General features: G+C 44.3%; 48 protein-coding genes and 9 tRNA genes (2 of these 57 cut by a window edge). 26 read left to right on the top strand and 31 right to left on the bottom strand.

Annotated features, from left to right (window positions below):
- On the bottom strand, nucleotides 1-2495 hold the 5' portion of the coding sequence (locus tag NO989_RS06280) for a PAS-domain containing protein (RefSeq protein ID WP_371342252.1). The gene continues 1021 nt to the left of window position 1, outside the view; the window shows 2495 of its 3516 coding nt (coding positions 1-2495); its start codon is at nucleotides 2493-2495; its stop codon lies beyond the left edge, outside the window.
- A 247-nt stretch (nucleotides 2496-2742) separates the two neighbouring features.
- Between NO989_RS06280 and NO989_RS06275 the strand changes: the two genes are divergently transcribed.
- The 8 genes from NO989_RS06275 (at nucleotide 2743) to NO989_RS06240 (ending at nucleotide 15271) form a co-directional block, all read left to right on the top strand.
- Nucleotides 2743-3648 (top strand): tetratricopeptide repeat protein, encoded by a 906-nt coding sequence (locus NO989_RS06275; RefSeq protein ID WP_101564003.1) that lies wholly within the window; start codon nucleotides 2743-2745, stop codon nucleotides 3646-3648.
- A 212-nt stretch (nucleotides 3649-3860) separates the two neighbouring features.
- Nucleotides 3861-4484 (top strand): nucleotide exchange factor GrpE, encoded by a 624-nt coding sequence (gene grpE, locus NO989_RS06270; protein ID WP_061485368.1) that lies wholly within the window; start codon nucleotides 3861-3863, stop codon nucleotides 4482-4484.
- Nucleotides 4485-4603: 119 nt separating this feature from the next.
- Nucleotides 4604-6532: a molecular chaperone DnaK gene (gene dnaK / locus NO989_RS06265; protein ID WP_014948972.1), complete on the top strand. Its 1929-nt coding sequence runs from the start codon at nucleotides 4604-4606 to the stop codon at nucleotides 6530-6532.
- A gap of 200 nt (nucleotides 6533-6732) precedes the next feature.
- A complete protein-coding gene (dnaJ, locus tag NO989_RS06260) occupies nucleotides 6733-7863 on the top strand; it encodes a molecular chaperone DnaJ (RefSeq protein WP_014948973.1) in 1131 nt (376 codons plus the stop codon).
- Nucleotides 7864-8174: 311 nt separating this feature from the next.
- Nucleotides 8175-8660: a cytochrome c gene (locus NO989_RS06255; RefSeq protein ID WP_371342251.1), complete on the top strand. Its 486-nt coding sequence runs from the start codon at nucleotides 8175-8177 to the stop codon at nucleotides 8658-8660.
- A 359-nt stretch (nucleotides 8661-9019) separates the two neighbouring features.
- Nucleotides 9020-10282 (top strand): hypothetical protein, encoded by a 1263-nt coding sequence (locus tag NO989_RS06250; protein ID WP_371342250.1) that lies wholly within the window; start codon nucleotides 9020-9022, stop codon nucleotides 10280-10282.
- A 306-nt stretch (nucleotides 10283-10588) separates the two neighbouring features.
- Nucleotides 10589-13177, top strand: coding sequence for an EAL domain-containing protein (locus tag NO989_RS06245; RefSeq protein WP_371342249.1), 2589 nt, complete (start codon nucleotides 10589-10591; stop codon nucleotides 13175-13177).
- Between the two features lie 189 nt (nucleotides 13178-13366).
- Complete coding sequence (locus NO989_RS06240) at nucleotides 13367-15271, top strand: propionyl-CoA synthetase (protein ID WP_156086179.1); 1905 nt, start codon at nucleotides 13367-13369, stop codon at nucleotides 15269-15271.
- On the opposite strand, the gene NO989_RS06235 is transcribed toward NO989_RS06240, so the two are convergent.
- Entirely contained in the window at nucleotides 15272-15955 is a 684-nt protein-coding gene (locus NO989_RS06235) for a cytochrome b/b6 domain-containing protein (protein WP_049586859.1), read from the bottom strand.
- A 403-nt stretch (nucleotides 15956-16358) separates the two neighbouring features.
- Here NO989_RS06235 and dapB point away from each other — a divergent pair, with 403 nt between their 5' ends.
- The 7 genes from dapB to NO989_RS06200 all read left to right on the top strand — a co-directional run bounded on the left by dapB (nucleotide 16359) and on the right by NO989_RS06200 (nucleotide 26084).
- On the top strand, nucleotides 16359-17162 hold the full coding sequence (dapB, locus tag NO989_RS06230) for a 4-hydroxy-tetrahydrodipicolinate reductase (protein WP_014976121.1): 804 nt from the start codon (nucleotides 16359-16361) through the stop codon (nucleotides 17160-17162).
- A 371-nt stretch (nucleotides 17163-17533) separates the two neighbouring features.
- Nucleotides 17534-18664, top strand: a complete 1131-nt coding sequence (gene carA, locus NO989_RS06225) for a glutamine-hydrolyzing carbamoyl-phosphate synthase small subunit (protein ID WP_014948979.1) — start codon at nucleotides 17534-17536, stop codon at nucleotides 18662-18664.
- A 13-nt stretch (nucleotides 18665-18677) separates the two neighbouring features.
- On the top strand, nucleotides 18678-21899 hold the full coding sequence (carB, locus tag NO989_RS06220) for a carbamoyl-phosphate synthase large subunit (RefSeq protein WP_014948980.1): 3222 nt from the start codon (nucleotides 18678-18680) through the stop codon (nucleotides 21897-21899).
- A gap of 117 nt (nucleotides 21900-22016) precedes the next feature.
- The gene (gene greA / locus NO989_RS06215) at nucleotides 22017-22493 is read left to right on the top strand and encodes a transcription elongation factor GreA (RefSeq protein ID WP_014948981.1); all 477 of its coding nucleotides are present in this window, start codon (nucleotides 22017-22019) and stop codon (nucleotides 22491-22493) included.
- A gap of 440 nt (nucleotides 22494-22933) precedes the next feature.
- Nucleotides 22934-24784, top strand: a complete 1851-nt coding sequence (locus NO989_RS06210) for a hypothetical protein (RefSeq protein WP_371342248.1) — start codon at nucleotides 22934-22936, stop codon at nucleotides 24782-24784.
- A gap of 10 nt (nucleotides 24785-24794) precedes the next feature.
- Nucleotides 24795-25334: an NUDIX hydrolase gene (locus NO989_RS06205; protein WP_014976126.1), complete on the top strand. Its 540-nt coding sequence runs from the start codon at nucleotides 24795-24797 to the stop codon at nucleotides 25332-25334.
- A gap of 357 nt (nucleotides 25335-25691) precedes the next feature.
- The gene (locus NO989_RS06200; protein WP_014948986.1) at nucleotides 25692-26084 is read left to right on the top strand and encodes a DUF3224 domain-containing protein; all 393 of its coding nucleotides are present in this window, start codon (nucleotides 25692-25694) and stop codon (nucleotides 26082-26084) included.
- 101 nt (nucleotides 26085-26185) lie between these two features.
- Here NO989_RS06200 and NO989_RS06195 read toward each other — a convergent pair whose 3' ends face one another.
- Nucleotides 26186-26635, bottom strand: a complete 450-nt coding sequence (locus NO989_RS06195) for an Hsp20 family protein (RefSeq protein ID WP_014976128.1) — start codon at nucleotides 26633-26635, stop codon at nucleotides 26186-26188.
- 389 nt (nucleotides 26636-27024) lie between these two features.
- On the opposite strand from NO989_RS06195, the gene NO989_RS06190 reads away from it, so the two are divergent.
- Entirely contained in the window at nucleotides 27025-28206 is a 1182-nt protein-coding gene (locus tag NO989_RS06190; protein ID WP_014948987.1) for an acetate kinase, read from the top strand.
- 44 nt (nucleotides 28207-28250) lie between these two features.
- Entirely contained in the window at nucleotides 28251-30392 is a 2142-nt protein-coding gene (gene pta, locus NO989_RS06185) for a phosphate acetyltransferase (protein ID WP_371342247.1), read from the top strand.
- 43 nt (nucleotides 30393-30435) lie between these two features.
- Here the strand turns inward: pta and NO989_RS06180 are convergent, their stop codons facing one another.
- The 6 genes from NO989_RS06180 to miaB all read right to left on the bottom strand — a co-directional run bounded on the left by NO989_RS06180 (nucleotide 30436) and on the right by miaB (nucleotide 36899).
- Nucleotides 30436-31179, bottom strand: a complete 744-nt coding sequence (locus NO989_RS06180; RefSeq protein ID WP_014978876.1) for an NYN domain-containing protein — start codon at nucleotides 31177-31179, stop codon at nucleotides 30436-30438.
- 121 nt (nucleotides 31180-31300) lie between these two features.
- Entirely contained in the window at nucleotides 31301-32800 is a 1500-nt protein-coding gene (gene lnt, locus NO989_RS06175; RefSeq protein WP_371342246.1) for an apolipoprotein N-acyltransferase, read from the bottom strand.
- 106 nt (nucleotides 32801-32906) lie between these two features.
- Nucleotides 32907-33764, bottom strand: coding sequence for a CNNM family magnesium/cobalt transport protein CorC (gene corC / locus NO989_RS06170; RefSeq protein ID WP_014978878.1), 858 nt, complete (start codon nucleotides 33762-33764; stop codon nucleotides 32907-32909).
- A gap of 116 nt (nucleotides 33765-33880) precedes the next feature.
- Nucleotides 33881-34357, bottom strand: coding sequence for an rRNA maturation RNase YbeY (gene ybeY, locus NO989_RS06165; protein ID WP_014976133.1), 477 nt, complete (start codon nucleotides 34355-34357; stop codon nucleotides 33881-33883).
- Nucleotides 34354-35436: a PhoH family protein gene (locus NO989_RS06160; RefSeq protein WP_014978879.1), complete on the bottom strand. Its 1083-nt coding sequence runs from the start codon at nucleotides 35434-35436 to the stop codon at nucleotides 34354-34356. The genes ybeY and NO989_RS06160 overlap by 4 nt, the downstream gene beginning before the upstream one ends.
- 29 nt (nucleotides 35437-35465) lie before the next feature.
- On the bottom strand, nucleotides 35466-36899 hold the full coding sequence (gene miaB / locus NO989_RS06155; RefSeq protein WP_014948994.1) for a tRNA (N6-isopentenyl adenosine(37)-C2)-methylthiotransferase MiaB: 1434 nt from the start codon (nucleotides 36897-36899) through the stop codon (nucleotides 35466-35468).
- 305 nt (nucleotides 36900-37204) lie between these two features.
- On the opposite strand from miaB, the gene NO989_RS06150 reads away from it, so the two are divergent.
- The 3 genes from NO989_RS06150 to NO989_RS06140 all read left to right on the top strand — a co-directional run bounded on the left by NO989_RS06150 (nucleotide 37205) and on the right by NO989_RS06140 (nucleotide 39144).
- Nucleotides 37205-38404 carry an FAD-dependent monooxygenase gene (locus tag NO989_RS06150; protein WP_371342245.1) on the top strand — a complete coding sequence of 400 codons (1200 nt, stop codon included), beginning with the start codon at nucleotides 37205-37207 and terminating at the stop codon, nucleotides 38402-38404.
- Complete coding sequence (locus tag NO989_RS06145; RefSeq protein WP_014948996.1) at nucleotides 38404-38580, top strand: hypothetical protein; 177 nt, start codon at nucleotides 38404-38406, stop codon at nucleotides 38578-38580. The genes NO989_RS06150 and NO989_RS06145 overlap by 1 nt, the downstream gene beginning before the upstream one ends.
- Nucleotides 38581-38661: 81 nt before the next feature.
- Nucleotides 38662-39144: a hypothetical protein gene (locus tag NO989_RS06140; RefSeq protein ID WP_283615542.1), complete on the top strand. Its 483-nt coding sequence runs from the start codon at nucleotides 38662-38664 to the stop codon at nucleotides 39142-39144.
- A 77-nt stretch (nucleotides 39145-39221) separates the two neighbouring features.
- On the opposite strand, the gene NO989_RS06135 is transcribed toward NO989_RS06140, so the two are convergent.
- The gene (locus NO989_RS06135) at nucleotides 39222-39812 is read right to left on the bottom strand and encodes a TetR/AcrR family transcriptional regulator (RefSeq protein WP_014976138.1); all 591 of its coding nucleotides are present in this window, start codon (nucleotides 39810-39812) and stop codon (nucleotides 39222-39224) included.
- Nucleotides 39813-39961: 149 nt separating this feature from the next.
- On the opposite strand from NO989_RS06135, the gene NO989_RS06130 reads away from it, so the two are divergent.
- On the top strand, nucleotides 39962-40513 hold the full coding sequence (locus tag NO989_RS06130; RefSeq protein ID WP_069944045.1) for a carboxymuconolactone decarboxylase family protein: 552 nt from the start codon (nucleotides 39962-39964) through the stop codon (nucleotides 40511-40513).
- 161 nt (nucleotides 40514-40674) lie between these two features.
- Here NO989_RS06130 and NO989_RS06125 read toward each other — a convergent pair whose 3' ends face one another.
- Nucleotides 40675-40857: a hypothetical protein gene (locus tag NO989_RS06125; protein ID WP_014976139.1), complete on the bottom strand. Its 183-nt coding sequence runs from the start codon at nucleotides 40855-40857 to the stop codon at nucleotides 40675-40677.
- A 247-nt stretch (nucleotides 40858-41104) separates the two neighbouring features.
- Between NO989_RS06125 and NO989_RS06120 the strand changes: the two genes are divergently transcribed.
- Nucleotides 41105-41275, top strand: a complete 171-nt coding sequence (locus tag NO989_RS06120; RefSeq protein WP_014949001.1) for a hypothetical protein — start codon at nucleotides 41105-41107, stop codon at nucleotides 41273-41275.
- A gap of 592 nt (nucleotides 41276-41867) precedes the next feature.
- Nucleotides 41868-44432: a TonB-dependent siderophore receptor gene (locus NO989_RS06115; protein WP_039225628.1), complete on the top strand. Its 2565-nt coding sequence runs from the start codon at nucleotides 41868-41870 to the stop codon at nucleotides 44430-44432.
- Between the two features lie 69 nt (nucleotides 44433-44501).
- On the opposite strand, the gene NO989_RS06110 is transcribed toward NO989_RS06115, so the two are convergent.
- The gene (locus NO989_RS06110) at nucleotides 44502-45059 is read right to left on the bottom strand and encodes an acyl-CoA thioesterase (RefSeq protein ID WP_014976142.1); all 558 of its coding nucleotides are present in this window, start codon (nucleotides 45057-45059) and stop codon (nucleotides 44502-44504) included.
- A gap of 92 nt (nucleotides 45060-45151) precedes the next feature.
- Here NO989_RS06110 and NO989_RS06105 point away from each other — a divergent pair, with 92 nt between their 5' ends.
- The gene (locus tag NO989_RS06105) at nucleotides 45152-45775 is read left to right on the top strand and encodes a flavin reductase family protein (RefSeq protein WP_371342244.1); all 624 of its coding nucleotides are present in this window, start codon (nucleotides 45152-45154) and stop codon (nucleotides 45773-45775) included.
- Between the two features lie 11 nt (nucleotides 45776-45786).
- On the opposite strand, the gene NO989_RS06100 is transcribed toward NO989_RS06105, so the two are convergent.
- A complete protein-coding gene (locus tag NO989_RS06100) occupies nucleotides 45787-46131 on the bottom strand; it encodes a helix-turn-helix domain-containing protein (protein ID WP_014976144.1) in 345 nt (114 codons plus the stop codon).
- Between the two features lie 105 nt (nucleotides 46132-46236).
- On the opposite strand from NO989_RS06100, the gene NO989_RS06095 reads away from it, so the two are divergent.
- On the top strand, nucleotides 46237-47031 hold the full coding sequence (locus NO989_RS06095) for an SDR family NAD(P)-dependent oxidoreductase (RefSeq protein WP_014976145.1): 795 nt from the start codon (nucleotides 46237-46239) through the stop codon (nucleotides 47029-47031).
- 115 nt (nucleotides 47032-47146) lie between these two features.
- Entirely contained in the window at nucleotides 47147-47803 is a 657-nt protein-coding gene (locus NO989_RS06090) for a cupin domain-containing protein (protein WP_239246308.1), read from the top strand.
- A gap of 172 nt (nucleotides 47804-47975) precedes the next feature.
- Here NO989_RS06090 and NO989_RS06085 read toward each other — a convergent pair whose 3' ends face one another.
- The 18 genes from NO989_RS06085 to ispE form a co-directional block, all read right to left on the bottom strand.
- Nucleotides 47976-49382, bottom strand: coding sequence for a sodium:alanine symporter family protein (locus tag NO989_RS06085; protein ID WP_061485388.1), 1407 nt, complete (start codon nucleotides 49380-49382; stop codon nucleotides 47976-47978).
- Between the two features lie 320 nt (nucleotides 49383-49702).
- Nucleotides 49703-49778 (bottom strand) — tRNA-Gln (locus tag NO989_RS06080).
- 4 nt (nucleotides 49779-49782) lie between these two features.
- Nucleotides 49783-49867 (bottom strand) — tRNA-Leu (locus NO989_RS06075).
- A 34-nt stretch (nucleotides 49868-49901) separates the two neighbouring features.
- Nucleotides 49902-49978 (bottom strand) — tRNA-Met (locus tag NO989_RS06070).
- Nucleotides 49979-50030: 52 nt separating this feature from the next.
- Nucleotides 50031-50106: transfer RNA gene (locus NO989_RS06065), tRNA-Gln, on the bottom strand.
- Between the two features lie 2 nt (nucleotides 50107-50108).
- Nucleotides 50109-50193 (bottom strand) — tRNA-Leu (locus NO989_RS06060).
- A 34-nt stretch (nucleotides 50194-50227) separates the two neighbouring features.
- A tRNA-Gln gene (locus NO989_RS06055) sits at nucleotides 50228-50303 on the bottom strand.
- A 4-nt stretch (nucleotides 50304-50307) separates the two neighbouring features.
- A tRNA-Leu gene (locus tag NO989_RS06050) sits at nucleotides 50308-50392 on the bottom strand.
- Between the two features lie 35 nt (nucleotides 50393-50427).
- Nucleotides 50428-50504 (bottom strand) — tRNA-Met (locus NO989_RS06045).
- 171 nt (nucleotides 50505-50675) lie between these two features.
- Complete coding sequence (locus tag NO989_RS06040) at nucleotides 50676-51671, bottom strand: peptidylprolyl isomerase (RefSeq protein WP_275444899.1); 996 nt, start codon at nucleotides 51669-51671, stop codon at nucleotides 50676-50678.
- 124 nt (nucleotides 51672-51795) lie between these two features.
- Entirely contained in the window at nucleotides 51796-52887 is a 1092-nt protein-coding gene (ychF, locus tag NO989_RS06035; protein ID WP_014949009.1) for a redox-regulated ATPase YchF, read from the bottom strand.
- 41 nt (nucleotides 52888-52928) lie between these two features.
- Entirely contained in the window at nucleotides 52929-53510 is a 582-nt protein-coding gene (gene pth / locus NO989_RS06030; protein ID WP_014949010.1) for an aminoacyl-tRNA hydrolase, read from the bottom strand.
- Between the two features lie 5 nt (nucleotides 53511-53515).
- Entirely contained in the window at nucleotides 53516-54148 is a 633-nt protein-coding gene (locus tag NO989_RS06025) for a 50S ribosomal protein L25/general stress protein Ctc (protein WP_014976150.1), read from the bottom strand.
- Nucleotides 54149-54513: 365 nt separating this feature from the next.
- The gene (locus NO989_RS06020; RefSeq protein ID WP_014978887.1) at nucleotides 54514-55515 is read right to left on the bottom strand and encodes an NAD(P)-dependent alcohol dehydrogenase; all 1002 of its coding nucleotides are present in this window, start codon (nucleotides 55513-55515) and stop codon (nucleotides 54514-54516) included.
- A gap of 124 nt (nucleotides 55516-55639) precedes the next feature.
- Complete coding sequence (locus tag NO989_RS06015; RefSeq protein ID WP_061485392.1) at nucleotides 55640-56122, bottom strand: hypothetical protein; 483 nt, start codon at nucleotides 56120-56122, stop codon at nucleotides 55640-55642.
- A 255-nt stretch (nucleotides 56123-56377) separates the two neighbouring features.
- Nucleotides 56378-57325, bottom strand: a complete 948-nt coding sequence (locus tag NO989_RS06010) for a ribose-phosphate pyrophosphokinase (RefSeq protein WP_014949014.1) — start codon at nucleotides 57323-57325, stop codon at nucleotides 56378-56380.
- A gap of 33 nt (nucleotides 57326-57358) precedes the next feature.
- Nucleotides 57359-57434, bottom strand: a tRNA-Gln gene (locus NO989_RS06005).
- 33 nt (nucleotides 57435-57467) lie between these two features.
- A protein-coding gene (ispE, locus tag NO989_RS06000) for a 4-(cytidine 5'-diphospho)-2-C-methyl-D-erythritol kinase (RefSeq protein ID WP_321825277.1) crosses the window boundary here: on the bottom strand, nucleotides 57468-57671 show its final stretch. 663 nt of this gene lie beyond the right edge of the window; only the last 204 of its 867 coding nucleotides appear in the window; its start codon lies off the right edge, out of view — the gene reads right to left on this strand; it ends in the stop codon at nucleotides 57468-57470.

Raw genomic sequence — 57671 nt, 5'->3', positions numbered from 1 at the left:
ACTGGAAATTCAGTCTTTTGAGGGGTAAGCACGCCAGCGTCTAATTTCGTCATATCAAGTAGCATTGAAAGTAAGCTCTGAGCATTGTCCAAAGAATTCACCACGCCTTCAGATAGTGTGGCCAGTTCACTGCCTTGCGTCTTTTTGCTGAGCATGCTGGCAAATAATGTTGCGGCGTTGAAAGGTTGCATGAGATCGTGCCCAGCCGCGGCCAGAAATTTGGTTTTGCTCTCGTTAGCTTTGTCAGCGTGTTGTTTGGCTTCTTCTAATTCTGCTGTACGCTGCGCAACCCTTGCCTCCAAGTCTTCTTTTGCACTTTCTAATTCTTTTTGAATTGCTATGTATTCAGTGATATCGCTATAGGTAGTCACGTAGCCGCCACCAGGCAGCGGCGCGCCGTTAAGTTCTATCACTTTTCCGTCAGGCTGTTTGCGAATATGTTTATGACGGGTGCCTTCCAGCATGTAGCTAACGCGCTTTTCGATAGATGAGGGGCTAAACAACCCTCGGTTTGCGTTGTAGCTAAGTATATCGGTAATGGGCATGCCCGCTTTTAGAAATCCTTTAGGGTAGGCAAATAATTCCACGTAACGTTCGTTCCACGCCAGTAGCTGCAGTTTGTCATCAAGCACACTTATGCCTTGCTCAATGTTTTGCACTGACGATTGAAGTACCTCGTGGTTAAACTGAAATGACTGAGAAGCTTCTTCTACCCAGTCAACCAGTTCTGGAAAGCTATCGCTGCCTGTATCTGCGATGGCACCCAGTAATATACGAGCACTAGGTGCTCCTACTTGTGCGGCAAGCAACTTATTTACCCTGTCGATAAGCGCCTGACTGGCATAACCACTGCTAGCGGCGCGATTGACGTCAACTGATAGCTGCTTAACCAGTTGAGAGTGCGTGGCACTTTCGAGCACACGTTCGGTGAGTGCAATTAAGTCCCTCACTTTTACCAGTAAACGAGGTGTGTCGTGATCTGTGAGGAGCGTATTATTTGGCTTAGTGCCACGTCTTGATGTAATTAATGCAACCGTAACGAATGTAAGGCAATTAGCCAATAAGGAAAAGGCAAAGCCCAAACCAAGCGCTTGGTCAGTGGGTGCTGGGTTGAAATAATAACTCGACAGTAAGCTTGGGTAGAGGAGGAATGCTGCCCAACATGTAAACCCTACCAATAAGGCGCAAATAGCGGCAGCTTTGTTGCTTTTCGGCCAGTAAAGACCAAACATAAGTGCAGGCATGCACTGTGCTAATAATGCTATAGCAATCACCCCGCTTTTAACCAGAGGTGCAGCCTGACTTATATTCAAGTGATACCAGAGCGCAATACTAAGTACGACCACAACGGTAATACGACGTATAGACAGTATTTTGTTTGGCTGCATTGAACGATTGGGCGAAGTCTTTAGTCTCGCTTTTAGCCAAAGTGGCGTGACAACATTGTTCGAGATCATTATTCCCAGCGCCAAGGTTGCAACAATCACCATGCTGGTGGTTGCAGAAAGACCTCCTATGAAAGCAAATGACGACAGCGCGATATTTTCAGCATATAAAGGTAGGGCAAGCACATACGCATCAGAGCTCGTATCCACTGGCAGCAGCATTTTTCCTGCAAGTGCAATAGGAATAATAAAAAGGGTCATGCCAAATAAATAGAGGGGAAATAGCCACCTTGCTGTTCTAAGCTCCCCCTCACCGTTCTGCTCAACGAAGTTCATATGAAACTGTCGTGGCAAAACGAACATAGAGCAAACGCCCAAAACAACATGTGATACATAAACCCAGGGTGCGCTATCAGCATAAATGACTTCTCGAGCACTGGCATTTGAAGCGGCGTTAGACACCAAATCCAACACACCATCAAACAGATAGAAGCAAACGAAAACACCTACAGCGCACAGGGCAACAAGCTTTATAACCGATTCAAACGCTATAGTAAGTAGCAGACCGGGGTGTTTGTCGGTCAAGTTGAGTGTACGGGTACCGAAGATAATGGCAAATAATGCGAGCAAGATAGCTACGTAGATACTTAACCATGGCGTGCTTGTATGCGCGTCGTCAGTCAACAAATTTATTGATTTCGTAATGGCGTCTAACTGCAGGGCAATGTAGGGCACTACACCGAAAAAACACAGTAAAGTGATAAGCGCGGCAATCAAGTGGGAGTGCTGGTATTTAAGTGAGATGAGGTCTGCTAAAGAGCTGATGTTGTGTTGTTGACACAGTCTGCTTATATGAAGCACCACAGGAAACGCAAATGCCATAGTCAGCATAATCCCTAAATAAGTAGGGATAACTGCCCAGCCATATTGTGCTGCTTGAGAGGTAGTGCCGAAAAATGCCCAAGATGTACAATGCACGCCCAATCCAAGGCTGTACAATATTGGGTGTTGCCGGTTGTCACGTAAACGCTTATCGCCCCAAAATGCTAAAGCGAAAAGCGCGAGGAGATAACAACCAACAATAGTGCCAACCGTCCAGATACTTAGCATAGATATTCCGTGTAGTTGAACGCATTTATTAGCGCAATTGAAAGCGCGTTTTATTGTTGATTTACATTAACATAGTTTTCACATGCGAGGTATCTTCTGTTGGCACACAAGCAATATTTCGGAGTTAATTATTTGCAATTTGAACGATAAGTGATAGGTTTTTATACAAGGCGACGTCTTTTTGAGCAGTAGGATTTACACATAAGTCGGTCTTAGCCAATCACCGGAATAATAAAAAGGGAATTTAATGAAACAAAATTCAGCAAGCACACGTATTCTGCGAATCTCACTACTAATTTCAACTATAATATCTGCATCTGTTTGGGCTATTCCGAATCAACCTGAATGTGCAGACGAAGATTGTTCACTTGCTAAGCTGAATACACTTCGAGCTTTGGCGTCCAGAGGTCATGAACAAACCAGCTTCTCCCTTGGCCACATCTTTATGAATCCTGAATCTGGGGTAAAGACAGATTTAGAAAATGCCTATTATTACTTTGATAAGTCTGCCAAACAGGGCTTCCTACCAGCTTACCGACAAGCAGCGGGGATGGCTGCACAGGGAATTGGTACACAAAAGAATATGGCTGAAGCCAAGCGATTGATGAAATTTGCTGCAGATGAAGGCGTTAATAGAACGGCAGAGGAATATGCTGTTCTCGTCTTTTCTGATAATGAATCTACCGACGAAGAAAAAGCGACTGCGGTTGAATTTTTGGAAGCCGAAGTTGAAGAAGGAATGAGCTACCTCGCTAACTATGTATTAGCCGTTCTTTATATCAATGGAGAGTTTGTGGAAAAGGATATAGTGAAAGCGAAGTCTCTATTAGCATTTCCAGCGTCAGGTAAATACGCCAATTCGGTAGAGCTACTTCAACAATTAAGTGGAGAGAAAGTTATAGCGCAGGACAATGAGAACCCTAAGTCTACTGCTGGTCTCGATAGCAGCATTGAAACTATTACGGTGACTGGAATTAGTATCAATATGGGCGATGTTCACGGGTTGATGCTAAGTGAACTCAGAAAGCACCATGGGCAAACGGGAAGCAGGATAAAAGGGAATGGTTGCAAAAGAGGTGACCCTCAGTGTGTTATCCTAGATAGTGGTTCAATACGAACGCCAACATTTTGGCAAGTTGGTACCACTAGGTAACTAAATTAAAAAAACTCATTAAAGCGTTAGGAAGCCAAACTTAGTATTGAAGTTTGGCTTTTTTTATATTTTTTTAAAATCACCCACAAAAATAATGTGGATACCCTTGATCACCTTAAATCTAGCCCCATAACTAAGCGCAACAGACTTATTCCCAATAATTTTAACGTTATTGGGCAATGCCTAATTAAGAAAAACGTTTGGAGGTAGGCATGAGCGATAATCGCGACGTGCAGGCAGAACAAGAAAATACAGTTGATCAAACTGTACAAAATGCTGAAGAAGCGCAAGTAGAAGCGTCACAAGCAGAAGGCGTAGAGCTTGATGAAAATGCACAACGCATTTACGAGCTAGAAACGGCACTTTCTGAGGCGCAAGCCACAATCAAAGAGCAGCAAGATGGCGTGCTTCGCGCGCGTGCAGATGCTGACAACGCACGTCGTCGTGCTGAAGGTGAAGTAGAAAAGGCGCGTAAATTTGCCCTTGAACGCTTTGCTGGCGAGTTGCTTCCGGTTATCGATAACCTAGAGCGTGCTATCGAAATGACCGATGGCGACAATGAAGCGGTTAAGCCGCTTTTAGAAGGTGTGGAAATGACCCACAAAACTTTCTTAAGCACTATTGAGAAATTTGGATTAAGCCTTATTGATCCGCAGGGCGAAGCCTTCAACCCTGACTTGCATCAGGCAATGTCTATGCAAGAAAGTGCAGACCACGAGCCAAATACGGTGATGGCGGTTATGCAGAAAGGTTATCAAATTAACGGCCGCTTGTTACGCCCTGCCATGGTTATGGTATCGCGTGCGCCAAGTGGTGGTGTGGACACGCAAGCGTAAGTCACGCTTTTTGCGATAAACACACAAAAATGTCAGTTTTTTTACTGACATCTATTGAAAAGGCTGGGGAATAACCCCACTAAAAGTACAGAATTAAGAAACTTTTTCGGAGACACGAAATGGGTAGAATCATTGGTATCGATTTAGGTACAACGAATTCATGTGTCGCAGTTCTAGACGGCGACAAACCTCGCGTAATTGAAAACGCGGAAGGCGATCGTACAACCCCTTCAATCATCGCTTACACAAACGATGGGGAAACATTAGTTGGTCAGTCTGCAAAGCGTCAGGCGGTAACTAACCCGACTAACACATTATTCGCAATTAAGCGTCTAATTGGTCGTCGCTTTCAAGATAAAGAAGTACAGCGTGACATCGACATCATGCCTTTCAAAATTGTAGGTGCTGATAATGGTGATGCGTGGGTAGAAGCGAAAGGCGAGAAAATGGCGCCTCCGCAGATTTCTGCTGAAGTACTTAAGAAAATGAAAAAGACAGCTGAAGATTATCTTGGTGAAGAAGTTACTGGCGCAGTTATCACTGTTCCTGCTTACTTCAACGATTCTCAGCGTCAAGCAACTAAAGACGCGGGTCGCATCGCTGGTCTTGAAGTTAAGCGTATTATCAACGAGCCAACTGCTGCTGCTCTTGCCTACGGCATGGACAAAAAGCAAGGCGACAACGTTGTTGCAGTATACGACTTAGGTGGCGGTACGTTCGATATCTCTATCATCGAAATCGATGAAGTAGACGGCGAACACACGTTTGAAGTACTAGCAACTAATGGTGATACTCACCTTGGTGGTGAAGACTTCGATAACCGTGTTATCAACTACCTAGTTGAAGAGTTTAAGAAAGACCAAGGCATCGACCTTCGTAAAGATCCGCTTGCTATGCAGCGTCTTAAAGAAGCGGGTGAAAAAGCAAAAATTGAGCTTTCTTCTTCTCAACAGACTGAAGTTAACCTGCCATACATCACTGCTGATGCAACAGGTCCTAAGCACTTAGCTATTAAGCTTACTCGTGCAAAACTTGAGTCTTTGGTTGAAGACCTAGTTAAGAATTCACTTGAGCCGCTTAAGAAGGCACTAGCTGATTCAGATCTTTCTGTAGGCGACATTAACGACATCATCCTAGTTGGTGGTCAAACTCGTATGCCGCTAGTACAGAAGTACGTGACTGAATTCTTTGGCAAAGAGCCACGTAAAGACGTAAACCCTGACGAAGCAGTTGCAGTAGGCGCAGCAATTCAAGGTGGCGTACTTTCAGGTGACGTTAAAGACGTACTACTTCTAGACGTTACACCTCTGTCTCTAGGTATCGAGACTATGGGTGGCGTGATGACTGTGCTTATCGAGAAGAACACTACAATTCCAACGAAGAAGTCGCAAACGTTCTCGACTGCTGAAGACAACCAGTCTGCAGTAACAGTACACGTACTACAGGGTGAGCGTAAGCAATCAAGTGGCAACAAGTCTCTTGGTCAGTTCAACCTAGAAGGTATTCGTCCAGCAGCACGCGGTGTACCGCAAATCGAAGTAACATTCGATCTTGATGCTGACGGTATCCTACACGTGTCTGCGAAAGACAAAGACACAGGTAAAGAGCAGAAGATCACTATCAAAGCCTCTTCAGGCCTAAGCGATGAAGAAGTAGAAAAAATGGTAGCTGACGCGGAAGCGAATAAAGAGTCTGATAAGAAGTTTGAAGAGCTGATTCAAGCGCGTAACCAAGCTGACGGTATGGTTCACGCCACACGTAAACAGCTTGAAGAAGTTGGCGATGCACTAAGTGCAGAAGACAAAGCGCCAATCGAAGAAGCACTTTCAGCACTTGAAACTGCAGTTAAAGGCGAAGACAAAGCGGACATCGAAGCGAAAACGCAAGAGCTTATCCAAGCATCTAGCAAGCTAATGGAAGCGGCGCAAGCTCAGCAAGCTGCAGCCGGTGGCGCAGAAGGTGCAGAGCAGCAAGCTTCTTCTGGTAAAGCAGACGATGACGTTGTTGACGCTGAATTCGAAGAAGTGAAAGACGACGACAAGAAGTAAACTGTTGTGTCAGGCCCGTTACTTAGCATGTTAGCGGGCCGTGTAAGCAGTTCAGGCGCAGCAGGAATTTCTTGTTGCGCCTTTGTTGTGTAAATGACTTGGCGTTATTGAATTTATATTCAGGTTATTTTCACAACAGTCAGATGTAGATTCGATGAGCATAAAATGCTTATCGACAAAAAGTAGGATATGTAAACGATATGTCGAAACGAGACTACTACGAAGTACTCGGGGTAGATAAAAGCGCAGGCGAACGCGAAATTAAAAAGGCGTATAAGAAGCTGGCGATGAAATATCACCCTGACCGTACGCAAGGCGATAAAGGCCTGGAAGATAAATTTAAAGAAATCCAGGAAGCCTACGAAATTCTGTCAGATTCGCAGAAACGTGCAGCATACGACCAATATGGCCACGCGGGAGTAGATCCTAACCGTGGTGGCGGTGGCTTCGGTGGTGGTGCCGATTTCGGCGATATTTTTGGTGATGTATTTGGTGATATCTTCGGCGGTGGCCGAGGAGGTCGTCAATCTCGCGCACGTCAAGGTTCAGACCTCCGCTACAACTTAGAGCTAACGCTTGAAGAAGCGGTTCGTGGCAAGAGCGTAGATATTCGCGTACCAACTTTGGTCGAGTGTGAAGTCTGTGATGGTTCTGGTGCGAAGAAAGGCTCTTCACCTAAGACCTGTCCAACCTGTCACGGCAATGGCCAAGTTCAAATGCGCCAAGGTTTCTTTGCTGTTCAGCAGACTTGCCCTACGTGTTCGGGCAAAGGCAAGATCATTGAAGATCCTTGTAACAGCTGTCATGGCCACGGTCGTAAAGAAAAGACTAAGACCCTTAACGTTAAAATTCCAGCTGGCGTAGATACCGGTGATCGTATTCGTCTATCAGGCGAAGGTGAAGCTGGAGAGAACGGTGCACCTCCAGGTGATTTATACGTTCAGGTCCACGTACGTGAGCACGATATCTTTAAGCGCGATGGCAACAACTTGTACTGTGAAGTACCGTTAAGCTTCACTACGGCAGCCCTTGGCGGCGAGCTAGAAGTGCCAACGCTAGATGGCAAAGTAAAACTGAAAATCAGCCCTGAAACGCAGACTGGCCGAATGTTCCGTCTACGTGGTAAAGGTGTTAAATCAGTGCGAAGTGGTGCCATGGGCGATTTAATGTGTAAGGTTGTGGTCGAAACACCAGTAAACTTATCATCTCGCCAAAAAGAACTACTTCAAGAGCTTGAAGAGTCGATGGGTAAAGCGTCAAGTAAGCACAGCCCGAAAGCGCAAGGCTTCTTTGACGGCGTTAAAAAGTTCTTTGACGATTTAACGAACTAATTGCTTAGTAGTACATACTTCATTTGAAAGCCCTCAGTTGAGGGCTTTTTTATTTTTGAAAGGCATTTAAACGCGCTCTTATGAGTGGCCAATTATCCATGCAGATTGGTATTTGTAATAGAAAGTGCTCACTTTAAGAAGGAAAGGGGGAGTTAGTCTTTTCTTTACTTACTTTTACCGCTAAAAATCTTGCGCATCATCCGACTATTCGTCACGATAACCCAAGTATCGGGACTTTTAGCTTGTTGATTACAAGGCTTAAAAGCCCGTTTGAGACCAATGAATAATATTTACCTAACAAGGGAACAGGCATGAAATTTTCAAGTAAATTGCTACTGAGCGCTGCCACGGCAGGCGCAATCTTATCAGGCTCGGTATTAGCTGCTGACGTGACAGAAGCAACGTCAGAAAAACACGCGGGAGCTGCAACACAATATCGCCAGGCCGTTTTTCAGTTAGTACGCAGTAACATGGGACCTTTAGGTGGCATGGCAAAAGGTGCTTTACCTTTTGACGAAAGTGTTATGGAAACAAATGCCGTACGTCTAGAGCAACTTGCTGACATGATGGACGATTATTTATCAGTTGATACTCGTAAGTATGACGTTGAAACTGGCGCAAAAGATGAAATTTGGGAAAATTTCTCAGATGTAGAAAAGAAAGTGATGGCACTTAAAACGGCAGCACAAGGGCTTCAAGCAGCTGTTAAAGCGGGTGATGAAAGCGCGTATAGAGGTGCAATCGGTAAAATTGGTGCAAGCTGTAAATCATGCCATGACGACTATAAGAAGGACTAGCCCCAGCTTGTTGTTCAACACGTGAAAGCGCTCTAGTATCAGGTCAGTAAGAATGTGTCTATTGCATTTTACTGACCCAAAACCTCGGTCAATACTTCGATGTGTTAATTAGTATTTTATAATTAAATCATATAGATAAATTGAGAGTGGGGCTGAAGCGCAGACTCGCAACCTTCCTCAAATAGCAGTGTACTTTTTCGTCTAGGGCTTTGTAAGTAATAGGCATCAGACATTGCCACTCACTTAGCCACCTCAGAAATTGACTTCATTATAGCCTTGTAGAACGTGTCTACGAGAGTACATCGTTAAGACCCATACGCTGTGGTATATTAACAACAGGTTTTTAATATGGAGATAAGATGCGACCCTCGCTAACGTATGTAGGTACACTGGACGATGTTGTAGAGCGTTTTCCTTGGCAATTCGACGCAGATATAAACTACTTTAATCAATTGCTAGTGAGGAAGGCTATATTAGGAGAGAAGATACTTATCAATGATGGGTATTTGCTTAATAATAGTGCGGCAAGGCAAGCTATTCTAAACCCCAGTTGTTCTCCGCTTACGTCATTAATCGAGCAAGGTTTTGTCAGGATCTTATCGCGGAACGCCGATTTAGTCTCCTTACCAGAGAAAATGGCGGATCAAGGTGTTGCCAGTTTCAACGTTTTGAAAAATTCTGCCGAATGGCCAAGTTTGAAGCGAGAATTACGTAAGTGGCAGCCACTGTTAGAAGAAACGGATAATTTTATACCTTGGCCAGAAAAACACATCAGTCATGGCTTTGATCAAATGATCATGCGGTTGGCTGAACGCACACCAGAAGACTTATCAATTGACAGTGTCAGTCATGACCAGTGGCGACGAGTGTTTGATTTGTATGAAAAATCAAATCGATACGACAAAGAGGCTACCCGAACCCGTTGGGAGTCTGCGGTCACTGAGTGCTTAGCTGATAACCATCAAGGACGTCTAGCTATGATGCACCTGGCCTGTGAGGCGTATCACTATAATTTCGGTGTTTGCTTGGGTAGCCAGCCATCTTTGTCGAAACAGCAAATTTTGGTCGAAACACGGTTTAGCTCAGCGTTTGCTGATTTATCCAAAGTAGATCAAGAGTTACAAATGCAGCACGTTTCAATACCCGGATTGCGTGTACCACAAAATATATCAATGAATAGCGGGCCAAAATGGGCGGAATTAGTATCTCCGTTTAGCGATGTCGGCAAACAGTTGAGAGCGTACCGTCAAGCTCAAGATGACTATTTTTCCGGGCAAGGCACAGAAGAGTGTTTAACTGCTGAGGCTCGTGCCTATTCGAAGCAGTTGTCATCGTTGTTTGGTGAAAAGCAATCGGAATCTGCAGTCGCGAGGGTCGCTATTGGCGTAGGCTTTTTCGCTGCGGGTCTTATGGCGGCGGGTCCAGAAGTAGCGGCAGTCCTTTGGCTGACAGAAAATTACTTGTATCCGACAATAACGCGTAAATTCAAGCTGCGTGACCGTGAATTTTTTAGCAAAAATACAGCCCTTCCCACGCAAACTGTTTCTAGTGCGCTAAGCTCAGTAGTGTTAGATCCTGTTCAGATAAAAGAGCTCGCAAGTACTATCCCGGATTTCAAATAGTTAATTCGTAATAATAAGAACTTTCCACGGGTTCGAAACGTTTCAACGGGTTTTTGCTGGAAATTTGTACAATTCTTGGCTATGTTAAACACTCAGGCTTGGCGATAATTTTCTTCGACTGAAGGTACGCGTTTAGGTACCCAATCTTCGCAGGTCCTGCTTTTAAAAAATATAAAACAGCTCGTAGACAACTGAAACAGCAAAACTTGTAAAGCGCTTAAAACCACGACACAACTTTTCATCCTTTTATTGTCGTGCTGCTATCGTTTGTGCTGAATTCGAAGAGATATCAAAAGGTTTGCTTAGATGGATTTACGCAGTGAACGCATGTTGTCAACCATGCGCACAACACAGCAAAACATTTCTGTGTTGCTCAATGAAAGTCGAACGAAAACAGAGGCTCTGTGTATATTACTTGCCTCGGTAAACCCTAGCAATGGAAGAGCAACGGTATTATCTTGCGACGTAAACCACCTATCATTAGAAGCCGAGAGCGTTGTTTTTCCTTCACATGTATTGCTCATGCTCCCGCTTACACCTTTGAGCGCTCCAATACCTTGCAAAGATTTTATCTTTCCCCCTTCACTCGAACATTATGCTGATAGCTATGTAGTAGTTGCTACCGTGCGAGATATGCAAAATGAAGTAATGGGTGTTGTTCTCACTTTTGTACGCCACAGTGTATTGAGCCCTCTACAACATACATTGATAGATATTACGCGCCAAAAAGTAGAGCTTAGTTACCAATATGAGCTGGCGCGTCATCCCTATTCAGACAAGTTATCCGAACAGCTTGCCTTGTTAGAAGAGGTGAGTTCAATTTCTAAAGTGGGCGCGTGGGAGATTGACAGATTCACAGGCGTACTTTCTCTGACTGAGGTGATGAAAGCCTTATTAGGCTTACCTCGTGTAAAAAGCGTCGGCCTTAATGAAGTGCTCGATATGCTTACCTCGAGTGATAGAAGAGACTTAAAGCAGCGCGTTTTTAAAGCGCTTAAAGAAGATAGAGAGTTCGTAAAGCACTTTGAATTTCACGACAAGCAAGGTCGCAGAAAAAGTATAAAACTAACCGTGTTCTTACAGGTTCAGCGAGGAAATGCTAGCGGAATTAAATTAACCCGGCTTTATGGCGCAGTGCAGGATGAAACGGAAATACAGCGTCTATCGGATTCACAACATAACTACACAGATTATCTGACCAGTTTATTGAATAATGTGGATAGCGTGGTGTTAAGCATAGATGAACATGGCACTATTCTAACTGCAAATGAACGCGTTTATTCTGTATTAGGCTTTGAGCCCGAAGAGCTGATTGGGCAAGATATAAAATTAATATCAACCAAGGTGCAAAATACCGATGCGCCTTCTTGTTTCATAAACATACCAGCGGGTTTAGCATGGTGTAGCGAAAATGGCTCGGTAAACGAATGTCTTCGCCATAAAAATGGTAAACGTATTGCCTGTGAAGTTAATTTGTCGAAATGCTCTGTACATAATCAACAATTAATTATCGCCTCAGTGCGCGATATCACTAATCAAAACCACGAAATTGAGCATTACAAACAACTCGCTTTAACCGATACGGTGACAGGTCTTCCGAACTTACACCAATTTGAGCGATACCTTGGTGATAAAGCTCATGACGACAAGTCATCTAAACCATTTGCCACGTTTATGCGCGTTGCCATCTGTAACATAAAAGAATACGAAAATGCGTTTGGGGAGCCAACGATAGACTATATTCTGAGAATTTTGGCCAGTCGCTTCATTCGCATATTCGAAATTAACAAGCGCAATTCAGCCAGTATATTCAAATGTGAGAGAGGTGCTTTTTATATTCATCTTCATCAATATTTTAGTGAAGAAGCACAGTCTCTAAATGCTGCACACGATTGCGCTATTCTTATTCACGATCACGTGCTAGCGCCAATAACCCTGCACAACAGCCTCTTAAATATTGAAACGCAAACCATAAGTTGCACGGTTCCAACGAAGCATTTTTCGTTTAAAAAGATAAAAGAACTATTGTCGAGAAAACCTTTAAGAGAGGTAAAAAATACTTCTACTTTTAAGTCGGAGCACGAGTATTTTCATGTTAATGCAAGTGATATCGAGCGGTACAATTACATTAAACACTCTCTGAGCAGGGCTATTTCTAACAACGAGTTATATATTGAGCTTCAACCTCAATACGATGCAACGCAGAACGTTATAAGCTCAGAGGTGTTGTTAAGGTGGAAGCATCCTCATATGGGTACAGTAAGCCCTTCTGAATTCATTCCTATTGCCGAAGAGAATGATTTTATTGCTGAACTCGGGCTGTGGGTGTGTAGCGAAGCCTGCGGGTTACTTAGTGAATGCCAGTCAAAGAAAATTAACACTAAGTTGTCTGTCAATATCAGTGCAAAGCACTTAGCGCGAGCTGATTTTGTGAGTAAGTTTGTCGCAATAGTAAATAAGTGGCGCGTGTCACACAAAAATTTAACTCTAGAGCTCACTGAAGGTGCATTGATAAGAGGAGTGAGCGTTATTCAACGTCGCGTTAGAGAATTAGCGGAACAAGGGTTTAGTTTGTCTATCGACGATTTTGGTCTTGGTGACTCAAATTTAAATTATCTTCAAGATTTGCCAATTACCGAACTGAAAGTAGACAGGGTATTTGTCGAAGCGATGGAAGGCTCGCAGCAAAAAACATTATTAGTTACAAGTATTTGCAACATGGCCAAAGCGTTACACATAAATACCGTAGCTGAGGGAATAGAGACAACGGGTCAATTAGATCAAGCTAAGGCATGTGGTTGCGGAGCATTTCAGGGATATTACTTAGATAAACCCATGAGTGTAGATGATTGGAAAAGTAAAATTAGTGAGAAGCAATATAAAGAAGGTAGTTAACCTTACGCAGTCGAGGGCTTATTCAAGTATGCGTTGAAACAACCGCTTCGATACCTCTTGTTATTAAATGGAGAGATAAAGTTTAAATTCATGTAAATCAATTTGTTAGTCGATCTACGCCTGAAGTCTTATTAGTAGATGTCATGTAACTATCGTAGGGTGAAGATAAACCCTACTCAGGACATGGTTATGACTTATAAAGATGAATATATTGCCTCGACCCAGCACCCCGATGAGTTTTGGTTAGAACAAGCACAAAAGCTAGCGTGGTTTCAATCTCCTCAAAAAGGATGCCAATCTACAGATAATGGTTACTTCGACTGGTTTAGGGGAGGGCAGCTTAACACCAGCTATTTAGCGCTTGATCATCACGTAAAAAATGGTCGTGGCGATAAAACCGCGCTTATTTATGACTCACCTGTTACACAAACTACTCAGCACTTTACTTACAAAGAGCTTTTAAACCGTGTTGCCGAGTTCGCAGGCGGCTTATCCCGCTTGGGTGTGACGAAAGGCGAGCGCGTGATTATCTACATGCCCATGATCCCGCAAGCAGTGATCGCGATGCTTGCTTGCGCTCGTTTGGGAGCTGTGCACTCTGTGGTGTTTGGTGGCTTTGCCGCAAATGAGCTTGCAGTACGAATAGATGACGCAAAACCGATAGTTATCGTTACTGCGTCATGTGGCATTGAAGGCAATAAAGTTCTACCGTACAAACCTCTTGTTGATGAAGCAATATCATTAGCAGAGCACAAACCACAGGCATGCGTGTTGTTTCAACGCGCTCAGCTAATTGCTGAGTTAAATGAAGCAACTGACCACGATTGGCTCTCTCTGGTTGAAGCTAGCGTGCCAGCTTCTCCTGTTCCCGTCGATGCAACTGACCCGCTTTATGTTCTTTATACTTCAGGTACAACCGGTAAACCTAAGGGTGTTGTTCGAGATAATGGAGGGCACGCGGCTGCTCTTCATTATTCAATGGGCGCGATTTACGGTATTAGTGAGGACGATATTTTTTGGGCTGCATCGGATGTTGGTTGGGTGGTCGGTCATTCATATATTGTCTATGGCCCGCTCATAAAAGGCGCAACGACGGTACTGTACGAAGGAAAGCCCATTGGCACTCCTGATGCCGGTGCATTTTGGCGTATGATAGAGTCTCACAAAGTGAATGTACTTTTTGCAGCTCCAACAGCATTTAGAGCGATACGAAAAGCGGACCCTGATGCTGAGTTTTTATCTAAATACAATACGTCGAGCTTGCGTACCTTATTTATGGCGGGTGAACGTCTAGATCCGCCAACATATTTCTGGGCGAGCGAGAAGGTTGGTGTTCCCGTTATCGACCATTGGTGGCAAACCGAAACTGGCTGGCCGATTTGTTCAAACCCGATGGGGCTTGAACCATTGGCCACGAAACCCGGTTCATCAAGCGTGCCTACACCTGGATTTAACGTAACGGTATTGAAAGGTGCTGATGAACAGCAAATAACCGGTGAAAAAGGCGCTATTGCTATCAAGTTACCGCTTCCCCCAGGTTGTTTGACAACCATTTGGCAAGACCATCAACGGTTTGTTGATGGCTATTTACGAGAATTTGAAGGGTATTACAGCACCGGAGATAACGGGTACGTAGATGAAGATGGCTACGTATTTATTATGGGTCGCACCGACGATGTCATAAACGTTGCCGGGCACCGGTTATCTACTGGTGAAATGGAAGAAGTGCTTGCAGGACATCCTGCCATTGCTGAATGTAGTGTAATAGGTATCCATGATGCGTTAAAAGGGCAATTGCCAGTTGGATTGGTACTGCTAAAAGACGGCGTTACCGTTGATGAACAGGAACTTGAACAAGATTTGGTTCAACGGGTTCGCGATAAAATCGGGCCAGTGGCGTGCTTTAAGCGAGCCATCGTCGTCAATCGTTTACCCAAAACCCGGTCAGGTAAAATACTCCGAAAACTGCTGCGTCAAATTGCAGCCAATGAATCTGTTGCCGTACCCTCAACCATCGATGATCCGTCAAGCGTAAGTGAGATTGAGACGCTCATGCGAGAGAAGGGCTTGGTCAACAAGCCCACCGCTGTTTAGCTAGTAGTAATATTCATCTGCCTGTGGAGCTGGCGGATATACTTCAATAGCCACATATACAGCTGCTGCGGCGATGAGCGCCACAACAAAAGCACGTAGAATTCGCGAGTCAGTTATACCTGCTGTCGCTGACTCCTTATTGCCATGCACCATGGCAGGAACCAATTTTTGCTTCTTATACACGCTGTAAAATATTACCGCGCCTATATGAAGTGCGATAACGTAAAGTAACACATCAAAGGCAAGGTGATGCAGAGTGTTCATTAGCGCTAGTGTTTCTTCTCCGGCTAACTGGCGATAGGGACCGTCTAAGAAAATATCATCGGTCATGAACAATCCCGATACCGCTTGTATGGCAAGCAACACTAGCATAACGACGACAAACCATCCGCCTAAAGGGTTGTGGCCAATAGCGGGTTCGGACTGCCTATTAAATAAGGTTTTTATATAATTGAAAACCTTTCTGGGACCAGTAATAAAGCTACTGAACTTCGCGTGTTGCGTACCAACAAATCCCCAGATTATGCGGAAAACGATAAGGAATAAGGTGAAGTACCCAATGTAAAAGTGCCATTGCACTTTGTTTTCAAGCCATTCAACTGTTGCATATTGCGCTAAAAGGCTCGCTACAATAAGCCAGTGAAAAAGCCGGGTGGGAATATCCCATATAAGAGTTTTTTGCATAGTAAATTTAGTTGGGTTGTATTCTGACTTATCCACACTTGCCGTTCAGCGGTGACGAATAAGTACTCGGTCATCTGTTAATTGCCATAGCGTCGCTTAACTTACTCTATAAAACAAGTAGGCCCAACGGCAGAAAACCTCTGTTTGTCTTAGTGTTGCAATTAGGACATGTTGATCTTTGCATCAAAAATGCGCAGTAAAGCTCAACATGTCCTAAGCATCGTGTACTGAATTTTTTTACATCCGAGCTTGAAGTTTTGGCAAAGAACTATGCAGATTGGTAGTAGTTAAATCTTACCGATTCCTTGTTATGCCTATTTAATATGAATCTCACATTGCAATAGTGACGGCATTTGGCAAAATGCCTCACAGTTGAAGGTTTATAAAAGTGTAAAACGAAAAAATGAAAGTAGGATTATTTGGCGCCAACGGGCGTATGGGACGGGTTTTAGTTGAAGCGCTAGATTTAAGTGACGATGCACAACTTAGCGTGGCAACGGTACGCGATGATTCACCTTGGGTTGGACTAAATGTGGGCGAACTTGCGGGCATTGGCAAAAAAGACGTTGATTGTACTGCGCTATCAGATTTAAGTGGTAATGATGCAGATGTAATGATCGATTTCACCCTGCCTTCGGTTATTGAAAGTAATCTTACGTGGTGCGTTAAAAATAAAATGCCTGTTGTTATTGGAACTACTGGATTAAACGATTCACAGTTAGCGGCACTCGACGAAGCAGCAAAGCATATACCTATCGTATTTGCGGCTAATTACAGTGTGGGCGTAAATTTAATGCTTTCCCTAGTTCGACAAGCTGCAAGTGTGCTGGGTGAAACGGCTGACATCGAAATAACAGAAGCACATCACAGATTTAAACAAGACGCGCCTTCTGGTACAGCCATGGCCATTGGTGAAGCCATTGCTGACGAATTGGGCCGTGATTTAAAAACCTGCGCTGTATACGGCAGAGAAGGAAAAGAGCCTGAACGCGACCAAGGTACTATTGGCTTCGCAACAATTCGAGCCGGAGACATCGTCGGTGAACACACAGCCTTATTTGCAGATATTGGTGAGCGCCTAGAGATTACGCACAAGGCATCAAGTCGACTTACTTTTGCAAAAGGCGCAGTGCATGCAGCGAAGTGGTTGTATGGAAAAGAACCTGGTCTATACTCCATGGTTGATGTACTTGATTTAAAGCTATAGGCGTTTTTATGCCAGCATGCTGTAGCTAAATTAGCAGGCGAGCTTGAGGGCGTTATCAAAGTGTTAAACTAAAGTTGCACTTTAAATGAGCAATAAGCCGTACTTTCGGTGGTTCTGCGCAAAAATGGTGGTATAAGCGGTATTTTAGTAAATTATTACAAATAAATTTGCCATTTTCGGTCAGTGATGTATACTCGCCGGAATTTGCCAGAATTTCGTATTCTGAGGCCGCCAAAATGGCTGAAGAGTGCGGTTTTATTAGCTGCAAAGATCGTAAAACGGGATGTATTGTTATCAATAACTCCCGTTTTTTGTGGGGTTTGTGCAGAAAACTGCACAAACACATAGTTTTCCTTAATCTGGAGGTTGACTTGGCTAATTCTGCCCTTTTGGTGTTAGAGGATGGTTCTGTTTTTAAAGGTACGGCGATAGGCGCTACAGGCTCCGCCGTTGGGGAAGTCGTTTTTAATACTTCCATGACCGGCTATCAAGAAATTCTCACCGACCCATCCTACGCTGAACAACTCATCACCCTTACTTATCCACACATTGGCAACACCGGCACTAACGAAGAAGACGTCGAAGCAGATAAAATCTGGTCGAAAGGTCTAATCATCCGTGACCTACCTCTTGTTGCTAGTAACTTTCGTCAACAGCAAACTTTGTCTGAATACCTTAAAGCGAAAGGCGTTGTGGGTATTGCCGACATTGATACACGTCGCTTAACGCGTATCTTGCGAGACAAAGGTGCACAAAACGGCTGCATTATTTGCTCTGATGAATTAGACGAGTCTAGCGCACTAGCGCAAGCAAAAGCTTTCCCTGGCCTTAAAGGCATGGATTTGGCAAAGGTAGTAAGTATTACTGAGCCAAAAACATGGACAGAAGGCAGTTGGGAACTTGGTAAAGGTTATGTAACACCAAGCGAGTTCAAATATCACGTTGTTGCTTTTGACTACGGTGTTAAAAATAATATTCTTCGCATGCTAGCTGACCGCGGTTGTAAAGTTACGTTAGTACCAGCGCAAACGCCTGCTGAAGACGTACTAGCCATGAATCCTGATGGTGTATTTTTGTCAAATGGCCCAGGCGACCCAGAGCCATGTGACTACGCAGTAACCGCAATCAAAACTATCGTCGAAACCGGTACGCCTGTATTTGGTATTTGTCTTGGTCACCAGCTACTTGCTATCGCAAGTGGTGCGAAGACAGTGAAGATGAAGTTTGGTCACCACGGTGCAAACCACCCGGTTAAAGACCTTAAGCGCAATGTAGTTATGATCACTAGCCAAAACCACGGTTTTGCAGTTGATGAGTCTAGCTTGCCAGATAACCTAGAAGTAACTCACATTTCGTTGTTCGACAAGTCGCTGCAGGGTATTCACCGCACCGACAAACCTGCGTTCAGCTTCCAGGGTCACCCTGAAGCCAGCCCAGGTCCTCATGAAGCGGCACCGTTATTCGACCACTTCATCGAACTTATTGAACAACACAAGCAGTAGGAATTAGCCCGCTATGCCAAAACGTACCGACATACAAAGTATTCTTATCATTGGTGCTGGCCCTATTGTTATCGGCCAGGCTTGTGAATTCGATTATTCAGGCGCGCAAGCGTGTAAAGCCCTTCGAGAAGAAGGCTACCGTGTTATTTTGGTTAACTCTAACCCAGCAACCATTATGACCGACCCAGAAATGGCAGATGCGACTTATATCGAGCCTATTCACTGGGAAGTAGTTCGCAAGATCATTGAAAAAGAACGTCCAGATGCCATCTTACCTACAATGGGTGGACAAACTGCGCTTAACTGTGCGCTAGAGCTAGACAAGCACGGCGTACTTGAAGAGTTCGGTTGTGAGCTCATCGGTGCAACGGCAGATGCAATCGATAAAGCAGAAAACCGCGAGCGCTTTGACAAAGCAATGAAAAACATCGGCCTTGAATGTCCACGTGCGGAAATCGCGCACAGCATGGATGAAGCGCACGATGTACTAAGCCGCATCGGCTTCCCTTGTATCATTCGTCCGTCTTTCACCATGGGTGGAACCGGCGGCGGTATCGCGTACAACATTGATGAATTTAATGAAATTTGTCACCGTGGCTTAGACCTTTCTCCTACCAACGAGCTGCTTATCGATGAATCGTTGCTAGGTTGGAAAGAGTACGAAATGGAAGTAGTACGCGATAAAGCAGATAATTGCATTATTGTATGTACTATCGAAAACTTCGACCCTATGGGCGTGCATACCGGCGACTCAATCACAGTTGCTCCAGCACAAACCCTGACTGACAAAGAATTCCAGCTAATGCGTAATGCAGCGATGGCTGTACTGCGCGAGATTGGTGTTGAAACCGGTGGTTCAAACGTACAGTTCGGTGTAGATCCGAAAACTGGTCGTGTAGTAATCATCGAAATGAATCCTCGCGTATCGCGTTCATCAGCACTTGCTTCGAAAGCAACAGGTTTCCCAATTGCGAAAGTAGCAGCGAAACTTGCGGTAGGTTATACGCTAGATGAATTAGCAAACGACATTACAGGTGGCCTAACGCCAGCATCTTTCGAGCCGTCTATCGACTACGTAGTGACTAAGATCCCACGCTTTAACTTTGAGAAGTTTGCCGGTGCTAACGACCGACTGACTACTCAAATGAAGTCGGTAGGTGAAGTGATGGCCATTGGCCGTAACCAGCAAGAATCACTGCAAAAAGCCCTTCGCGGTCTTGAAGTAGGTGCGACAGGCCTTAACCCAATGGTTGACCTTGAAGACCCTGAATCACGCAATAAAGTGGTTTATGAACTTCGTCAGCCTGGTGCAGAGCGCATTTGGTACATCGGTGATGCATTCCGTATGGGCATGACGGTTGAAGAGGTATTTAACCTTACCAATATCGACCGCTGGTACCTTGTACAGCTTGAAGATCTTATTCTTCTTGAAGCTAAAGTAGCAGAGCTTGGTTTACCAGGTATTGATGCTGACTTTATGCGCGCACTTAAGCGTAAAGGCTTCTCTGATGCGCGTCTTGCTGAGCTAACCAAAGTGGCAGAAAGCGATATTCGTGAAACCCGCCGTGACTTTGGTATTTCTCCTGTCTACAAGCGTGTAGATACTTGTGCAGCAGAATTCTCTACCAGTACAGCTTACATGTACTCAACGTATGACGAAGAGTGTGAAGCAGCGCCAACTGACAAAGACAAGATCATGGTTTTGGGCGGCGGTCCAAACCGAATTGGTCAAGGTATTGAGTTCGACTACTGCTGTGTTCACGCGGCGCTTTCAATGCGTGAAGACGGTTACGAGACCATTATGGTTAACTGTAACCCTGAGACAGTATCTACCGATTACGACACATCAGACCGTCTGTACTTCGAGCCAGTAACGTTGGAAGATGTACTTGAAATCGTTGCTAAAGAGCAGCCTAAAGGCGTTATCGTGCAGTATGGTGGTCAAACGCCACTTAAACTTGCGCGTGCACTAGAGGCGGCGGGTGTACCGGTTATCGGTACCTCACCAGAAGCGATTGACCGTGCCGAAGACCGTGAGCGCTTCCAGCAAATGGTGAACAAGCTTAACCTCAAGCAGCCTGCGAATGCCACGGTAACTAACGTTGAGCAAGCGCTAACTATGGCTGAAGAGATTGGCTTCCCGCTAGTGGTTCGTCCAAGCTACGTGCTAGGTGGTCGTGCGATGGAAATCGTGTATGACCTCAAAGATCTTAAGCGTTACCTTAATGAAGCGGTTAAAGTGTCCAACGACGCGCCAGTATTGCTAGACCGTTTCTTGGATGATGCTATTGAAGTTGATATCGATGCTATTTGCGACGGCAAAGACGTAGTGATTGGCGGCATCATGGAACACATTGAACAAGCGGGTGTTCACTCCGGTGACTCTGCGTGTTCATTACCTCCACACTCGCTTTCAAAAGAGATTCAAGATGTCATGCGCGAACAAGTTAAAGCCATGGCGCTTGAACTTGGCGTAGTCGGTCTGATGAACACACAGTTTGCGATTAAAGATGGTGAAGTATACCTAATCGAGGTTAACCCTCGTGCAGCACGTACCGTTCCATTCGTTTCTAAGGCAACGGGTGTACCTCTTGCTAAAGTTGCAGCACGTGTAATGGCTGGCGTGAGCCTAGCCGAGCAGGGCGTAACAGAGGAAGTGATTCCACCTTTCTACTCTGTGAAAGAAGTGGTGCTTCCATTTGCTAAGTTCCAAGGTGTTGACCCACTGCTAGGCCCAGAGATGCGCTCAACGGGTGAAGTAATGGGCGTTGGCGATACCTTCGAAGAAGCCTATGCTAAAGCTAACTTAGGTGCGGGTGCGCCACTACCTAAGCAAGGTAAAGCGTTAATTTCAGTACGTGATAACGACAAGCCTCGTATGATCGCACTGGCAAAAGCGTTAGTCGAAGCGGGCTTCAGCATTGAAGCTACCCGCGGTACGGCTACCGAGCTTTATGATGCAGGCATAATGAGTACTGTGGTTAATAAGATGTCTGAAGGCCGCCCTAATATTGTTGATGCAATCAAAAATGGCGAATACGCGTATTTGATTAATACAACAGAAGGTCGTCAAGCCATCACCGACTCAGTGTACATTCGTCGTGAAGCCTTGCTAAACAAGGTAACCTACACCACGACAATGAACGCAGCGTTCGCAACTATCCGTGCTAAGTCTGCTGATGACCGCAATAAAGTGGCGTCAGTTCAAGAACTACACGCTAGACTCAAACACTAATGACATACGCTAGGATACGAGGTATCCTAGCAATATTACATTTGTGTGAACGAATAAAAAGTGCGCCTTCGCGGCGCACTTTTCTGTTTAAATTACTAGCTAAGTGAGACGGTATTCATGAGTCAGTATCCAATGACAGCGCGCGGCGCTCAAATGCTGCGTGACGAATTAAATGAGCTAAAAACCAAAACACGCCCACGTATTATCGAGTCTATTGCCGAAGCACGTGAACATGGTGACTTAAAAGAAAATGCTGAATATCACGCGGCCCGTGAGCAGCAAAGCTTCTGTGAAGGCCGCATTCAAGATATTGAAGGCAAGCTATCAAATGCACAGATTATCGACGTTACCAAAATGGAAAATACGGGAAAGGTTATTTTCGGCACTACCGTAACCATTCTAAACGTCGATACCGATGAAGAAACCACCTACCGTATTGTTGGTGATGACGAAGCTGATATTAAGAACAACTTGATTTCGGTTAATTCACCTATCGCTCGTGGTCTAATAGGCAAAGAGCTTGATGACATGGTAACGATTCAAACGCCAGCCGGCGCAGTTGAAGTTGAAATCATCGAAGTAGAATATATCTAACTACGCAAGCCAGCAGAGTCCTTCTGCTGGCTATATTTTCCGTCACAAAACTTCTGAATCCGATCATGGATTTGTAATCTGTTAAGCCAAAGCGTTTTTTAATTTTCTTGCCTGTGTATTGTTGTTTAGTAAGCATTAATTGAACTCAACGGTTAGCACTGTTCCTGCTTCGCTCGTACTTTAAGTATAAAATTAAGTGATGACGCTGTCCCGTTAGCTCACTTTTGCGTTTTCCTATCCCAAAATACATGCGATTTAATGCAGAGCAACAATCAGTTACTGCAACGCACTATTGCGGGGTTTAACGTAGATTAAGAACGGTAAATAGCCCGAGCTTAAAAAATTGTAGTCTCTGACTGGCGGGGCGCTCTACTTAAAATCATTGCTCAATCTACTTACACTAAGTATGATTTTTCCTTTTGTTTTCGAAAGGATGCATCATGGCTTATGATTTTGGTTCTCAGACTCTAGGGATAAAGAACCCATTTAAGACAGAAGGAGCGCTTAGAACACTGGGTGGTGTCTTAACGCTATTGTTAGCGGTTTACGTTGTTTTCACAGTACCGGCAATATTTGAAGCCAACAAGGTGAAAGGCTATACCTTGCTAGCGGTTGGTTTTGTTTTAGTAGTATCGGGAATACGCCATACGGCGGTTGGTATCCTTCAACTTATGCGCTTTTTTGTAGGTAGAACGGTTCCCACTTCACTGGCCTACAACTTCTCAAAATCTGAACAAGATGCTGCTCAGGCAGAGCAAAAATCCCTGCTTTACTCAAAAGAGTCACTGCACTCTATGCTTATGGGAAGACGAAATACTACCTTTGAGGAGCCAAAAGGCTGGCTCGCTCGGCTAGTTCACAGCGTTTTTCCTAAGCTTGTTTTCTTACCATACCCGCTACGCCATCTTGCCCAAGAAATTTTAGCCATGGGGGCGACACTTATCGTGGGCTTAGTTACCTACGCCATCGTCTATTTTTTAGTAAGTAATGGCTTTGCAGGTGAAGTCGCAAAAATTGTCGTTATGCCTGTTCTTTCTTTGGTATTGCTTATCTATTTTGTTGCCAACTGGACCTCTACGGCAAAGGGCATCCATAACGAAGGAAACTCGCAACTTGCTAAAGCGGGAGGGTTGTCAATTGGTGTAATCATTGGATTAGCACTAGTCGTTCCTCTTGGTGCGGGTGTGTTTCTCGATGGTGTGGTGGGAAGTAATATCAATGAACTTAAAACTTGGTCTGAAGAACATGCTTTTTTTAGCGCTTGGCTGAACTTTGTATACCTTTTCATCAGTATCGGCGTGGTGATAGGTCTTGTATTTCCCTTGCTTAAAAAGCGCATGGATTTAGTGACACCACAAACTGAAGTCAGCGAATTTCGAGCAAACATGCAAGAGTCTGTTCATCCCAATGAGATTTTTATCAATATAGAAAACATCGTGCTTGCCAACCGTCGTTACAAGGAAGTCCCAAACAGAATATACGCCGATTTTGTTCCTAAGCTTAAAGAGCAGGCTGAAGGGAAGGGTAGTTTCGAAGGGGAATTACTGATAGAAACTCAGCCAACCCTCAGTGAGGGGGGGGCATTACCCAGAGGGGCTAAAGTAGCGCTGAGCGCCATTGCGCAAGTTGTCGTCGTTGTTGCCGCGGTATTGTTTTACTCATCTGGCGTACAGCTTGCTGAGCTACTACATCTGGTTATCAATATCGGTGTAGATAACAGCGCACTGTTGAACAATGCTTTTTCTATGGTCAATAATTTACTCATGCTGATATTCGCTTGGCTTACTTTCAGAGCGGCAGGAAGTATTTTAAATAACGCGTCTCACATGTTTTGGGGCGAGCTGAACTTTAACTCTTTGCTTATGTACATGAAAACCGAAGGCACGTATACCGAGTCTAGAGTTTCAACAGGTATGGCAATTCACGATTCTACACGGTCTGAAAATGTCGTAGTTAGAAGCAGTATCACACCGTGGATCATTACTAGCCGAATTAACACTTCTATATTCGCCACTAGCGGTATGAACAATCTGGAAGCCCCGCGCTTTGTAATGGGAATGAACAAAAACGACGGAGAATTGAAGGAAATCGTCGACGAAATTAAAGCATTCTTACGCGGTAGAGAGACCATCGCTTCAATCACTAATGAATCAGACTTAGCCAATGCAAGTACCATTCATCAAGTTAATCAACAAACCCGAGCGTTTAATAAAAACCCTGACGATCGCCTAACACTTAAAGAGACGGAAGAAAGTGCAGGTTTTCTTCGAAACGAAAAAGACAGTGAGTGAGGAGTGAGGCATGGCTGATATTAAAACACTAGATACAAAAGTTGTGTACGAAAACAAATGGCTTCGCGTAAGAGAAGACAAAATACAACGCAGCAGTGGAAACGAAGGCATTTACGGCGTGGTGGAAAAGCCTGACTTCGCTATTATTTTACCGATAGAAGGCGATACGGTTTACATGGTTGAGCAATATCGCTATACCATAAAAGAGCGCCAGCTTGAGTTGCCTCAAGGTGCATGGGAAAGTAACCCTGATGTCGACCCTGTTGAATTGGCGAAAGGTGAACTTAAAGAAGAGACTGGCTTAACTGCAGATTCAATGGAATATGTGGGATTTCAATATTTAGCATACGGTTTTTGTAATCAGGGTTATCACATTTATGTAGCTAAAGGCCTCACCCAAGGCGCACAAAAACTCGATGTTGAGGAAGAAGACTTGCGCGTTGTTTCACTCTCCTTAAATGAATTAAAGGAGAAAATAAAACGTGGAGAAATCAAGGACGCAAGCACCTGTAACGCAGTGGGGTTAGCCATGCTTAAGGGGATTATCTAGGGCCTGTTGTCCTTTGGTTTACGAATTTTGGTCTAAATGGAAGCCTTTTAATCGCGAAACAGTCCTGCAAGCCTAGCGGGCTAAGTTAAAGGACTGTGACAAAGAGTAAAAGGCTTCCATAACGACCCCTTCGGGCAGCGCCTTTGTGCCATCTATACTGCGTTGAATGTTCTCGATTTAGAACCACTAAACCGTCAAACATTCGCCTTGTCTAGATGGCACACAGACCGCTGCAAAAATGTACAACAAAGGTCAACAGGCCCTAAACACCCTGTTACAATTTGCGGACTGTTTTTTCCTTTCTGAGAAGCTAGGGTTTACAGTTTATAACTAAAAACCATTTATAAAGAGATATTTATGGCGTTCAAAGGAAGCTTTTCCATTACTCAATGGGACGAAGACACACTTAGTGAAAGATCTGAGGGAATTAAGGTATCTCACGCTAGTATTAAGCAGGTGTATTCTGGTGAAATGAGTGGCGAATCTAATGTCGAGTTTTTGATGTCTTATCAATCTCAGATGTCTGCCAAATTTACCGGGTTTGAAACCTTCGTTGGCGTAGTAAACGGTATGCGCGGCACAGTTACTTTTCAGCATGCCGGTAAGTTTGAGAATGGAGTTGCAAGCAGCGAATTTATATCAATTGAAGGGTCTGCTACAGGTGAACTGACGGGGAAAAACCTACGAGGTAACTTTAAGTCTGGTGAATCGGGTAAAGCTGATTACGCCATTGAAATCGACAACGCTTGAGTAATGGGTAAGCGCCAACTAAAAGCGATTTTTTTAAGCCCAAAAAAAACGGCGCCGAAAGGCGCCGCTAAAAGTTGGGAAACAAACCAAGAAACTAACTATTAATTTTCAATTAAACGAGAACCAATCTCTATTTGACGAGGCTTCTTGGCTTCAGGAATGACTCGCTCCATATCGATGTGTAACAGACCGTTTTCCATATCTGCAGCTAGCACTTTTACATGGTCGCCAAGTTGGAATTTACGCTCAAAGTTACGCTCTGAAATACCCTTGTGCAAGAACTTACGCTCTTTGCTTTCTTTATCGTCCGCTTCCGTTTTCTTCGTGCCCGTAATCGTCAACGTGTTTTCTTCAACCTGAATAGAAACGTCGTCTTTACTAAAGCCGGCAATGGCCATGGTTACACGATACTTGTCATCGCCAAGTAACTCTATGTTATACGGCGGGTAGGTACTTTGCTTCTCAGCACGAGATGCTGCATCAATTAATGACGCTAGGTGATCAGAACCAATGAATGAACGGTAAAGTGGAGATAGATCGATAGTACGCATAGTCATATCCTCAAAATTAAGCAATATGTTAAAAGTTTAAATGCCCCGACTCTGCGGCGGCGGTTTTGTCGACCTGACCTTTCAGCGCCGACAAAACATATATAGGAATGGCCCAAATACTTTTCAAGAAAGAAAATGCATATTTTTTCCAAAAAACTTGGGTTTAATTTTAAGTGTATGTATTTATTGGTTTTATTTGTTTCTTTTTTTACGGCATGAAATGAATCGCGTGCTTTTCAATAAATATTGAGAAAAAACCTCACATACAATAAGTGTATGCGATGTTTTTTATAAAACATTTAGCAATTGTTTAACCAATCCAGTTGTTTATAAATGCTACAATTTGGTTAAGCAAAATGTCTTACCACTTTTATTTGTAAATTAAAAAAATGAAGAAAGAAGTTATAGTTTTAAATTGCGGCAGTTCGTCCGTAAAGTTCGCGATAATTGACGCTGACACTGGAGAGGCTGGACTGTCTGGTATTGCTGAAGCACTAGGTAATAGTGATGCTAGTTTGTCTTACAAGTTAAACGGCAAAAAAGAAAAACGCGCACTACCTGAAAAAGCTGGCCATACCGAAGCGTTAAGCGCAATTTCAGAAGTTATCGCTAGTACGGGCGTTAAGCCTATCGCAATAGGGCATCGTGTTGTTCATGGTGGTGAAAAGTTTAAGCAGGCTGCACTTGTCGATGATAGCGTACTAAAAGCAATTGAAGATTATGCAAGCATGGCTCCGCTTCATAATATGGCGAACCTAAAGGGGATCGTCACGGCGCAAGAGGCTTACCCTGACCTGCCTCACGTAGTCGTATTTGATACTTCTTTCTTTCAAACCTTACCCCAAAAAGCCTTTATTTATGCTTTACCCATGTCGCTTTATCGCGAGCACGGCATAAGACGCTACGGATTCCATGGAACCAGTCACAAGTTCATACTTGATAGCATGGCAAAAATTCTTGAGAAGCCGGTTTCAGATACCAGCATTATCAGTGCCCACCTAGGCAATGGCTGCAGTGTGTCGGCTATAGAAAAAGGTGTGGCGGTAGACACAAGCCTTGGCTTTATTCCTCTTGAAGGCTTAGTTATGGGCACTCGCTGTGGCGACTTAGATCCGAGTCTACCGGGAACGTTGCAGAAGAAGCTTGGCAAAACCGCAGATGAGATAAGTGATTTACTGAATAAACAGTCTGGATTACTTGGTATCTCAGAGCTAAGTAACGATTGTCGAACCCTTGAAGATGCGGCGCTTGAAGGTCACGAAGGTGCACTATTGGCCATTGAAATCTTTTGCTATCGCTTAGCTAAATACATCGCGGGTTATATGGTAGCCGTGCCCACGTTAGACGCTATTGTATTTACAGGCGGAATAGGGGAGAACTCATCGCTTATTCGTGAGACAACTATGGGGTATTTCGCCCACTTTGGAATTAGCTTAGATGAGCAAAGAAATACCGACGCGCGATTTGGTCAAGGTGGAAAGATTACCGCTGATACCGCATCAACGGCAGTTTATGTTGTGCCTACAAATGAAGAATGGGTGATAGCCGCAGAAGCTGCAACCTTCGCGTAAATTATATAAGCAACGCCAACGCGTTAGCAAAAGCAGGAGTAACTATGTCTCGCAGAATTATGTTGATCCCCGTGGGTACCAGTGTGGGCCTAACTACGGTCAGCATGGGCCTTGTTCGTGCTATCGAGGAACAAGGCATAAAGCTCAATTTCTTTAAGCCCGTTGCACAGCCACGCAAAGGCGATAACGGCGAAGAGCGCTCTACAGCAATTATTGCGCACCATGCCAGTGTGTCTCCCATCACGCCTTTCGAGCTTGAATACGTAGAGCGAATGATCAGTAACGACAGCACCGATGAACTCTTAGAGGAGATCATCGAGCGGTTTGAAGAAAGCAGTGTTCAAGAGGCTGTTACTGTTATTGAAGGATTGGTGACAACTCGCCATCATCCTTATGCAGAGCGCCTGAATTTAGAAATTAGTCGGGCACTTGATGCCGACATCGTTTTCGTGGCTGTGCCGGGAAATGAGTCGACCACGGATATCAATCATCGCCTCGAAATCGTTGTAGACACCTATGGCGGTCACAAAAGTCAAAAAGTAGTGGGCTGTATCTTCAACAAGGTTAACGCGCCTTTTGATGAACATGGTCGCTTACGCGCTGATATTGGCGCAATAGAAGCTCCTGAGCACGACGAAGAGCGAACCCAAGCGTTACGTGATTTGCCTATTTTCAAAAAGGGCTTGAGTCTACTTGGCACAATTGACTGGAGCGCTGATTTAGTATCTCCTCGCGCCACCGACGTAGCGAAGCATCTTAACGCTAGCTTGTTAAACGAAGGCGAGCTGGCTGAGCGGCGTTTAAGTAGCGTCACGTTTTGCGCGCGAGAAATTCACAACATGACGCACACCTTAAAGCCGGGGGCGCTACTTGTAATGTCGGGTGATCGCGGCGATGTTTTTGTGTCGTGCTGTTTAGCTGCATTAAACGGCACAAAGCTAGGCGCGCTCTTGCTTACCGGCGGCTATCAGCCAGATGAAAACATTATGGCGTTGTGTAGCCAGGCCATGGAAACGGGTTTACCGGTTATGCTGGTAAATTCCAATACGTGGCAAACAGCACAAGCACTTCACGCTTTTAATCAGGAAGTACCTGTAGATGACAGTAAACGCATTGAAAAGGTGATGGTTCACACAGCGGAAAGTTTAGACGCAAGATGGGTAAATTCACTTACCCAAAAAGTGTCGCGCCAGAAAAAACTCTCTCCATCAGCGTTTCGTTTTTACCTAACAAACCGTGCAAGGCAGGTAAATAAACGCATTGTGCTTCCTGAAGGAAACGAGCCAAGAACCGTGGTGGCGGCCTCTATTTGTGCCAAACGGGGTCTTGCTCGTCCTGTATTGCTAGGCGATGAAACTGAGATTAGGCGGGTAGCAGAACAGCAAGGTGTTGTACTGAGCGAAGGCGTTGAAATTCTCTCGCCGTCGGCCATTAAAAAAGACTATGTTGAGAGCTTAGTGGCGCTACGCGGCCATAAAGGTGTGACGGAAGTGGTTGCCCAAGAGTTGTTAGAAGATAACGTAACTCTGGGCACGATGATGCTTCAGCAAGATGACGTGGATGGATTAGTGTCAGGTGCAGTAAATACAACTGCGAACACTATTCGCCCAGCGCTCCAGTTAATAAAGACCGCTGAAAACGCGTCTTTGGTGTCGTCAGTATTTTTTATGCTGTTGCCTGACCAAGTTTTGGTTTACGGCGACTGTGCAATTAACCCAGATCCCAACGCTCAACAGCTCGCTGATATCGCTATTCAATCTGCGGAATCTGCACAAATGTTTGGCATTGAACCGCGGGTTGCGATGATTAGCTACAGCACTGGTTCGTCAGGTGCAGGAAGCGATGTAGAAAAGGTGAGAGAAGCGACCAAAATTGCGCAAAGCCTTCGCCCTGATTTACTTATTGATGGTCCACTTCAATACGATGCAGCGGCTATCGAAAGTGTGGGCAAGAGCAAGGCACCAAATAGCCCTGTTGCTGGTAAGGCAAACGTGTTTGTTTTTCCTGACCTCAATACCGGAAATACCACTTACAAAGCGGTACAGCGTAGCTTCGATCTAGTGTGTATTGGCCCAATGCTGCAAGGCATGCGAAAGCCCGTTAACGATTTAAGTCGCGGTGCATTGGTAGACGATATTGTATTTACCATAGCACTTACTGCTATTCAGGCGGCAGGTGATAGCTAATATATAGTTGGATGTCGTTCAAAGGTATTGACTTACGCAGCGTCTAGTATTTTGGCGCTGCGTATTTTGATTTGCCAATTTGCTTCGCTTTTTTCTTGTCTCTAACCCATAGCACAGAACCATTAGTTTTCTTCATTTCAAAAAGATCTATGGCTTGAAATAAATCACTCAGTTTCTTGAATCCATAATTGCGTTGATCGAAGGATGCATGGTTTGAAATATGTGTTCCAATTGGGCCTAACATCGCCCAACCTTCATCATCTTCCACAGCTTCAACTGCTTGTCTTAACAAGTTCATCAACCTAGTGTCGCTTTTGATGTTCTTCGTATCTTTTTGAATCAGAACTTCTTTCTCATTTTCCTTGTCCAAATAAAGGAACCGAGAACAACTATTTACGAAAGCTAAAGGCGCTTTTCGTTCTCCAAAGCCTATGACATATTTCCCATCAGCTAATGAGCGAGTTACCAAAGGTGTAAAGTCGCAATCTGATGATACAAGGCAAATAACGTCTATATCCTTTGTGTACAATACATCCATTACATCAATAACTAATGCCATGTCTGTTGCATTTTTACCTTTGGTGAGGTCAAACTGCTGTATTGGCTGAATCGCAAACTCATGGAGGACATCTTCCCATGGTTTTAAGTTTTGGTTCTTCCAATTTCCGTATGCTTTTCTGATATTAACAACGCCGTAACGAGCTAGTTCAGAAAGTACCTTATCGATTTTCTGAGCCGGTGCGTTATCAGCGTCAATAAATACCGCGATTTTTTCTTTATCCTTCACGTAGAGCTTCCTTGCAATTAGTTTCGTTTAAACCACTGAGATATTGATTAAATTTTTGCTAACTTAAAATCTAGCATCAAAGAATCATCAATCGCAGAATGGAGCAAAGTGACTAAAAGTTCTATTGCCTTCTAACTATCAAAGCAGCAGTCATCAGCGCGATAACTATAAACCAAACACCTAGCTCTTGAAGATGGTAATACGGTGTAAACCCTCTGGTTGCGACAACAGGCGCCGAAATATTACCTGCCATGAATTGAGGTAGCCGAGCAGTTATTTCGCCTCTGTGGTCTATAAAAGCCGTAATGCCATTATTTGTCGCTCTAACGACAGGGCGGCCTAACTCAAGGGCGCGCATTTGCGCTATCTGCAAATGCTGAGCAGGCCCATGTGAGTGACCAAACCACGCATCATTACTCACGGTTATGATCATGTCGGTATTTTCGTATACATTTGCCATCACTTGATGAGGAAACGCAATTTCAAAACAGATAGCGGGGGCTAGGTGAATGCCGTTAGCTTCAAGGTTTGCCTGTTGATAGTCACCTCGAGAGAATGATGACATAGGTAAATCGAATAGGGGAGCGAGCGGGCGAAGCCAGTCTTCAAAAGGTACGAATTCGCCTACGGGCAATAGATGATGTTTCGAAAATCGGTTGTTGTGGAAATATTGATAGTCGGGATAAGCGGCATCTGGCGTACGTTTACCTAGCACAATTAGGTTGTTCCACGCTTCATCAGTTTCCCAGTTGTAATTAACAATACCCGTAATAAGTGCCGTGTTCTCTTGAAAGGCTCTTTCGTTAACTTTAGCAAGATAAGGTTGGGCTAATGGCTCAAGCTTTGGAACCGCGGCTTCAGGCCAAATGATAAGGTCGTTATCCCATAAGCTTTCAGTTAATTTCCAATAGGTTTCCATGGTTGGACCATCTTGCTCTGGCACCCATCGCAGACTTTGCGCGATGTTGCCTTGAGCCATGCCTACTGAGTAGGTTTTTTGGGGGGCAACCCAAGTATGTTGTTTAAGAAGGTAGCCACTGGTAAATAAGCACAGCGCCACTAGCACTGCGTTGGCGAAAGTTCGCTTATTGTGTATCAACGCAAATAGCGTAGCGCTGATAACGATAAGCGCGCTTATTCCCGTTTCTCCGATGATTGGCGCAAAGCCTGAAAGAGGGCTCTCTAATTGACTATACCCTAAAGATAACCATGGAAAGCCGGTTAGCATCCAGCTTCGTAGCCACTCCGCCGCAACCCAGAAAAGAGGTAACGCCATTGGCCACAAGTGGGGAGAGAAGTACTTGGCGGTTAACTTGGTGGCAAGCGCAGGATAAAGCGATAAGTAACCACATAGCAACGCCATAATGCCAATAGATGCCGCAATGGGAAGCCCGCCAAAGTCGGCAATACTCACATGAACCCAGCTTATACCCGCTCCAAACCATCCCGCACCGAACAGCCATCCGGCTAAAAATGGGCGATGTCTGAGCTTTATCACCTGACGTATAGCAAGTGCAAGCGCAGGAATAGTTAAAAGCCACATGTTAAAGGGAGCGAAAGCAAGGGTTAAGCTTGCACCACTTAGTAAAAGAAGAAGGTGGGGGGTAAACCGTTTCAGCATAGGAGTCATCTGATCGTGGTTAATAGAGTTGTTACGTCAACATAGGGTGAGCACGAATAAAATCATGCTGCCCTATGCTGAAACAGGCGTAGTTTGCGTTACTTCACTATTCGAGCGAAGGCACTGAAACCTTAAGTTGGATAAGTCGGCGCTTATCAGAGTTAGTCACTTTAAATTGAATGTCGTCAATGGTGATTTCGTCATTGGTTTCAGGCATATGACCAAACGCTTTCAGAACAATACCGCCAATAGTGTCGGCTTCTTCTTCGCTAAACTTGGTTTCAAAAAACTCGTTAAATTCGTCAACCGGCGTTAAGGCTTTAACAGAGTATGTTGATTTATTTAACGGGCGAATATCATCGGTACCATCTTCTTCCGTATCGTATTCGTCTTCAATTTCACCCACGATAATTTCAAGGATATCTTCAATCGTGACTAGACCAGACACACCGCCATATTCATCTACAACAATGGCCATGTGGTAGCGTTGCTGACGGAACTCTTTAAGCAGAACGTCCACGCGTTTACTTTCTGGGACAATAACCGCAGGGCGCAGAATATCGCGAAGGTTGAATTCTTTTTCCGCGTTAAATGCAAAAGCTAAAAGATCTTTTGCTAACAAAATACCTTCGATGTGGTCTTTATCTTCGCTGATAACGGGGAAACGGGAGTGAGCAGATTCAAGCATTACAGGTAAAAACTCTTCTACCTTTTGCTCTACATCGATGGTGGTCATTTGAGCGCGAGGGATCATGATATCCCTTACTCGCATTTCATTTACCCCAATAACCCCTTCAATCATTTCGCGGGTTTGTGGGTCTATGATTTCGTTCTGTTCAGCATCAGTAATAACCGATACTAACTCTTCTTTACTTCTCGGCTCGCCAGAAATTGAATTTTTTAGTTTATCTAACCAACTCTTGCCTGATGAGCCGTTGGTAGAGTGAGGATTATCGTCGCTCATAATGTCCGTTTAATTGTTAGTTCAACGCCAACGTTAAAATGGTTCTTGCTGGTCGTCAATGTTTTATTGTTATTAAGTGTTAAAGTACTTAACTAACAATGGTTTATATTGAATTGTTAATCAATATATTCGTAAGGATTAGCAATGCCAAGGTGCGCAAGAATATCAATTTCCTTGCTTTCCATTACCTCAGCTTCCGCATCATCAATATGGTCGTAACCCATTAAATGCAATAGCCCGTGAACAGTCATGTGCGCGTAGTGGTTGCTTACGTCTTTATGCTGTTCTTCGGCTTCTCGACTAATAACGGGGGCACAAATAACCAGGTCGCCTAAAAGGTTTATTTCTATACCTGGAGGCGCTTCAAACGGAAAAGATAAAACATTTGTGGGTTTATCTTTTCCTCTGTATTCATGGTTAAGGCTTTGACTTTCGGCTTCGTCAGTAAAGCGAATAGTCACTTCTTGCTCAGCTAACCCTTCGTACTTGAGCACGGCGTTAGCCCAAAGCTCAAGTTCCGAAGGTGAGGGAATGGCCGACAAAATGGCCTCGTCACCTTCAAACGCTTGCTGTACATCAATAATGGCGCTCACGATACGTTGTCGTCTTTCGTTTGCGTGGCATTATCGTCTTGAGAAGCCTGTTCACGTTGAAGTCGCAACGCTTCTTCTTTACGTGCTTTGCGAAGACGCTCTTGTTCAGCATCGTGCACTTCATAGGCTCTTACGATACGCGCAACCACAGGGTGGCGGACCACGTCTTCAGCGTTAAAGAAGTTGAAAGAAATGTCATCCACTTCACTTAACACTTCAATAGCATGACGAAGACCTGATTTTGCACCGCGAGGTAAGTCTACCTGTGTGATGTCACCGGTGATTACCGCTTTTGAATTGAAGCCAATTCGGGTCAAGAACATTTTCATTTGCTCTACCGTGGTGTTTTGACTTTCATCCAGGATAATAAAGGCATCGTTCAGCGTTCGACCGCGCATATAGGCCAGCGGTGCAACTTCAATGACGTTGCGTTCCATAAGCTTTTCTACTTTCTCGAAGCCCAACATTTCAAATAGGGCGTCGTAAAGCGGACGAAGGTAGGGGTCAACTTTTTGTGAAAGGTCGCCGGGTAAGAAACCGAGCTTTTCACCCGCTTCTACCGCTGGGCGGGTAAGCAAGATACGGCGAATTTCTTGTCGCTCAAGCGCGTCCACAGCAGCAGCGACCGCTAGGTAGGTTTTACCCGTACCGGCAGGTCCAATACCAAAAGTAATATCGTGGTTTACAATGTTCGCCACATATTGCGCTTGGTTAGGGTTACGCGGCTTAATCACACCGCGCTTGGTCTTAATATTCACTTCTTTGCCGTAGCCGCCGGTTGCGTCTTTTTCAATAACGCGGGCTTCTTGAATGGCAAGATGAACTTGTTCTGCTTCTAGCTCGGGAATACGGCCCTTAATAGGCTGAGTTTCTACATAAAGAAGCTTAAGTAATTCGCTGGCACTTTTTATTTGCTGCGGTTCACCCAACACCTTGAATGCGTTATTTCGGTAGGTAATCTCTACGCCTAACCTGCGCTCAATTTGTTTAATGTTGTCATCAAAGGGGCCACATAAACTCGACAAACGTTTGCTATCTGCCGGTTCTAATTCAAATTCGTTACTAACCAATGTACTCAAGCTACTTTTTTCCTCGCTATAAAATGTATTTAGGCTGGGTTAAATTGACCCACGCCAAGCTCATCGGGCAAATCTGCCTGATGCTTTGCCATGATAGATTGGGGCGAAACGGCAACACGCAAGCCCATTTCGCTCTCTCTGCGCACAACTTCGCCACGTAGTGAGTTAGTGAATACGTCAGTGATGTTCACGTCAACGAATTCGCCAATCATGTCAGGCGTACCTTCAAAGTTCACTACACGGTTATTTTCAGTACGTCCCGAAAGCTCCATTGGGTTTTTCTTTGACGGACCTTCAACCAAAATTCGCTGCTCTGTGCCAACCATGTGACGAGCAATACGAAGAGCCTGTTGCGTAATACGCTGCTGTAGCAGGTGAAGACGTTGCTTCTTAGTTTCTTCACTTACGTCATCTACTGCGTCGGCAGCAGGCGTACCCGGGCGAGCACTGTAAATAAAGCTGAAGCTAAGGTCGTAATCGACTGCCTGAATCAAATCCATGGTGGCTTCAAAGTCAGCATCGGTTTCACCTGGGAAACCAATAATGAAGTCGCTCGACAAGCTAATGTTCGGGCGAATTTTCTTCAGCTTACGCATTTTAGACTTGTATTCGATTGCTGTATGGCCACGCTTCATCAAGTTCAATATACGGTCAGAGCCGCTTTGAACAGGCAAATGTAGGTGGTCTACTAACTCCGGAATAGACGCGTATGCTTCTATAATGTCATCAGTAAATTCAACCGGGTGTGAGGTGGTGTAACGAATTCTGTCGATACCGTCGATGGCCGCTACCAATTCAAGCAGCTCAGAGAAACGACAAATTGTACCGTCGTAATTTTCACCGCGATACGCGTTAACGTTTTGACCTAGAAGATTTACTTCACGCACGCCTTGACCTGCAAGCTGAGCGATTTCAAGCAACACGTCGTCAACAGGACGGCTTACTTCTTCACCGCGGGTGTAAGGCACAACACAGAATGTGCAGTATTTTGAACAGCCTTCCATGATTGAAACGAACGCCGTTGGACCTTCAGCACGTGGCTCAGGCAAACGGTCAAATTTTTCAATTTCCGGGAAGCTTACGTCAATGACTGACTTTGCGCCGCCCTGAAGCTGATTGATCATTTCAGGCAAGCGGTGCAGTGTTTGTGGACCAAAAACTAAGTCTACGAACGGCGCGCGCTGACGAATGGTATCGCCCTCTTGAGAGGCTACACAGCCGCCTACACCGATAATAAGTTCAGGTTTATCTTGCTTAAGTGTTTTCCAACGGCCTAGCTGGTGGAACACCTTTTCCTGTGCTTTTTCACGAATTGAGCATGTGTTAAGCAAAATAACATCGGCTTCTTCAGCACTTTCTGCAGCACTGTAGCCATGCGTTGAGTCTAGTAAGTCTGCCATTTTCTCCGAGTCGTACTCGTTCATTTGGCAGCCCCAGGTTTTGATATACAGCTTTTTAGTCATAACAACTATTCGATAACCTGTTAGTGTTCCTGTAAGTGAGAGCAGTTTCACCGTTGTTTAGAAAAGGTGGCTGCCAGAATGTTGTTTTACGTGAAGCGCTTAAATCACCACGTAAAAAACACTGATAATGTCAGTTACAGGAAGATGTTCAAAATAGCCGCATATTTTACCTGTTATGCAAGCATATTCCCAGTATCTTGAGACGATTCGTTAAGAATTGATCTAGGGGAAGCCAGTTCTACGTTTTACTTCACAGCGCTTTGTGTTTTAAGACATAATGCAAGTGCGTGTTTTAAGGAGAGTAAATGGTCGATTTTTGTATAAATGGCGGCGGTATGGTAGGTGCTGCACTTGCGTTGGGGCTTGCTCAGCAGCAGTTTAAAGTAGCAGTGATAGAGCCGTATCTACCAGCACCTTTTAACGCTGAGAAGGGGCCTGACTTAAGGGTTTCAGCCATCAGCGAAGCATCGGTAACGCTGTTAAAAGCCCTTGGCGCTTGGGAACACATAGCCGCCATGCGTGTTAAACCTTACACAGGCCTAAGCGTGTGGGACGACCCAGCCCATCGAACAGACTTTACCGCACAAAGTATCGACATGCCCCAACTAGGCTTTTTTGTGGAAAACCGATTATTGCAGCTGGGGTGCCACCACGCATTTAAGCAGTTTGACAATGTTGAGCTCATTACCGGACAAACGGTGCAAGATATTCAATTAACGAATACGGCTAAGGTCAGTCTTTCGAATGGCAGAACCATTGAAGCGAGCTGGCTTGTTGGCGCAGATGGTGCAAACTCTCAGGTAAGAAAGGCGGCGGGCATTGGCACCACAGGTTGGCAATATGCGCAGCAGGCGATGGGGATCACTATAAAGATGGAGAACGCCGTTGAACCTGTAACCTGGCAGCAGTTTACATCGAGTGGTCCTAAAGCCTTTTTACCTATGTTTGATAACTTCGCTTCGCTGGTTTGGTATGACTCGCCTGACGAACTCAAACGGATTAAAAGTTTAAAAGCGAACCAACTTGAAAGTGAAATTCTTAAAACGTTTCCAGACGAATTAACCAGAAATGGCAATAGCTTTTCAGTTATTGATAAAGCGATTTTTCCGCTTACCCGTTCCCATGCTAATCAATACGTTAAAGGCAGATGTGTGTTAGTTGGTGATGCAGCACACACTATTAATCCGCTTGCCGGACAGGGTGTTAATTTAGGTTTTAAAGATGTAGAAACCTTTCTTTCTGTGTGTGCTGAATTCAAGCCATTCGGTAGCGACAACGCATTGTCGCTAACCGATAAAGTATTTTCTCAAAGGCTTATCAGCAATTATGAAAAGCCACGAAAGCGAGATAATTTGGTGATGATGACGGCAATGGATGGGTTTTATACCTTGTTTAGCAATGACGTTGCCCCCATAAAATGGATAAGAAACCAGCTTCTTTCTGTGGCGCAGCGCATAGAGCCTGCTAAACAAGAAGTGCTCAAATATGCGATAGGGTTACGATAATGGAAGTGTTAATTTTACTGGCGGTGTTATTTGGTGCGCTAGCATTGATTATACCGCTAATAGAACGCTCTAAAATGCGAATCAGTAATGAGGATGCTGCGAAATGGGCTAAGTGGATTTGGCCCTTAATGGGGATTTTGCTTATCGCCCAGTTGTTGCGGTTACTGTTCTCTTAGCTTCTGCTTAGGTTTAAAAAGTCACAAAATCTAGCCACTTGCCGAACTCAAATCAATTCACTTTTTCAAAGGTTCAAAGGAATGACCGTACAATTTTCGCAAGGGTTCTCCAATCAATGTCCGTGGGTTAATCTAAAAGGCTATAGCCTTTATTATATTTGGCAAGGGCATCCAGCAGACGAAGGCGAAAAACACTTTTATCAGTTGAAGAGTAAACCTGACCCTGAAAAGGTTGAGGTGATGTCTGCCTGCTGGGATGGCTATGCAGGCAGTTACCAGTTAAGTGCTGAAGGAAGCCTTATTCTCACTCGGTTTCATTACTTCCTCCCCAACGGGTTAGGGGAGTCCGATGCCTTACTTGAGGAGTTACACGGCGACTTTTACTTAGAATTTAGAACCCACTTTGAAGGCGATCAGCTATATGTACCGTTTGCTGATGGTAAAGTGACTGTTGACCAGGAACAGTGGGTTGAGGTTAAGCGAGCCTACATTAATATGAAAACGGACAAAAATGGTTTTTCCACTTGGTTTAATCGGTTCATTCCGAACCGCTTATTTAAGTAAACAAGGGCTCATCCAACTGGTTTCACGGCAATTTTCATGAAATGCACTGCGTCAGTTTTTGTAAGCCTTCAACTACATTAATGTGTTTGTTGTGGCCATTGTCCTTTCAAGTCGATAATGACTTTGTCTATCATCTTAATAGTTGTTTGATTATCGTCTTGCAGTAAGGCAAACGCTCGTAAGCCAACGAACTGATTTTGAAGCCACTCTGCGGCAGTTGACGTTGGCGTATGTTCAGGTAGCTCACCTTTTTCGATACAGGCTTCAATAATATTTCTAAAACCAGCCTTAAGGGTTTGCATGCTCTCAAGTACAGCTTTTTTGGCAATATCACCAATGAGTTCTAATTCTGCAATAGACTTAACCAGCAAGCACTGGCGCATGTAGCGTTGCTCGTCGGGGCCAGTTAATGCTGTTTCAAAAAAGTGGTAAAGAGCATCTAAAGGTGATTGAGCTTCTGTGACTTGCTTTAAACGTTTTGCACTGTTGTCTGCATAATGCTCAACAACAAGTTTGAATAAACCTTCTTTGCTTTGAAAACGCGCATAAATACTACCCGGACGCATATCCAATGCCTGCTGAATATCACGCATGCCAGCCGCCTGAAAGCCTCGTTGCCAAAAAAGCGTAGTGGCTTTTTCTATAATCTCATCGTGGTCATATTTCATCGCTGCATACCTTATACGTGAATATTTTGAACATATGTTCAATTATCGCTTGAACGATCGTTCAAGTAAACCTATTATTATTGGCATACGAGTTGTGAGTAGCGCAAAGCGTTGCTTGCAGTTTTTGATCACATCAATAGGAGAGTGACATGAGCGATTTTACTTTACACACGAAAGAGAGTGCGCCAGAAGCAGCGAAGCCTTTACTTGATAATTCGCAAGCAGCATTTGGAATGATTCCAAATCTACATGCAGTAATGGCAGAAGCGCCGACTTTGCTTGAAGGCTATCAAGTGCTGCATAAACTAGCGCAAGAAACATCGTTCAATGCAGAAGAGTTAACGGTGGTTTGGCAGGCAGTGAATGTAGAGCACGCATGTCATTACTGCGTTCCAGCGCATACGGGTATTGCGAAGAGTATGAAAGTGCGCGATGACCTAATTGAAGAGTTGCGAAACGATGAAACACTGTCTGACAGCAAATTGAATACGCTTAAAGAAACTGTGCTGGCTTTAACTCGCGGGCGAGGTAATGTTGATAATGCGCAGCTTGACGCATTTTACAGTGCTGGATACAAGCATCAGCAATTGTTAGAAATCATACTTATATTGGCGCAAAAAGTGATGAGTAATTATACCAATCATTTGGCCGATACGCCTGTAGACGAACCTTTCAAAAAATTTGATTGGTCGCCTAAATAATCATTTAATTGCTCTTTTAAAACGGAAGCAAGGCTTCCGTTTTTTGTTTCTGGCTCAAACGCTTGCGAGCAATCTCGCAAAAACTGAATAGCAGTAGGCTACACAGTGTGTAGATAAAAAGCGCAAACAGCATTTTTCTATTCCTATTCAAAATACGACTATTAAGACGCTAAGGGCAGCTGCGGGCTTAATTCTTCTACGGTTTCCATTGCAACTAACTCTTCGTATCCCTTTTGCTGCAACAGTGTTTTCAAATCGTCGCAATTACTGCATTTATTTTGTTTAGCGATAGCCACTGCTTCGATGAAACACGATAGGTGAGTTATAGATTGTGTTTGTGTCATGGTCTACTTCACTTTTGATTTTACGTAAGTTCGTTGTTTCCATTTTTATTGGAATTACTTTGGCTTAGCCTGAAGTCACTAATGTGACGCTAGCATTACGCTTTTATGAAAAATAAGGGTGAAAAGTTTAAAATACCTTGAAATGTATATACATAGGCTATACATTTTGTATTCGAATAATGTGGTAGTACTTGCAGATTCTCATTGAACGACATACTGCACGTATTGGTTTTTGCAAGGATTTAAGGTGTCTGAAAAAAACAATAAAAAGAAGAAAAAGAATAGTCAGATGATTATTCGAATCAATGACGAAGAGCGTGCACAGTTTATCGCGTTATGCGAAGACCTAGACACTTCTGCTGCTCGTGAAGTTAGACACTTTATTCGAGAATTTATTGCCAAACACGGCGATCAATAGCGGCTTTGCTAAACGTTATGTGAGTGAAGCGAACACTACAAATAAAGATAAGGATTTACATCATGGCTAAGAAAAAAGAGTTAAAAAAAGCGATTAAAGCAACTAAGGCGAAAATTTCTAAGCAAGAAGGAAAGCTTAAAAAGCTTAAGAAGAAGCTTAAAAAAGCATAAGCGCCTATTTGGCACTCATTAGTGCAAATTTGGTATGAAAAGCGCTCTGAACGGAGCGCTTTTTTTGTTTCATGTACTCTAGTCCAAATTACCTTTTGTGAAGGTGGCACCTTCCTACCGCCTCTTACCACCAGTGCAATAGATGATTCCGTCGCTTCATCTTCAAAATTCCGCCTGTCGTCGATATTAAGGATTTATTACAACTTTAGTATTGTGCGAGCGAATCTTTTTGTGATTTACTCAGCCTTCAAGCACCGCGTGCTTTTCATCTCTAATAATAATAAGTCTGATCAGACAATCTGGCGTTTAGCAGTACCCCAACAACAGAAAGAAGATATTGTATTTCAACGCGTTTTTGATTCACGAAATACAAAACTACACACTTCGAAAAGTAAAATTTAAAAGAATTCAGGAACAACACAATGCAACAGGCAAAATTTAACGCTTCTGCTTTCAAGCTTTCCCTCATTGCTTCTGCAATTGCAGGAATGGCTTTTTCCTCTTCGTCAGTGCTTGCACAGGAGCAAGCTTCTGTTGATGAGCAAGATGTTGAGCAAATCCAAATTGTAGGTTCACGTCGCGTTGGTCGCACCATCAATGACTCCCCTGTACCTATCGACATTATCGATGCTTCATCTATAGAAGCAACGGGGCTCACTGAAACCAACATGATCTTAAACCAGTTACTGCCTAGCTTTAACTTCCCTCAGCCATCTATTACCGATGGCACCGACCACGTACGACCAGCGCAGCTGCGTGGTTTAGCACCAGACCACACGCTGGTATTAGTTAATGGTAAGCGTCGTCATACCTCTGCGCTTCTTAATTTAAATGGTTCGGTGGGGCGTGGCTCTTCAGCGGTAGATTTAAACGCTATCCCGGCTAATGCGATTAAGCGTATTGAGGTGTTGCGTGACGGTGCTGCGGCTCAGTACGGCTCAGACGCCATTGCCGGTGTTATTAATATTGTTTTGAAAGATGCTGCCGAAGGCGGTGAAGTGTCGGCAACGTATGGTGCTAATGTTACAACAATGGACGGTGTGCCTAACCTTGAAGGTGTGAGTGTTGGTGCTGACGGTAATTTAGCATTCGCTGAAGGAAGCGACAGAGACGTAACCGATGGACAAACCTTTACCCTTCGCGGCAACGTAGGCTTCGAATGGGGAGACGACGGCTTTGTTAACGTATCAGGTGAATACCGCGACCGTGGACAGGCGAACCGTTCGGACTACGACCAGCGAGAAAACTATGCGCGAGACGCGGACGGCAACCTAGACCCTCGTGAGCTTACGGTCAACCGCTACAATCACGTTTACGGAAATGGTGAGGTGGAAGATTACGCCTTGTTCATAAACGCGGGCAAAGCCCTTACTGATAGCGTTGAGTTTTATACTACCGCAGGCTACAGCACTCGTGATTCGGTAGGCGGAGGCTTTTACCGTCGTGCTCAAGATTCACGAAACGTAGTTGAAATTTATCCAGACGGATTCCTACCTTCTATTCAAACTGACATAACCGATATGTCGCTGCTTGCTGGTATTAAGGGCTATGGCGATGTTTGGAATTACGACTTGTCCGTAACACATGGTGGTAATGAGCTTGAGTATGGTGTTATCAACACCCTAAACACGTCTTTAGGTCCAACGAGTCAAACTGAGTTTGACGCGGGTACGCTAGAATACAACACCACAATTGTGAATGCTGACGCGTCACGTTTGGTAGATACCGGGTATTTCTACAGCGAAATGAACTTCGCCATGGGCGCAGAATATCGTCATGAGAGCTATGAAATAACTGCAGGTGAAGAAGGGTCTTACATACAAGGTACGTTTGGACCTGGCGGCGTGGTGACTGACCCGGTAGACGGCCCGTTTGGTGCTGCTGGTTCGCAAGTATTCCCAGGCTTTACACCAGAATCTGCAGGTGAAAACAGCCGTCATAACTATAGCTTCTATGTGGATGTAGAAGCTGACGTTGTAGAAAACTGGAACGTAGCAGTGGCAGGGCGCTATGAAGATTATTCTGACTTCGGCAGCACGTTTAATTGGAAAATGTCTCACCGTGTAACCCTGAGTGATGCATTTGCACTTCGAGCGTCAGTATCAACCGGCTTTAGAGCACCATCGCTACAACAGCAATTCTTCACCTCAATCGCGACGGTATTTGTTGATGGCGAGCCAACTGAAACGGGGACATTTGCGCCGTCAAGTGATGTTGCGCAAGCGCTGGGCAGCCCAGGTCTTGATGCAGAAGAATCGAATAACTACAGTGCAGGTTTTACCTACTCGCCAACTGCTGATTTCAACCTGACAGTAGACTTTTATCGCATTGATATCGACGATCGTATCGTGCTGTCTAACAACCTATCAGGTGAGGGTATAGAAGCACTACTTGCGGGTACGGGAGCTAATCAGGCTCGATTCTTCTTAAATGCGATAGATTCGCGTACGGAAGGTGTTGATATCGTTTCTACCTATACGCTTAATACGTCAGATTATGGTGCGTTTAACTTTAACGCTGGTGCTAACTTTAACGATAACGAGGTAACAAATGTTATCGATGCACCTGATGTGTTGCAAAATGCAGGCTTCGACCAGGCTAACTTGTTCGATGATGTTGAACTACGTCGCTTCGAAACGGCTTCGCCTGACAGCAAACTTAACTTAGGTGTTACGTGGAATTATGACCGCTACACAACAACCTTACGCACTACTCGTTATGGTGAAGTGGAAGACCCATCGTCAGTTGAAGCACGCAATGAAATCATTCCGTCAGAGTGGATCACAGACCTAGACGTTCGCATTGCGTTAACAGAAGGACTTACCGTTTCTGTTGGTGCTAACAATCTGTTTGATGTGTACCCAGAAACAACCCGTGAACTTGTGGATGATGTAACCACGTTCTCGCGCTTATTCCCGTATTCAGGCTTTTCGCCTTACGGTTTTACAGGCCGTTTTGTTTACGGAAAAGTCTCGTATAGCTTCTAATTAGCACCGGTTCTTGAGTGCTGAAAGCCAGTTGATTAATACGCAACTGGCTTTTTTTGTACCTGTTACTTAGTCATTTTTCTCAAAGGTAACTACACAGCGATGTTCGTTTAAAAGCGCAAAGTCTTCTTTGGGAATAAAAGCGTCGTAATCACGTTGCAGCTTAACTTGTGCTTCCTTGCGAATTTTACTGCGGCGTATAGCCGTTACGAAATTGCGCATTTCATGGTGAGTAGATAACTCTAGCTCAGGGACTGAAACAGGTGTGCCGCTATCATCTTTGGCAACCATGGTAAAAAAGCTGTTATTGGTATGTTTGACCTCGTTGGTTTTTATATTTTCCGTAGTGACTTTTATCCCTACTACCAAGGATGTGTTTCCGACATAATGAACGGTAGCGTCGAGGTGAAGTAAGTCACCCACTTCAACAGGCTGTAAAAACTCGACGCCATCAACAGTAACGGTTACACAATAGGCTCCTGCGTGTTTACTTGCGCAGGCATAGGCGACTTTATCCATTAACGATAAAATGACACCTCCATGCACCTTACCGCCAAAATTAGCAAAAGATGGCACCATTAATTCAGTCAGTCTTGTTCTTGAAAAAGCGACATTACGTGCAGTCATAAACAACCTTTAATCTTAAGCCCTTGAAAAGCGCCGAATAAGCGTTCATATCAGTATTAGATTTACCCTACCACAAATTTTAAGGAATGGTTTTGTCACAAACGCATTTTTATCAACCAAAAGAAGGTCATGGCTTGGCTCACGATCCGTTTAACGCAATCATCGCACCGCGCCCAATCGGATGGATCTCTACAAAATCAAAAACGGGAGTGTTAAACCTTGCTCCTTACAGTTTTTTCAATGCGTTGAACTACACGCCGCCAATTATCGGATTTTCAGTAGTAGGCAGTAAGAAAGATTCACTGGTAAACGTACAGGAAACGGGTGAGTTTTGCTGGAATCTTGTATCAGAAGATTTGATTGATGCAATGAACACGACAAGTAAACCTCTGGCACCTGAAGAAAGTGAATTTGACCATGCAGGGCTTCAAACTGTAGAAAGTGAAGTGGTAAGCGTTCCCCGCGTAAAAGCGAGTAAGGTGAGCATGGAATGTAAGCTAACTGATGTGGTACAGCTTAAGGCCGCCTCAGGTGAGGAGGTGAATAGCTGGTTTATCATGGGTGAAGTAGTGGGTGTACACATTGATAAGTCACTCATAGAAAACGGCGCTTACAGCACGCTGAAAAGTGCGCCAGTTACCCGTGGTGGCGGACGAGGCGATTATTACACTATTTCCCGAGATAACTTTTTCGAAATGCTAAGACCAGAGGGATAGAGCTGGCGATGCTATCTCGATAGATTATTGAGGTCTTCTTGTAAGGCCTCTATTTGTTCTAGTACGGCTAAAAATCTATTTCCAAACTCTGTTACTTGGTATTCAACCCGAGGCGGGAGCTCGTGATACACCGTTTTTTTCAGAATACCAAATTCCGTGTTCTTCTTCAGGCATTGATTTAATACTTTGGTGCTTAGTCCGTCTACAGTACGCACCATTTCACCGGGGCGGTTAATGCCATTTGCCAAGAGTTGGTAAACGGTAAGCGACCATTTACAGCCGTAAATCGTCTCTACCATGCGCGCGCTTTCTTGAGGTGGTATTTTTCGCTCGATTTGTTTTTCCTTAAAATTCATAAAGATGTACCTAAAAGTACTTACTGAACCAAATTATACTTACTATTCATGGAGTTATCTAAGGCGTAAGGTTATCACGAATTGAAAACAGTGAGGGAATTTTAAATGTCACTTTTAAATGATTTTTGTGAAAACCGTAACGCGTTAATTGTAGGCGGTTCAAGCGGTATAGGTCTTGCCACCGCTAAGTTATTGGCGAATGAAGGTGTTAACGTTGTGCTTGTGGGCAAGAATGGTTCCAAACTGGAAGAAGCAGTGAAAGCGGTAAGTACATTCACAAATGTATCAACCATTAGCATAAACGCTGTCCAAGTTGACTTATATAAGCCTGCAGACGTACAAAAATTAATAAAGTACGTAGAAGATGCAGCTGTACCTTTTCATTACTTAATAAATGCTGCAGGGTATTTTAACCCTAAGCCATTTTTACAGCATACATGCGAAGATTATGATGTTTATCATGATTTGAATAAAAGCCTATTTTTTATCACCCAAGCGGTAGCCAAAAGAATGTCTCAGCACAGTGTTGGCAGTATTGTTAATGTTGGTTCTATGTGGGCTAAGCAGGCCGTTAAGGCGACTCCTTCGTCTGCTTACTCCATGGCAAAAGCAGCGCTGCATTCACTTACTCAGCATCTGGCCATGGAACTTGCCGACGATGGCATACGTGTAAATGCAGTATCGCCAGCGGTAGTTAAAACACCTATTTACAATGCGTTCGTTCCAGAAGAGCAAACCGATGAAGTATTGGAAGGTTTCAATGCGTTTCATCCGATAGGACGTATAGGAACTCCAGAAGACGTGGCACATGGCATCCTTTATCTGTTATCAGAAAGAGCTAATTGGACTACCGGTACCGTATTAGATATTGATGGTGGTGTAATGGCAGGTAGGAACTAATAAATAGGACGTATCATTATCTTGCTTTGTCTTCATTCTAATAACACGAAGCGAGATGATGTATACGTTTATTCGGTAACAATTGCTTGCTCTAAATAAAACGAGATTATCAATGATGCTTAATATGAACTTTGATGAACGCCTAGCGATTAATACGCAAATGCAAGAGTGGCAGGCGTCACCGTCTTCTACGGTATGGCGTAAACCCTTAGAGCGTGAAGCAAAAGAGTCTGGTCATACAACTAGCGTCGTGAAGTACGAAGCTGGCGCGAGCTTTAAGCAGCATAGTCATCCTTATGGTGAAGAAATTTTGGTGCTTGAAGGTGTGTTTTCCGATGAACACGGTGATTACCCTGCAGGTACTTACTTGCGTAACCCGCCAGGCAGTAAACATAGCCCTTTCAGTAAAGAAGGCTGTGTGATTCTGGTTAAGCTGAATCAGTTTGATAAGCGCGATTTGAGTGAAGTACGCGTAAATACAAATAAAGCACAATGGCTGCAAGGGCAGGGCGGTTTACAAGTGATGCCGCTCCACAACTTTGAGCATGAACATGTGGCGCTAGTTAAGTGGCCCGTGGGAGAGGTATTTAAGCCTCACAAGCATTTCGGAGGTGAAGAAATTTTTGTGCTATCGGGTACATTTAAAGACGAACATGGTGCATACCCAAAAGGCACATGGTTGCGCAATCCTCATATGAGTCAGCATCATCCTTACGTGGATGAGGAAACAATAATATGGGTGAAGACAGGGCATTTGCCAGTAGCGTTGTAGGCCGCCACTTCATTTGTTGCAGGTAAATCAAAACCAGTGTTTTACTTGCGGTCAATTGCTACAAACGGAAAAGGCTAACCCGAGGTTAGCCTTTCTTTTTGTTTAATCTCACTAGATTAAAGTTAGCCCGGTAACACCTAACTTTAAAACACTAACCTAGTAAAAGCCGGACTTAATCCCAAATACCCTCTTCTGACTTACCCTGTATTTCACAGTCGCCCGCTTTGTATTCCATGTTTGCGCCGGTGTCTTTTTTCTTAAAGTAGTCTTTGCTGATAGACACAATGGTAGGGGTCATCCATACAATAGCAATGATGTTTATCACCGTCATTAGGCCCAACGCCATATCGGCCATGGCCCATACCTGAGGTAGGGCTGCCTGTGCGCCCCAGTAAATCATGCCTAAATAACCAATAGTGTAAACTGCACGGCCTATTTTATTATCTAGCTTGAACATGTGCAGATTACTCTCGCCATAGGCATAGTTTGCCACTACAGACGTGAATGCAAATAAGCTGATGGCGGCAGCCACAAAATCAGTACCGCCTTCGCCTAGGTGACTGCTCATCGCATCTTGGGTTAGGCGTATGCCTTCCATTTGATCAGAGCTTGAACCGCCAGCAAGTAAAATGATGAAGGCAGTAGACGTACATAGCACGAGTGTATCTAAGAAAACGCCTAGCATCTGAATGTAACCCTGTGATACGGGGTGATTAGGGTTTGGCACAGCACTCGCCGCAGCGTGCGGTACAGAGCCGCTGCCTGCTTCGTTTGAATAAAGCCCGCGCTGAATACCATTTTTAATGGCCGCACCGAGTGCACCAGCGCCAGCTTCCTGCAAGCCAAATGCTGATTTAACGATATCGAGCAGCATGGCTGGCAGTTCGGAAATATTAATGAAGGTAATAGCCAAAGCCACAAGCACGTAGCCTATTCCCATAAATGGCACCACAAACTCGGCAAAGCGCGCAATGCTTTTAAGGCCTCCCACGACGATTAAGGCTGCCAGTGCAATAATGGCTAGGCCTACATATTCCGTGGGGAATGAGTATGCATTGTTTAATGCATCGGTAATAGTATTGGCTTGAACGGCGCTAAAGACAAAGCCGTAGCCAAAGAACAAACATAGAGAAAATGCGACTGCAAGCCAGGTTTTGTTCAAACCCTGCTTGATGTAATAAGCGGGACCGCCACGGAACTCGCCGTTTTCGTCACGGACTTTATATAGCTGACCTAGTACACTTTCGGCAAAGCCAGTGGCCATACCTAAAAGGGCAATCATCCACATCCAAAAAATAGCGCCAGCACCGCCTAGAGATATAGCAACCGCGACGCCAGCTAAGTTACCCGTGCCTACGCGAGCCGATAAGCTGGTACATAAAGCTTGGAATGAACTGATCCCATCCTTAGTAGAAGTGTTACTGCCCTTTAGTAGGCTGAACATATGGCCGAAGTGCCTAAGCTGCACACCGCCAAGTTTAACGGTAAACCAGATACCACATGCAAGCAGCATAATGATAAGTACCTGACCGTCTCCCCAAAGAATATTGTTAACTAATGAAACGAATTCGTTTATCACGCACTTTCCTTCGTTATTGTTTTAATTATTGCTCGGCGTGTAGAAATGAACTGAACATGACAGGTGCGTTGTCAGAACAAACGCTTCGGCTTAAGCAAACTTTTATTTGCTAAACCTTGGAATAAGCCGAGCTATATCGATAAAAAACCAATACTAGCACGACAATTAAATGATTGGACAATGAAAACGTACTGAAACTATGACGTTTTATGCTCGCATATAGCAAATTTATTCATTCATGGGGGAGAAGAACACATTTGCTGAACAATACGAGAGTACAAACAAAAAAACCGCTCAAAAGAGCGGCTTTTTCAAGAATATGGCTGGGGTAACAGGACTCGAACCTATGAATGGCGGGATCAAAACCCGCTGCCTTACCAACTTGGCTATACCCCAATATTGGTGCGGAAGGAGAGACTTGAACTCTCACGCCGTGAAGCACTGGAACCTAAATCCAGCGTGTCTACCAATTCCACCACTTCCGCAATGTAGACTTCCAATTAAGGAATAAGTAAAAGTTGGTGGCTACGGCGAGATTCGAACTTGCGACCCCATCATTATGAGTGATGTGCTCTAACCAACTGAGCTACGTAGCCTAAACTTTTATCTTCAATAAAAAGCCGCTCGATGAGCGGCTTCTCAAGAATTTGGCTGGGGTAACAGGACTCGAACCTATGAATGGCGGGATCAAAACCCGCTGCCTTACCAACTTGGCTATACCCCAAATGGTGCGGAAGGAGAGACTTGAACTCTCACGCCGTGAAGCACTGGAACCTAAATCCAGCGTGTCTACCAATTCCACCACTTCCGCGTAGACGCTAGCTATAATAGTCATTCAAAAAGAATGGCTGGGGTAACAGGACTCGAACCTATGAATGGCGGGATCAAAACCCGCTGCCTTACCAACTTGGCTATACCCCAGTCGTGGTGCGGAAGGAGAGACTTGAACTCTCACGCCGTGAAGCACTGGAACCTAAATCCAGCGTGTCTACCAATTCCACCACTTCCGCGCAGCTAGACTTTCCTAAAAGAGATAAGTGAGAATTGGTGGCTACGGCGAGATTCGAACTTGCGACCCCATCATTATGAGTGATGTGCTCTAACCAACTGAGCTACGTAGCCTTGCTATTCTCTTCCCTCTCAGGAAGTGGCGCGTATTATGCGTATATGACTGGCAACCGTCAACCCCTTTTTTACTAACTTTTTTTAAATGCTCATTAAGTGTGCGCATTAGGGCGAAATACGCGCAAAAAGCCGTGAAATTGAACAACTTGCACGAAAAAAGTTAGCTATTTACCACGCTTTGTTACTGGTTTTTGTTTGGTAATAACATACGTCAATAGGGCGCGGGCCATACGTATTGTCATGAAAAAACGGGTTATCTAAGTTTCTTCCTGTGTTTGCCCGTTTTTTATATTCTTCATGATGCGGCGTTTGTAAGAAATAAGGTGCCGCGTTGTTTGCATGCACAAAAGCCTGCTTAATTTTGCTTTCTTGCGTTATATCATCTAGAACGCCACCTCTGTCCATATTTCCTCGCGGCAACTTTTGAAGCACATCCATACCGTGCAGTACGCGACCAACGACCGACATATTTCTGTCTAAGTGTCGTGGTGCTTGCCCAATCACAATATAAAACTCCGTACTGGCTGTATCTTTCTCGCTATTGCGAGCAAACGCCACAACACCTGGGCAGTGAAGCCCCCACATTTCTTTTCGGCTTTTATCAATGCCTACTGGAAAGCCATCTAAAAATCCGGTGTTAGGCGCAAACATATCCTGATTCTCAACCACGTTTACATTGCTATTAAGCGGTTGCGTAAATTCAGCGTTAATAGGTTTAAGCAGATTCGGCGGAAATTGTGATGCGTCATGCGTATCGTTGCTGCCTGCCTGTGCCACAAACCCGTCTACTACACGATAAAATGCTTGTTCGTTATAAAAGCCTGCGTCTATTAAACTTTTAAACCTGGCCACATGTTTTGGTGCAAGGGTAGGGTGAAGCGCAATAACTACATCGCCATATGCAGTTTTAAACGTCACAGTATTACTCTGAGGAACTTGATACCAACTGGCAGTGTTACTTGCTAATGCTGGTGCCTTTTCAACAGCATCGCTACTGATTTGTGAATTCACTGGATTAGTTTGAGGTTCACTGGCAAAAGAAAAATTAGCCAGGCTTAACAAGCACAACGCTTTAATTGAGGTTCTTAAAACAGAAAATCGTTTGGCGTGCTGTGATTTGCTGCAAGTTAAAGGGCGTGAAGCGCAAAGCTGATTAATAGTCATTACAAAAGCCGTTAGTTTTTTACTAGTTATATCAGGCCTATGTGCGCTTCACAATTATTCGCTAGAAACAAAAAAGCCACCTTGCGGTGGCTTTAGTAAACAGTGCTAATTTCTACAATAGAAATTACACGTTAAAGCGGAAGTGAATAACGTCACCGTCTTTAACAATATAGTCTTTACCTTCTAAACGCCATTTACCCGCGTCTTTCGCACCTTGCTCGCCGTTGAACTCAACAAAGTGTTCGTAGCCTACGATTTCAGCGCGAATAAAGCCTTTTTCGAAGTCGGTGTGAATTTTACCTGCCGCTTGTGGTGCAGTTGAGCCTTCAGGGAAGGTCCACGCACGTACTTCTTTTACGCCTGCAGTAAAATAGGTTTGTAGCGTAAGCAGGCTGTAACCCGCACGAATTACGCGGTTAAGACCTGGTTCTTCTAGACCCATGTCTTGCATAAACTCTTCGCGTTCGTCGTCTTCAAGCTCAGCAATATCAGATTCGATTGCCGCGCATACTGCAACTACAGTCGCATTCTCGCCTGCTGCAATTTCTTTAACCTGATCAAGGTACGGGTTGTTTTCAAAACCGTCTTCATTCACGTTGGCAATGTACATGGTTGGCTTAAGGGTAAGCATGTTCATGTAGCTGATTGCCGCAAGCTCTTCTTTAGTCAGTTCAAGTGAACGTAGTAACAAGCCTTCGTCTAGGTGCGGCTTAATCTTTTCAAGCACTTTCATTTCGTACTTAGCTTCAGCATCGCCACCTTTTGCGCGCTTAGCAACACGGTGAAGTGCTTTTTCTGTTGTTTCTAAGTCAGCAAGTGCAAGCTCGGTGTTGATAACATCGATATCGTCTTTAGGGCTAACGCGACCTGCAACGTGAACAATGTTCTCATCATCAAAACAGCGTACTACGTGACCAATAGCGTCAGTCTCACGGATGTTAGCAAGGAATTTGTTTCCTAAACCTTCACCTTTAGAGGCACCTTCAACCAAGCCAGCAATATCTACGAATTCCATGGTAGTAGGAATAACGCGCTGAGGTTTTACGATTTCAGCCAACTTGTCCAAACGAAGATCTGGCACAGGAACAACACCTGTGTTTGGCTCGATAGTACAAAACGGGAAGTTTGCCGCTTCAATACCTGCTTTAGTTAATGCATTGAAAAGTGTTGATTTACCTACGTTTGGTAGGCCAACAATACCGCATTTAAAACCCATGGTATGGATCCTTAGTTTGGAAAAGTGATAACTGGCTAGGTTTACCCTTTGTGCGAGTGTAACCTGTTTTGTGCTTGCTTAAGGTCTTCTTTCAGCAAAATTTCTGTACAACGTACCGCTTCATCGATGGCACTTTCAATGGCTGCTTTTTCTTCTGCTGGTGGTTTTCCAAGAACATGGCCGGTAACGCGGCTTTTATGACCTGGATGACCAATACCTATGCGCAAACGCAAAAAATTCTTGTTGTTACCCATTTTAGCCACAATGTCACGTACGCCATTTTGACTAGAGCTTCCGCCCACTTTGTATTTTGCAACACCTGGGGGTAAATCTAACTCGTCAAACGCTACTAATATTTGTTCTGGTTCTATGCGGTAAAAGTTAGCCAGTGCTGCTACGGCTTGTCCACTTTTATTCATAAAGGTAGTGGGGTAGAGCAAACGGATATCTTTGCCTGCAACTGTAATGCGAGCAGTTTTACCGAAGAATTTGGTTTCTGGTTTTAGCGGGGCGTTGTAGGTGTCGGCTAGTTGGTTGAGAAACCATTCACCGGCATTGTGTCGGGTATTTTCATATTCGGGGCCTGGATTACCCAGACCCACGATAAGGCGGATATCAGCCAAGAGGATTATTCCTCAGAAGCTGCTTCTTCGCCGTCTTCTTCTGCGTCAGCCGCTTTAGGAGCAGGCTTAACAGTTACAACCGCTAGGTCGTGAGCTTCGTCGTTCTTCGCAAGTTCTACTGAAGAAACGCCAGCTGGAAGAGTTAGGTCAGAAAGGTGTAGCGTTTGACCCATTTCAACACCAGCCATATCTACTTCGATGAACTCAGGAAGGTTCTTAGGTAGACAAGTAACTTCGATTTCAGTTACGTGGTGCTCAGCAATACCGCCAGCTTTAACAGCTGCAGATTTTTCTTCATTTACGAAGTGAAGTGGTACGTTAGTGTGAACGTCTTGACCAGCGATTACACGTTGGAAGTCAATGTGTGTGATCTTTGGCTTGAACGGGTGACGTTGCATATCTTTAACTAGAACTTCAACAACTTTACCGTCAAGGTTAATCTCAAGAACGTGAGAATAAAACGCTTCAAAGTCAGCAGAGTTGTTTACTTTGTTATGATCTAGTGTGATAGAAACTGGTGCTTCTTCACCACCGTAGATGATACCAGGAAGCTTGTCTTCGCGACGTAGGCGGCGGCTCGCACCTTTCCCTAGGTCTGTACGAACAGAAGCGTCTAGTTTGAAATTTGCTTCAGACATTGTCTGTCTCCAAAAATATAAGTCTAATGATGTGGATTTTTGCGACCAAAACCCACGGTAAAATGATGTGAATTACGTTTAAAAATAACTTTTTATGCGCAATAAAACACCAGCCCAAAATTCAAGGGCGGCGAATTCTAACACCACCTACCAAAACATACAATTACAAAGGCAGATAAAATATCCAACCAAGCTAATGCAAGTATTTGCGTTACTCACAATAAAAGAAGCGCACCTTGGCGCGCTTCTATCATATTTATAGAAAAAAGCACTTTGCTAAGACTAACTTGACCGTTAATGTCTCTTTCCTATGGCTTCACAAGGTCAACAGGCCTTGGGAACATAGCAACTTTTTACACAAGCGTTTACTTCGTCAGCACCACTCTGTAATGGGCTTTACCTTCTCTTAATCGCGCAATTGCCTCATTTACGTCATCAAACTTGAAGGTTTCGGTCACAGGTTCAATATTGTGGTGTGCAGCGAAATCTAGCATGGTCTTAATGGTCGCGGGGCTTCCCACTGGCGAACCTGACACACTTTTCTGACCACCAATTAAGTTAAACGCACCAATATCTAGAGGTTCAAGGGTGGCGCCTACAAAGTGAAGCCGGCCTTTCGGAGCCAATGTCGATAGGTACAAGTTCCAGTCAAGCTTTACATTTACGGTTGAAATAATTAAGTCAAACCGACCGCGCGCTTTTTTAATCTCATCTTCATCACGGCTATTAATTGTATCTGATGCACCTAGCTCTAGCGCTTCCTTCTTCTTAGATTCGCTTGAAGTGAACGCTACTACCTTACATCCCCATGCATTTAAAAACTGCAGGGCAAGATGACCCAGGCCGCCAATACCAACTACACCCACTTCACTGGTAGGACTAATACCAAACTGGACTAATGGGTTGAAGACGGTAATACCGCCGCAAAAAAGAGGGCCTGCCTTTGTGCTATCGATAGCATCGGGAAGGGGAATAACGGCACGTGCTTGGGCGCGCACTTTATCTGCAAATCCACCGTGACGACCACCTATGGTCATCGTAGCATCGGCACACAGGTTATGATCGCCTTCTTCGCAGGTTCTACAACTATTACAGTAGCCTGAATGCCAGCCTAAACCGACACGCTGTCCCACCTTAAGTGACGTTACATGTTCACCTATTTGGCTAATTGTGCCGACAACCTCGTGACCAGGCACAAAGGGATATTCTGTCATGCCCCATTCATTATCGAGCATGCTTAGGTCGCTGTGGCAGATACCACAGCTTTCAACGTCTATTTCAACGTCATGTGAGCCCAGCTTACCGGGGTCGTATTGAAACTTTTCCAGTTTTCCACCCGCTTCTTTAGCGGCATATGCATTTATCATCAATAACCGTCCTTTTAAGTGTTGCAGTGCAACATTCACGCGTACGCAAAAATTCTATAATTGCTAAATCGCTAGCTTAATTACCTTTATAAGTAATTTGCTACACGCAAAGCTATATTCTCGATCATTGTGTTTGCAGGTTATCAATGACTTTACTGGTATCGAGTACTTTAACGCTTGATACTTGAAGTACCGTACCGAATTGCGTAAAGGTCATCATATCAGGTTTAGGCGTACCTTTAACTTCCACAACAAGGCCGTTCTTTTGATAAGTTTCATCTAAACCATGTAGCGTATAGCGATCGCCGTTTTCAGCAATAAAAGCATAAAAACCGCCTTCGAGATCTTTATAAATAATACTGCCCTTCATGGTGACTTCACCTTTTGCATTATCTTCTACGGCTTCAGCCTGAGTAACTGGTTCGGCTACCAGTTCCTTGGGCATAGACGCCTTATCGTTAGCTTGAACTGTGGAAGATTTGTCTTTCATTTCAGTTCCTTGTTTCTCAAGATCTGCTTGTTTCACTGAGTCGTCATCTCCAGAGCAGCCTGCTGTATTTAAAAGGGCAGCAATTACTGCAACAAGGCATAGTGTTTTTGTTTTCATTTTATGTCCTTAATATTAGTTTTAACGCACAACAATTCTTAACGTTAAACCTAAAATTGATGAAAAGAAAGTCACATTAACGAGTCGGAAAACGGCAATAAAGTATATTTAAGGCCTAAACGGAATGTGTTTGGCTTGATGTACTGTTCTTATTTTTAAGGTGATGTTCGCTTTCAAAGAAAAAAGAAAGGTAAAAAAAGAGCCGGCGCCACTTACATGGGCCAGCTCTTTGGTAGGAGTAACAATATTTAAATTTTAGTATTCAAACATTGCTGAAATAGACTCTTCGTTGCTGATGCGACGAATAGTTTCTGCAAGCATCTCAGATAAAGTAAGCTGTTTTACTTTTCCAATTTGCTTCATCTCTGCACTTAATGGGATAGAGTCGGTAACGATAATTTCGTCAATAACAGACTCTTTAAGATTGTTTGCAGCGTTGCCTGAAAAGATAGCGTGAGTCGCGTAAGCATAAACACGGCGCGCGCCATGTGCTTTAAGTGCTTCGGCTGCTTTTGCAAGCGTACCGCCTGTATCAATCATGTCATCGACAATGATGCAGTCTCTGTCTTTTACATCACCAATGATGTTCATTACCTGAGCCACGTTCGCTTTAGGGCGACGCTTATCGATAATGGCAAGGTCGGTGTCGTTAAGTAGTTTCGCAGTAGCACGTGCACGTACAACACCGCCAATGTCAGGAGAAACGACTACAGGGTCGGCAAAATCACGTCTTACCATGTCAGCAAGAAGGATAGGAGTACCGAATGCGTTATCCACCGGAACATCAAAGAAACCTTGAATCTGTTCGGCGTGTAGGTCGATAGTAAGTACGCGGTCAACACCAACGTTAGACAGGAAGTCAGCCACTACTTTCGCAGTAATTGGCACCCTAGCTGAACGAACACGACGGTCTTGGCGTGCATAACCAAAGTAAGGAATTACTGCTGTAATACGACCAGCTGATGCGCGACGTAGTGCGTCGATCATCACAATAAGTTCCATAAGGTTATCGTTAGTAGGCGCACACGTAGACTGGATAATAAAAACGTCCGAGCCACGGACGTTTTCATGAATTTCTACGCTGATTTCACCGTCACTGAAACGGCCAACTTTGGCATTTCCAAGTTTGGTGTAGAGGCGATCGGCAACTTTCTGGGCAAGTTCTGGTACGGCATTACCTGCAAAGAGCTTCATATCTGGCACAAGTGGTTCCTCAGTGCGTTGATAAAAGAGGTTTGGCTGGGGTAGCAGGACTCGAACCTACGGATGGCGGGATCAAAACCCGCTGCCTTACCAACTTGGCTATACCCCAATTTTTAAGTTCTTGTCCGATGTGGCGTACACGCTATCTTTGTTGTTCTAATTTGTCTAATAGTGGTGAGCGATTCACACCTTTTGCGACAAAACTCTGCCAAGTTTCAGGCATTTGAGCCCTAACTTGTTCGGCTAAAGTGTAGTCAGAAAAAGTGGCAAACACGCATGCACCTGTGCCCGTCATTCGCGACGGTGCGTAGTGTACCAACCACTGTAATAATTTTGCAACTTCAGG

Source organism: Alteromonas sp. DY56-G5 (assembly GCF_041414725.1).
Lineage (GTDB): Bacteria > Pseudomonadota > Gammaproteobacteria > Enterobacterales > Alteromonadaceae > Alteromonas > Alteromonas macleodii.
Note: the sequence above shows the minus strand (reverse complement) of the source record. Positions and strands in the feature narration are given on the sequence as shown.

Bases quoted from the DNA above. Each gene is read 5' to 3' on its own strand.
- NO989_RS06275 (WP_101564003.1), top strand. From the start codon at position 2,743: ATGAAACAAAATTCAGCAAGCACACGTATTCTGCGAATCTCACTACTA.
- grpE (WP_061485368.1), top strand. From the start codon at position 3,861: ATGAGCGATAATCGCGACGTGCAGGCAGAACAAGAAAATACAGTTGAT.
- dnaK (WP_014948972.1), top strand. From the start codon at position 4,604: ATGGGTAGAATCATTGGTATCGATTTAGGTACAACGAATTCATGTGTC.
- dnaJ (WP_014948973.1), top strand. From the start codon at position 6,733: ATGTCGAAACGAGACTACTACGAAGTACTCGGGGTAGATAAAAGCGCA.
- NO989_RS06255 (WP_371342251.1), top strand. From the start codon at position 8,175: ATGAAATTTTCAAGTAAATTGCTACTGAGCGCTGCCACGGCAGGCGCA.
- NO989_RS06250 (WP_371342250.1), top strand. From the start codon at position 9,020: ATGCGACCCTCGCTAACGTATGTAGGTACACTGGACGATGTTGTAGAG.
- NO989_RS06245 (WP_371342249.1), top strand. From the start codon at position 10,589: ATGGATTTACGCAGTGAACGCATGTTGTCAACCATGCGCACAACACAG.
- NO989_RS06240 (WP_156086179.1), top strand. From the start codon at position 13,367: ATGACTTATAAAGATGAATATATTGCCTCGACCCAGCACCCCGATGAG.
- NO989_RS06235 (WP_049586859.1), bottom strand. From the start codon at position 15,955: ATGCAAAAAACTCTTATATGGGATATTCCCACCCGGCTTTTTCACTGG.
- dapB (WP_014976121.1), top strand. From the start codon at position 16,359: ATGAAAGTAGGATTATTTGGCGCCAACGGGCGTATGGGACGGGTTTTA.
- carB (WP_014948980.1), top strand. From the start codon at position 18,678: ATGCCAAAACGTACCGACATACAAAGTATTCTTATCATTGGTGCTGGC.
- greA (WP_014948981.1), top strand. From the start codon at position 22,017: ATGAGTCAGTATCCAATGACAGCGCGCGGCGCTCAAATGCTGCGTGAC.
- NO989_RS06210 (WP_371342248.1), top strand. From the start codon at position 22,934: ATGGCTTATGATTTTGGTTCTCAGACTCTAGGGATAAAGAACCCATTT.
- NO989_RS06205 (WP_014976126.1), top strand. From the start codon at position 24,795: ATGGCTGATATTAAAACACTAGATACAAAAGTTGTGTACGAAAACAAA.
- NO989_RS06200 (WP_014948986.1), top strand. From the start codon at position 25,692: ATGGCGTTCAAAGGAAGCTTTTCCATTACTCAATGGGACGAAGACACA.
- NO989_RS06195 (WP_014976128.1), bottom strand. From the start codon at position 26,635: ATGCGTACTATCGATCTATCTCCACTTTACCGTTCATTCATTGGTTCT.
- NO989_RS06190 (WP_014948987.1), top strand. From the start codon at position 27,025: ATGAAGAAAGAAGTTATAGTTTTAAATTGCGGCAGTTCGTCCGTAAAG.
- pta (WP_371342247.1), top strand. From the start codon at position 28,251: ATGTCTCGCAGAATTATGTTGATCCCCGTGGGTACCAGTGTGGGCCTA.
- lnt (WP_371342246.1), bottom strand. From the start codon at position 32,800: ATGCTGAAACGGTTTACCCCCCACCTTCTTCTTTTACTAAGTGGTGCA.
- corC (WP_014978878.1), bottom strand. From the start codon at position 33,764: ATGAGCGACGATAATCCTCACTCTACCAACGGCTCATCAGGCAAGAGT.
- miaB (WP_014948994.1), bottom strand. From the start codon at position 36,899: ATGACTAAAAAGCTGTATATCAAAACCTGGGGCTGCCAAATGAACGAG.
- NO989_RS06150 (WP_371342245.1), top strand. From the start codon at position 37,205: ATGGTCGATTTTTGTATAAATGGCGGCGGTATGGTAGGTGCTGCACTT.
- NO989_RS06145 (WP_014948996.1), top strand. From the start codon at position 38,404: ATGGAAGTGTTAATTTTACTGGCGGTGTTATTTGGTGCGCTAGCATTG.
- NO989_RS06140 (WP_283615542.1), top strand. From the start codon at position 38,662: ATGACCGTACAATTTTCGCAAGGGTTCTCCAATCAATGTCCGTGGGTT.
- NO989_RS06135 (WP_014976138.1), bottom strand. From the start codon at position 39,812: ATGAAATATGACCACGATGAGATTATAGAAAAAGCCACTACGCTTTTT.
- NO989_RS06130 (WP_069944045.1), top strand. From the start codon at position 39,962: ATGAGCGATTTTACTTTACACACGAAAGAGAGTGCGCCAGAAGCAGCG.
- NO989_RS06125 (WP_014976139.1), bottom strand. From the start codon at position 40,857: ATGACACAAACACAATCTATAACTCACCTATCGTGTTTCATCGAAGCA.
- NO989_RS06115 (WP_039225628.1), top strand. From the start codon at position 41,868: ATGCAACAGGCAAAATTTAACGCTTCTGCTTTCAAGCTTTCCCTCATT.
- NO989_RS06110 (WP_014976142.1), bottom strand. From the start codon at position 45,059: ATGACTGCACGTAATGTCGCTTTTTCAAGAACAAGACTGACTGAATTA.
- NO989_RS06100 (WP_014976144.1), bottom strand. From the start codon at position 46,131: ATGAATTTTAAGGAAAAACAAATCGAGCGAAAAATACCACCTCAAGAA.
- NO989_RS06095 (WP_014976145.1), top strand. From the start codon at position 46,237: ATGTCACTTTTAAATGATTTTTGTGAAAACCGTAACGCGTTAATTGTA.
- NO989_RS06090 (WP_239246308.1), top strand. From the start codon at position 47,147: ATGCTTAATATGAACTTTGATGAACGCCTAGCGATTAATACGCAAATG.
- NO989_RS06040 (WP_275444899.1), bottom strand. From the start codon at position 51,671: ATGACTATTAATCAGCTTTGCGCTTCACGCCCTTTAACTTGCAGCAAA.
- ychF (WP_014949009.1), bottom strand. From the start codon at position 52,887: ATGGGTTTTAAATGCGGTATTGTTGGCCTACCAAACGTAGGTAAATCA.
- NO989_RS06025 (WP_014976150.1), bottom strand. From the start codon at position 54,148: ATGTCTGAAGCAAATTTCAAACTAGACGCTTCTGTTCGTACAGACCTA.
- NO989_RS06020 (WP_014978887.1), bottom strand. From the start codon at position 55,515: ATGATAAATGCATATGCCGCTAAAGAAGCGGGTGGAAAACTGGAAAAG.
- NO989_RS06015 (WP_061485392.1), bottom strand. From the start codon at position 56,122: ATGAAAACAAAAACACTATGCCTTGTTGCAGTAATTGCTGCCCTTTTA.